Source organism: Plantibacter sp. MDV22-iso1 (assembly GCF_058408345.1).
The window spans coordinates 2,136,544-2,191,407 of sequence record NZ_JBZVDY010000001.1; the positions used below are offsets into that span (position 1 = coordinate 2,136,544).

58 protein-coding genes (2 of these 58 cut by a window edge) are annotated in these 54,864 nt (G+C 68.7%); 35 read left to right on the forward strand and 23 right to left on the reverse strand.

Annotated elements, in window-relative coordinates; genetic code table 11:
• A protein-coding gene (locus tag AC4PMY_RS10265) for a pyridoxal phosphate-dependent aminotransferase (RefSeq protein ID WP_491622624.1) crosses the window boundary here: on the reverse strand, positions 1-895 show its 5' portion. 395 nt of this gene lie to the left of the window's left edge; the window shows 895 of its 1,290 coding nt (coding positions 1-895); it begins with the start codon at positions 893-895; its stop codon lies off the left edge, out of view.
• 305 nt (positions 896-1,200) lie between these two features.
• On the opposite strand from AC4PMY_RS10265, the gene AC4PMY_RS10270 reads away from it, so the two are divergent.
• The 4 genes from AC4PMY_RS10270 to AC4PMY_RS10285 all read left to right on the forward strand — a co-directional run bounded on the left by AC4PMY_RS10270 (position 1,201) and on the right by AC4PMY_RS10285 (position 6,875).
• Positions 1,201-2,832 (forward strand): ABC transporter substrate-binding protein, encoded by a 1,632-nt coding sequence (locus tag AC4PMY_RS10270; protein WP_491622625.1) that lies wholly within the window; start codon positions 1,201-1,203, stop codon positions 2,830-2,832.
• Positions 2,833-2,956: 124 nt separating this feature from the next.
• A complete protein-coding gene (locus AC4PMY_RS10275) occupies positions 2,957-4,030 on the forward strand; it encodes an ABC transporter permease (protein ID WP_071262062.1) in 1,074 nt (357 codons plus the stop codon).
• 2 nt (positions 4,031-4,032) lie between these two features.
• On the forward strand, positions 4,033-5,157 hold the full coding sequence (locus AC4PMY_RS10280) for an ABC transporter permease (protein ID WP_079003704.1): 1,125 nt from the start codon (positions 4,033-4,035) through the stop codon (positions 5,155-5,157).
• Entirely contained in the window at positions 5,154-6,875 is a 1,722-nt protein-coding gene (locus AC4PMY_RS10285) for a dipeptide ABC transporter ATP-binding protein (RefSeq protein WP_491622626.1), read from the forward strand. The genes AC4PMY_RS10280 and AC4PMY_RS10285 overlap by 4 nt, the downstream gene beginning before the upstream one ends.
• A gap of 77 nt (positions 6,876-6,952) precedes the next feature.
• Here the strand turns inward: AC4PMY_RS10285 and AC4PMY_RS10290 are convergent, their stop codons facing one another.
• Positions 6,953-7,267, reverse strand: coding sequence for a YbjQ family protein (locus AC4PMY_RS10290; RefSeq protein ID WP_064294105.1), 315 nt, complete (start codon positions 7,265-7,267; stop codon positions 6,953-6,955).
• A gap of 162 nt (positions 7,268-7,429) precedes the next feature.
• Between AC4PMY_RS10290 and AC4PMY_RS10295 the strand changes: the two genes are divergently transcribed.
• The 3 genes from AC4PMY_RS10295 to AC4PMY_RS10305 all read left to right on the forward strand — a co-directional run bounded on the left by AC4PMY_RS10295 (position 7,430) and on the right by AC4PMY_RS10305 (position 10,281).
• The gene (locus tag AC4PMY_RS10295; protein WP_491622627.1) at positions 7,430-7,798 is read left to right on the forward strand and encodes a hypothetical protein; all 369 of its coding nucleotides are present in this window, start codon (positions 7,430-7,432) and stop codon (positions 7,796-7,798) included.
• 380 nt (positions 7,799-8,178) lie between these two features.
• Entirely contained in the window at positions 8,179-9,897 is a 1,719-nt protein-coding gene (locus AC4PMY_RS10300) for a bifunctional 3'-5' exonuclease/DNA polymerase (RefSeq protein WP_491622628.1), read from the forward strand.
• A gap of 129 nt (positions 9,898-10,026) precedes the next feature.
• Positions 10,027-10,281, forward strand: a complete 255-nt coding sequence (locus AC4PMY_RS10305) for a hypothetical protein (RefSeq protein WP_079003701.1) — start codon at positions 10,027-10,029, stop codon at positions 10,279-10,281.
• A gap of 80 nt (positions 10,282-10,361) precedes the next feature.
• Here the strand turns inward: AC4PMY_RS10305 and AC4PMY_RS10310 are convergent, their stop codons facing one another.
• Positions 10,362-11,453 (reverse strand): hypothetical protein, encoded by a 1,092-nt coding sequence (locus AC4PMY_RS10310; RefSeq protein ID WP_491622629.1) that lies wholly within the window; start codon positions 11,451-11,453, stop codon positions 10,362-10,364.
• Positions 11,454-11,461: 8 nt separating this feature from the next.
• Entirely contained in the window at positions 11,462-12,769 is a 1,308-nt protein-coding gene (locus tag AC4PMY_RS10315; protein ID WP_491622630.1) for a heparan-alpha-glucosaminide N-acetyltransferase domain-containing protein, read from the reverse strand.
• 204 nt (positions 12,770-12,973) lie between these two features.
• Here AC4PMY_RS10315 and rpsF point away from each other — a divergent pair, with 204 nt between their 5' ends.
• The 7 genes from rpsF to AC4PMY_RS10350 all read left to right on the forward strand — a co-directional run bounded on the left by rpsF (position 12,974) and on the right by AC4PMY_RS10350 (position 17,503).
• Positions 12,974-13,381: a 30S ribosomal protein S6 gene (rpsF, locus tag AC4PMY_RS10320; RefSeq protein ID WP_194718777.1), complete on the forward strand. Its 408-nt coding sequence runs from the start codon at positions 12,974-12,976 to the stop codon at positions 13,379-13,381.
• 5 nt (positions 13,382-13,386) lie between these two features.
• The gene (locus AC4PMY_RS10325; protein ID WP_064295656.1) at positions 13,387-13,908 is read left to right on the forward strand and encodes a single-stranded DNA-binding protein; all 522 of its coding nucleotides are present in this window, start codon (positions 13,387-13,389) and stop codon (positions 13,906-13,908) included.
• Positions 13,909-13,973: 65 nt separating this feature from the next.
• The gene (rpsR, locus tag AC4PMY_RS10330; protein WP_056010351.1) at positions 13,974-14,237 is read left to right on the forward strand and encodes a 30S ribosomal protein S18; all 264 of its coding nucleotides are present in this window, start codon (positions 13,974-13,976) and stop codon (positions 14,235-14,237) included.
• Between the two features lie 12 nt (positions 14,238-14,249).
• The gene (gene rplI / locus AC4PMY_RS10335; RefSeq protein ID WP_056780635.1) at positions 14,250-14,702 is read left to right on the forward strand and encodes a 50S ribosomal protein L9; all 453 of its coding nucleotides are present in this window, start codon (positions 14,250-14,252) and stop codon (positions 14,700-14,702) included.
• A 575-nt stretch (positions 14,703-15,277) separates the two neighbouring features.
• Entirely contained in the window at positions 15,278-16,651 is a 1,374-nt protein-coding gene (gene dnaB, locus AC4PMY_RS10340; protein WP_369808454.1) for a replicative DNA helicase, read from the forward strand.
• A 116-nt stretch (positions 16,652-16,767) separates the two neighbouring features.
• Positions 16,768-16,989, forward strand: a complete 222-nt coding sequence (locus AC4PMY_RS10345; RefSeq protein WP_071262182.1) for a bacteriocin immunity protein — start codon at positions 16,768-16,770, stop codon at positions 16,987-16,989.
• A 4-nt stretch (positions 16,990-16,993) separates the two neighbouring features.
• Complete coding sequence (locus tag AC4PMY_RS10350; protein ID WP_254773631.1) at positions 16,994-17,503, forward strand: RES family NAD+ phosphorylase; 510 nt, start codon at positions 16,994-16,996, stop codon at positions 17,501-17,503.
• Between the two features lie 46 nt (positions 17,504-17,549).
• Here AC4PMY_RS10350 and AC4PMY_RS10355 read toward each other — a convergent pair whose 3' ends face one another.
• The gene (locus AC4PMY_RS10355) at positions 17,550-18,047 is read right to left on the reverse strand and encodes a CGNR zinc finger domain-containing protein (protein WP_071262069.1); all 498 of its coding nucleotides are present in this window, start codon (positions 18,045-18,047) and stop codon (positions 17,550-17,552) included.
• Between the two features lie 85 nt (positions 18,048-18,132).
• Here AC4PMY_RS10355 and AC4PMY_RS10360 point away from each other — a divergent pair, with 85 nt between their 5' ends.
• On the forward strand, positions 18,133-19,011 hold the full coding sequence (locus AC4PMY_RS10360) for an alpha/beta fold hydrolase (RefSeq protein WP_071262070.1): 879 nt from the start codon (positions 18,133-18,135) through the stop codon (positions 19,009-19,011).
• A 273-nt stretch (positions 19,012-19,284) separates the two neighbouring features.
• Here AC4PMY_RS10360 and AC4PMY_RS10365 read toward each other — a convergent pair whose 3' ends face one another.
• The 5 genes from AC4PMY_RS10365 to AC4PMY_RS10385 all read right to left on the reverse strand — a co-directional run bounded on the left by AC4PMY_RS10365 (position 19,285) and on the right by AC4PMY_RS10385 (position 24,344).
• Entirely contained in the window at positions 19,285-19,818 is a 534-nt protein-coding gene (locus tag AC4PMY_RS10365; protein ID WP_139205475.1) for a hypothetical protein, read from the reverse strand.
• Between the two features lie 2 nt (positions 19,819-19,820).
• On the reverse strand, positions 19,821-20,786 hold the full coding sequence (locus AC4PMY_RS10370; protein ID WP_139205476.1) for a hypothetical protein: 966 nt from the start codon (positions 20,784-20,786) through the stop codon (positions 19,821-19,823).
• Between the two features lie 103 nt (positions 20,787-20,889).
• The gene (locus AC4PMY_RS10375; protein WP_139205477.1) at positions 20,890-21,975 is read right to left on the reverse strand and encodes a variant leucine-rich repeat-containing protein; all 1,086 of its coding nucleotides are present in this window, start codon (positions 21,973-21,975) and stop codon (positions 20,890-20,892) included.
• A gap of 188 nt (positions 21,976-22,163) precedes the next feature.
• The gene (locus AC4PMY_RS10380; protein WP_071262074.1) at positions 22,164-23,033 is read right to left on the reverse strand and encodes a hypothetical protein; all 870 of its coding nucleotides are present in this window, start codon (positions 23,031-23,033) and stop codon (positions 22,164-22,166) included.
• A gap of 93 nt (positions 23,034-23,126) precedes the next feature.
• On the reverse strand, positions 23,127-24,344 hold the full coding sequence (locus tag AC4PMY_RS10385; RefSeq protein ID WP_071262075.1) for a Fic family protein: 1,218 nt from the start codon (positions 24,342-24,344) through the stop codon (positions 23,127-23,129).
• Between the two features lie 234 nt (positions 24,345-24,578).
• Here AC4PMY_RS10385 and AC4PMY_RS10390 point away from each other — a divergent pair, with 234 nt between their 5' ends.
• The 7 genes from AC4PMY_RS10390 (at position 24,579) to AC4PMY_RS10420 (ending at position 32,405) form a co-directional block, all read left to right on the forward strand.
• On the forward strand, positions 24,579-25,754 hold the full coding sequence (locus AC4PMY_RS10390) for an ROK family transcriptional regulator (RefSeq protein WP_071262186.1): 1,176 nt from the start codon (positions 24,579-24,581) through the stop codon (positions 25,752-25,754).
• Positions 25,755-25,839: 85 nt separating this feature from the next.
• Entirely contained in the window at positions 25,840-27,165 is a 1,326-nt protein-coding gene (locus AC4PMY_RS10395) for an ABC transporter substrate-binding protein (protein WP_071262076.1), read from the forward strand.
• 131 nt (positions 27,166-27,296) lie between these two features.
• Positions 27,297-28,181, forward strand: a complete 885-nt coding sequence (locus AC4PMY_RS10400; RefSeq protein ID WP_491622631.1) for a carbohydrate ABC transporter permease — start codon at positions 27,297-27,299, stop codon at positions 28,179-28,181.
• Between the two features lie 3 nt (positions 28,182-28,184).
• Positions 28,185-29,090, forward strand: coding sequence for a carbohydrate ABC transporter permease (locus AC4PMY_RS10405; protein WP_083397409.1), 906 nt, complete (start codon positions 28,185-28,187; stop codon positions 29,088-29,090).
• Complete coding sequence (locus AC4PMY_RS10410) at positions 29,087-30,346, forward strand: 6-phospho-beta-glucosidase (protein ID WP_071262078.1); 1,260 nt, start codon at positions 29,087-29,089, stop codon at positions 30,344-30,346. Before AC4PMY_RS10405 ends, AC4PMY_RS10410 begins: the two co-directional genes overlap by 4 nt.
• On the forward strand, positions 30,334-31,347 hold the full coding sequence (locus AC4PMY_RS10415) for an N-acetylglucosamine kinase (RefSeq protein ID WP_071262079.1): 1,014 nt from the start codon (positions 30,334-30,336) through the stop codon (positions 31,345-31,347). The genes AC4PMY_RS10410 and AC4PMY_RS10415 overlap by 13 nt, the downstream gene beginning before the upstream one ends.
• Positions 31,344-32,405, forward strand: coding sequence for an SIS domain-containing protein (locus tag AC4PMY_RS10420; protein ID WP_083397410.1), 1,062 nt, complete (start codon positions 31,344-31,346; stop codon positions 32,403-32,405). Before AC4PMY_RS10415 ends, AC4PMY_RS10420 begins: the two co-directional genes overlap by 4 nt.
• A gap of 12 nt (positions 32,406-32,417) precedes the next feature.
• On the opposite strand, the gene AC4PMY_RS10425 is transcribed toward AC4PMY_RS10420, so the two are convergent.
• Positions 32,418-32,840: a winged helix-turn-helix transcriptional regulator gene (locus AC4PMY_RS10425; protein WP_491622632.1), complete on the reverse strand. Its 423-nt coding sequence runs from the start codon at positions 32,838-32,840 to the stop codon at positions 32,418-32,420.
• Between the two features lie 110 nt (positions 32,841-32,950).
• On the opposite strand from AC4PMY_RS10425, the gene AC4PMY_RS10430 reads away from it, so the two are divergent.
• Both AC4PMY_RS10430 and AC4PMY_RS10435 read left to right on the forward strand, forming a co-directional pair.
• Complete coding sequence (locus AC4PMY_RS10430) at positions 32,951-33,826, forward strand: oxidoreductase (RefSeq protein WP_491622633.1); 876 nt, start codon at positions 32,951-32,953, stop codon at positions 33,824-33,826.
• 90 nt (positions 33,827-33,916) lie between these two features.
• On the forward strand, positions 33,917-34,552 hold the full coding sequence (locus AC4PMY_RS10435) for a LysE family translocator (RefSeq protein WP_491622634.1): 636 nt from the start codon (positions 33,917-33,919) through the stop codon (positions 34,550-34,552).
• A 58-nt stretch (positions 34,553-34,610) separates the two neighbouring features.
• Here AC4PMY_RS10435 and AC4PMY_RS10440 read toward each other — a convergent pair whose 3' ends face one another.
• The 5 genes from AC4PMY_RS10440 to AC4PMY_RS10460 form a co-directional block, all read right to left on the reverse strand.
• Positions 34,611-37,442, reverse strand: coding sequence for an FAD-binding and (Fe-S)-binding domain-containing protein (locus tag AC4PMY_RS10440; protein ID WP_491622635.1), 2,832 nt, complete (start codon positions 37,440-37,442; stop codon positions 34,611-34,613).
• A 118-nt stretch (positions 37,443-37,560) separates the two neighbouring features.
• Entirely contained in the window at positions 37,561-38,346 is a 786-nt protein-coding gene (gene nagB, locus AC4PMY_RS10445) for a glucosamine-6-phosphate deaminase (RefSeq protein ID WP_491622636.1), read from the reverse strand.
• 19 nt (positions 38,347-38,365) lie between these two features.
• Entirely contained in the window at positions 38,366-39,262 is an 897-nt protein-coding gene (gene murQ, locus AC4PMY_RS10450) for an N-acetylmuramic acid 6-phosphate etherase (protein WP_491622637.1), read from the reverse strand.
• Between the two features lie 87 nt (positions 39,263-39,349).
• Positions 39,350-40,513: an anhydro-N-acetylmuramic acid kinase gene (locus AC4PMY_RS10455; protein ID WP_491622638.1), complete on the reverse strand. Its 1,164-nt coding sequence runs from the start codon at positions 40,511-40,513 to the stop codon at positions 39,350-39,352.
• A complete protein-coding gene (locus tag AC4PMY_RS10460) occupies positions 40,510-41,832 on the reverse strand; it encodes an MFS transporter (protein WP_064295641.1) in 1,323 nt (440 codons plus the stop codon). Before AC4PMY_RS10460 ends, AC4PMY_RS10455 begins: the two co-directional genes overlap by 4 nt.
• Before the next feature lie 202 nt (positions 41,833-42,034).
• Here AC4PMY_RS10460 and AC4PMY_RS10465 point away from each other — a divergent pair, with 202 nt between their 5' ends.
• Complete coding sequence (locus tag AC4PMY_RS10465; RefSeq protein ID WP_192003926.1) at positions 42,035-42,925, forward strand: MurR/RpiR family transcriptional regulator; 891 nt, start codon at positions 42,035-42,037, stop codon at positions 42,923-42,925.
• Between the two features lie 69 nt (positions 42,926-42,994).
• On the opposite strand, the gene AC4PMY_RS10470 is transcribed toward AC4PMY_RS10465, so the two are convergent.
• Positions 42,995-43,600, reverse strand: a complete 606-nt coding sequence (locus AC4PMY_RS10470) for a TetR/AcrR family transcriptional regulator (RefSeq protein ID WP_491622639.1) — start codon at positions 43,598-43,600, stop codon at positions 42,995-42,997.
• A gap of 128 nt (positions 43,601-43,728) precedes the next feature.
• Here AC4PMY_RS10470 and AC4PMY_RS10475 point away from each other — a divergent pair, with 128 nt between their 5' ends.
• Both AC4PMY_RS10475 and AC4PMY_RS10480 read left to right on the forward strand, forming a co-directional pair.
• The gene (locus AC4PMY_RS10475) at positions 43,729-44,385 is read left to right on the forward strand and encodes a hypothetical protein (RefSeq protein ID WP_491622640.1); all 657 of its coding nucleotides are present in this window, start codon (positions 43,729-43,731) and stop codon (positions 44,383-44,385) included.
• A 44-nt stretch (positions 44,386-44,429) separates the two neighbouring features.
• Positions 44,430-45,056 (forward strand): hypothetical protein, encoded by a 627-nt coding sequence (locus AC4PMY_RS10480; RefSeq protein WP_491622641.1) that lies wholly within the window; start codon positions 44,430-44,432, stop codon positions 45,054-45,056.
• Between the two features lie 30 nt (positions 45,057-45,086).
• Here the strand turns inward: AC4PMY_RS10480 and AC4PMY_RS10485 are convergent, their stop codons facing one another.
• On the reverse strand, positions 45,087-45,878 hold the full coding sequence (locus AC4PMY_RS10485) for an SDR family NAD(P)-dependent oxidoreductase (protein WP_491622642.1): 792 nt from the start codon (positions 45,876-45,878) through the stop codon (positions 45,087-45,089).
• A 96-nt stretch (positions 45,879-45,974) separates the two neighbouring features.
• Here AC4PMY_RS10485 and AC4PMY_RS10490 point away from each other — a divergent pair, with 96 nt between their 5' ends.
• Both AC4PMY_RS10490 and AC4PMY_RS10495 read left to right on the forward strand, forming a co-directional pair.
• A complete protein-coding gene (locus AC4PMY_RS10490) occupies positions 45,975-46,463 on the forward strand; it encodes a MarR family winged helix-turn-helix transcriptional regulator (protein WP_491622643.1) in 489 nt (162 codons plus the stop codon).
• A 53-nt stretch (positions 46,464-46,516) separates the two neighbouring features.
• Positions 46,517-46,921, forward strand: a complete 405-nt coding sequence (locus AC4PMY_RS10495) for a VOC family protein (RefSeq protein WP_491622644.1) — start codon at positions 46,517-46,519, stop codon at positions 46,919-46,921.
• Here AC4PMY_RS10495 and AC4PMY_RS10500 read toward each other — a convergent pair.
• The 4 genes from AC4PMY_RS10500 to AC4PMY_RS10515 form a co-directional block, all read right to left on the reverse strand.
• Entirely contained in the window at positions 46,876-47,385 is a 510-nt protein-coding gene (locus AC4PMY_RS10500; protein WP_491622645.1) for a hypothetical protein, read from the reverse strand. The two genes, AC4PMY_RS10495 and AC4PMY_RS10500, sit on opposite strands and share 46 nt — an antisense overlap.
• Before the next feature lie 143 nt (positions 47,386-47,528).
• Positions 47,529-48,002, reverse strand: coding sequence for a GNAT family N-acetyltransferase (locus AC4PMY_RS10505; RefSeq protein WP_491622646.1), 474 nt, complete (start codon positions 48,000-48,002; stop codon positions 47,529-47,531).
• Between the two features lie 74 nt (positions 48,003-48,076).
• Complete coding sequence (locus AC4PMY_RS10510; RefSeq protein ID WP_491622647.1) at positions 48,077-48,610, reverse strand: phosphotransferase; 534 nt, start codon at positions 48,608-48,610, stop codon at positions 48,077-48,079.
• 297 nt (positions 48,611-48,907) lie between these two features.
• Entirely contained in the window at positions 48,908-49,543 is a 636-nt protein-coding gene (locus tag AC4PMY_RS10515; protein ID WP_491622648.1) for a phosphatase PAP2 family protein, read from the reverse strand.
• 229 nt (positions 49,544-49,772) lie between these two features.
• Here AC4PMY_RS10515 and AC4PMY_RS10520 point away from each other — a divergent pair, with 229 nt between their 5' ends.
• The 6 genes from AC4PMY_RS10520 to AC4PMY_RS10545 all read left to right on the forward strand — a co-directional run bounded on the left by AC4PMY_RS10520 (position 49,773) and on the right by AC4PMY_RS10545 (position 53,834).
• A complete protein-coding gene (locus AC4PMY_RS10520; RefSeq protein WP_491622649.1) occupies positions 49,773-50,801 on the forward strand; it encodes a hypothetical protein in 1,029 nt (342 codons plus the stop codon).
• Positions 50,798-51,169, forward strand: coding sequence for a GntR family transcriptional regulator (locus AC4PMY_RS10525; protein ID WP_491622650.1), 372 nt, complete (start codon positions 50,798-50,800; stop codon positions 51,167-51,169). Before AC4PMY_RS10520 ends, AC4PMY_RS10525 begins: the two co-directional genes overlap by 4 nt.
• Before the next feature lie 72 nt (positions 51,170-51,241).
• Positions 51,242-51,625 carry a cupin domain-containing protein gene (locus tag AC4PMY_RS10530; protein ID WP_064295627.1) on the forward strand — a complete coding sequence of 128 codons (384 nt, stop codon included), beginning with the start codon at positions 51,242-51,244 and terminating at the stop codon, positions 51,623-51,625.
• A gap of 41 nt (positions 51,626-51,666) precedes the next feature.
• Positions 51,667-52,242, forward strand: a complete 576-nt coding sequence (locus tag AC4PMY_RS10535; RefSeq protein ID WP_491622651.1) for an NUDIX domain-containing protein — start codon at positions 51,667-51,669, stop codon at positions 52,240-52,242.
• Between the two features lie 79 nt (positions 52,243-52,321).
• Positions 52,322-52,780, forward strand: coding sequence for a hypothetical protein (locus AC4PMY_RS10540; protein ID WP_071262108.1), 459 nt, complete (start codon positions 52,322-52,324; stop codon positions 52,778-52,780).
• Between the two features lie 127 nt (positions 52,781-52,907).
• Positions 52,908-53,834, forward strand: coding sequence for an arginase family protein (locus tag AC4PMY_RS10545; protein ID WP_491622652.1), 927 nt, complete (start codon positions 52,908-52,910; stop codon positions 53,832-53,834).
• A 131-nt stretch (positions 53,835-53,965) separates the two neighbouring features.
• Here the strand turns inward: AC4PMY_RS10545 and AC4PMY_RS10550 are convergent, their stop codons facing one another.
• Positions 53,966-54,864, reverse strand: partial view of an aldo/keto reductase gene (locus AC4PMY_RS10550; protein WP_071262109.1) — the 3' portion only. 82 nt of this gene lie beyond the right edge of the window; the window shows 899 of its 981 coding nt (coding positions 83-981); the start codon falls outside the window, past its right edge; the stop codon is at positions 53,966-53,968.

Genomic DNA, 54,864 nt, shown 5'->3' on the forward strand with positions numbered 1-54,864 from the left:
AGGTCATCGCGAGCGTCTGCTCGACCGACGCGATGACGTCCTCCGGGGCGACCACGACGCCGATCCGGAAGCCGCTCATGGACTCGGTCTTCGACGGGCCGAGCAGGGTGATGGTGCGGTCGGCCATGCCGGGCTCGGAGCGGAGGTGCGGGAACGGGGTGTCCGTGTAGAGCAGGCGACTGTACAGCTCGTCGACCAGGACGCGGAAGCCGCCGGCGACGGCGAGCTCGGCGACGCGGGAGATCATCTCCGCGGGGTAGACGGCGCCGGTCGGGTTGTTCGGGTGCGAGAACATGAGCAGCTTCGGTTGCTCGGGCAGGAACCGTTCGACCACGTCGAGGTCGAGGCCGGGGTGCTCGCCGTCGAGGATGAGCGGGATGCGCTCGACCCGTGCTCCGAGGAACGCGAGGATCCGCTCGCAGAACAGGTAGTCCGGGTCGGCGAGGAGGACGAGGTCGCCCTCGTCGACGATCGAGGACAGCGTCGTGAACAGGGCGCCCTGCGTCCCGGGGGTCAGGGCGAGGTTGCCGGGACCCACCGGGCTGCCGAGGAAGCCGCTGATCGCCGAGGCGAGGTCGGAAAGCACACCGGGGTCGCCTCGGTACGGGGTGTACGCCCATTCGCCGTTGGCGACGGCCTCGCGGATGGCCTGGTCGGCCCAGGCCGGTGGCGGGAAGCGGACGGTGTCGAAGTGCGTCGTGTCGAGGAGCCCGTGACCGCCGCCGTCGAGTCTGAGCGACAGGTCCGCTGCACGGACGGAGAGCCCGGGAGCCGCCTCCCGATAGGTGAGGTGCGTCCGCGCCACGCGAGCGCTCTGCGCCGGGCGCAACTCGGGAGCGGCGGGCGTGTCGCCGCCCAGCTGGGCGGTGGTGGCCGCAGGCGGGTGCACAGACATACGAGCTCCTCAGAGTCTTGAGGTCCGCCTCATCCGGACCTGTCATCTGTAGACTGTATACTATCGACAACCGGTGATCCATGATCGGTGCGAGACGGCGAGTTCCACGGACTTCGGGCCAAACGCGCGGTCCTTGCGCGTCAGCTGCCGCATGCGCACGTTTCGTGCTCGTAACGAATCAGCACCGGAAGCCTTCTGGGTTTGAGGGATTTGTTCGGAGCGTGCTGTAATCCTCTACAAGCACGTGCGAAGAACCTGCACACAGCCGTGCCGTCTCTCACACACAGAAAACGAGGTCGACATCAATGTCATCCCCACGTAGCGGATTCCGGAAGAGCGCCGTCGCGCTCGCGGGTCTCTCCATCACCGCCCTCGCCCTCGCCGGCTGCGCCGCCGGCGGCGGCAGCGGCTCCAGCAGCGGTGCCAGCGGCACGATCGTCATCGGTACGACCGACAAGGTCACGACGCTCGACCCGGCCGGATCGTACGACAACGGCTCCTTCGCCGTCATGAACCAGGTCTTCCCGTTCCTCCTGAACACGCCGTACAACAGCCCGGACGTCGAGCCCGACATCGCCGAGTCGGCCGAGTTCACCTCGCCGACCGAGTACACGGTGAAGCTCAAGAAGGGCCTCAAGTGGGCCAACGGCAACGACCTCACCTCGTCCGACGTGAAGTTCAGCTTCGACCGTCAGCTCGCCATCGCCGACGACAACGGCCCGTCGTCGCTCCTCGGCAACCTCGAGAAGACCGATGCGCCCGACGACCTCACCGTCGTCTTCACGCTGAAGACCGAGAACGACCAGACCTTCCCGCAGGTGCTCTCGAGCCCCGTCGGCCCGATCGTCGACGAGGACGTCTTCTCCGCCACCGAGGTCACGCCCGACAACGACATCGTCAAGGACAAGGCGTTCGCCGGTCAGTACACGATTGACAGCTACAAGTTCAACGAGCTCATCTCGTACAAGAAGTACGCCGACTATCAGGGCCTCCTCGGCGAGGCGAAGAACGACACCGTCAACGTGAAGTACTACACCGACGAGTCCAACCTGAAGCTCGACGTCAAGCAGGGCAACATCGACGTCGCATCGCGCAGCCTCTCCGCGACCGACATCGAGGACCTGAAGAAGGACAAGAACGTCAAGGTCGTCGACGGCCCCGGTGGCGAGATCCGCTACTTCGTCTTCAACTTCGACACGATGCCCTACGGTGCGACCACCGCTGACGCCGACCCGGCGAAGGCGCTCGCCGTCCGCCAGGCCGCTGCCGACCTCATCGACCGCGCTGCGATCGCCAAGGACGTCTACAAGGACACTTACACGCCGCTCTACTCCTACGTGCCCGCCGGCCTGACCGGTGCCACCGAGTCCCTCAAGGGCCTCTACGGCGACGGCGACGGCGGCCCCGACGCTGCGAAGGCCAAGGAGACGCTCGAGGCAGCCGGTGTGACCGTTCCGGTCGCGCTCAACCTCCAGTACAACGGTGACCACTACGGTTCCGGCTCCGGCGACGAGTACGCGCTCATCAAGGACCAGCTCGAGGCCGACGGCCTGTTCACCGTCAACCTGCAGCAGACCGAGTGGGTCCAGTACGCCAAGGACCGCACGACGGACGTCTACCCGGCCTACCAGCTGGGTTGGTTCCCGGACTACTCCGACGCCGACAACTACCTGTCGCCGTTCTTCGCCACGGACAACTTCCTCGCGAACCACTACGACAACCCGGCTGTCAACGACCTGATCAACGAGCAGCGCTCGACGACGGACGCCGACGCACGGACGAAGCTCATCGAGCAGATCCAGGACACGGAGGCGGCCGACCTGTCGACCATCCCGCTGCTCCAGGGCGCTCAGGTGGCCGTCGTCGGCAAGGACGTCGAGGGAACCGTCCTCGACGCGTCGTTCAAGTTCCGCTACGCGCCCATCACCAAGGGCTGACTAGCCTGACCAACTGATATCCGACTATGGTGAGTCGGACGTCGCGATCGGGGTGGCTCCACAGAGCCGCCCCGATCGTCTGTCCGGGCTCTACCGAGTCGGTGATCGAGGAGGATCCACTGCAATGACGGCAGCTGTCGCAACCCCACCCCCCAAGGCGGCCAGACGTTCCGGAGGTGGCGGACTCTGGCGGTACCTCGTCATCCGCTTCCTGCTGATCATCCCGACGGTGTTCATCCTCGTCACCATGGTCTTCTTCCTGATGCGCCTGACCGGTGATCCGATCACCGCGGCGCTCGGAGGCAGACTCCCGGCCGATCAGCTCGCGGAACGCATCAGCGCCGCCGGCTACGACCGGCCCATCTTCATCCAGTACGTCGAGTTCCTCGGACAGATCGCGGTCGGCAACTTCGGCACGACGATCTCCGACAACCGGCCGGTCATCGAGGTCCTCCTCACGTACGGCTCCGCGACCCTCGAACTCGCGATCTACGCGCTCATCGTCGCCTTCATCGTCGGCATCCCGCTCGGCATGCTCGCCGCCGCCCGCCGTGACCGCTGGCAGGACGCGGGCCTCCGCGTCTTCGCGATCCTCAGCTACGCCACCCCGGTGTTCTTCGCCGGCCTGCTGCTCAAGCTCATCTTCTCCGTCTGGCTCGGGATCCTCCCGGTCGCCGGTCGGGCGAGCACCGGCACCGAGCTGACGCTCCAGACCATCTCGAACCCGTCCGGCATCTACCTGATCGACGCGATCCGCCTCGGCGATCCGACGGCGATCAGCGACGTCCTCGCCCACGCGGTGCTCCCGGCGATCGCCCTCGGCCTGCTCACGGCAGGCGTGTTCCTCCGGCTGGTCCGCACCAACGTCATCGGCACGCTCGGTTCCGGCTACGTCGATGCGGCCCGGTCGCGCGGCGTCAGTGAGTTCCGGCTCGTGACGAAGCACGCCTACCGTCCGGCGCTCATCCCGATCATCACGGTCATCGGCCTCCAGATCGCGCTCCTCCTCGCGGGCGCGGTCCTCACCGAGACGACGTTCGAATGGAAGGGCCTCGGCTTCATGCTGAGCGAGTACCTCAAGGCGCGTGACTTCGTCGCCGTCCAGGGGATCGTCGCGCTGCTGGCCGTCATCGTCGCCCTGACCAACTTCATCGTCGACATCATCGCGGCGATCATCGACCCGAGGGTGAGGTACTGAGCATGAGTGCTCCGACAGCCACCACCGCCGTTCAGACCGCGCCGGCGAAGCGACCGTTGCGGGAACGTCTCCCCGTCGTCAAGCAGTTCCGGCAGTCGGTCGGGCTGCAGCGGGCGATGCTCGTCATCGGTCTCGTCGTCACGGGCGTGTTCGTGCTCATCGCGATCCTCGCGCCGCTCGTCGCGCCCTACCGGTTCAACCAGCTGCGCGGCGACGACGGTTCGTTCGGCACGCAGCAGGCGCCGAACGCGACGAACCTCCTCGGCACGACCGTCGGCGGGTACGACGTCCTGTCCCGGGTGCTCTGGGGAGCCCAGACCGCGCTCTTCGTCATCGTGGCCGCGATCATCCTGTCGATCTTCATCGGCGTCCTGCTCGGGCTCGTCGCCGGGTACTTCGGCGGCTGGCTCGACCGCGTGCTCGTGGTCGTCTGCGACGCGGTGTACGCCTTCCCGTCGCTGCTGCTCGCGATCGTGATGTCGATCGTCATCAGCCGCGGCCAGTCGAGCCTCTGGGGCGGCATCCTCGCCGCCGCGATCTCGATCACCGTGGTCTTCATCCCGCAGTATTTCCGGGTCATCCGCTCCGAGGTCGTGCGCATCAAGAGCGAGGCGTTCGTCGAGTCGGCGAAGGTCATCGGTGCGTCGAGCTCCCGCATCATGTTCCGCCACGTGCTGCGGAACGCGACCCGGACGCTGCCGCTCATCATCACCCTCAACGCCTCCGAGGCCATCCTCACGCTCGCTGGGCTCGGCTTCCTCGGGTTCGGCATCGAGCCGACCGCGGCCGCCGAGTGGGGTTACGACCTCAACCGGTCCGTCTCCGACGTCACGAGCGGGATCTGGTGGACCGCGCTGTTCCCCGGTCTCGCGATCGTGCTCGTCGTGCTCGGCATCACCCTAGTCGGTGAGAGCCTCAACGACCTGTCCGACCCGCGTCTGCGCAGCCGTCGTCGGGTCGGTGCGTCGAGTGGATCGGTCGCTGCGACGTCGAGCATCACGACCACCGGTGGCACGCCCGACAGCCCCGGTGGCGCCGGGATGATGGACGCCGAGTCGCTGGGAGCCGTGAGCGACGCCGCGGCGGACAGCGATCTGGAGAACCGACGAGAGGACGAGCGCTCATGAGCCAGTCGACGCCGACCACCGGTCCACGCGACCTCGGCACCAAGGACATCGTCAGCATCCGCGACCTCGGGGTCTCGTTCTCGACCGATGCCGGCGCGGTGAAGGCGATCAACGACATCTCGCTGTCGGTCGCACCACGCGAGATCGTCGCGATCGTCGGCGAGTCCGGTTCGGGCAAGACGGTCACGGCCAAGACCATCCTCGGTCTGCTCCCGGAGACGGCGACGGCCTCCGGCGCGGTCGTCCTGCGCTCCCGCGACGGTTCGACCGAGCAGGACGTCGTCACGGCGTCGGCGGAGCAGCTGCGGTCCATCCGCGGCAGCGACGCGGCGATGGTGTTCCAGGAGCCGTCGACGGCCCTCAACCCCGTCTACAAGGTGGGCTGGCAGATCGCCGAAGGTCTCCGCGCGCACGGGTCGTACACGAAGGCCGAGGCACGGGCCAAGGCCATCGACATCCTGCGTCGCGTCGGCATCCCGGAGCCGGAGGAGCGGGTCGACTACTTCCCGCATCAGTTCTCCGGCGGCCAGAAGCAGCGCATCGTCATCGCGATGGCACTCGTGCTCGACCCCGGACTGATCGTGGCCGACGAGCCGACGACCGCGCTCGACGTCACGGTGCAGGCGGAGATCCTCGACCTCCTGCGTCGGTGCCGCGACGAGTTCGGCACGGCCATCGTCCTCATCACGCACAACATGGGCGTCGTCGCCGACCTGGCCGACCGCGTCGTGGTCATGTACCAGGGCGACATCGTCGAGGAGGCTCCCGTCCAGGCGCTGTTCTCCTCACCGAAGGCCGAGTACACCAAGAAGCTCCTGTCGTCGGTGCCGCACGTCGGCCGTGGCAAGAGCTCCGCGCCGGCCGAGGTCGAGCGCGGCAAGCAGCTGCAGCTCGGTGAGCCGGTGGTGGTCGCGAAGGAGCTCGAGATCGAGTACCCGGGTCGTTTCGGGCGTGCCGGGTTCCGGGCGGTCAAGGGCGTCGACTTCACGATCCACGCGGGCGAGGTCCTCGGCTTGGTGGGGGAGTCGGGGTCGGGCAAGACCACGATCGGCCGCGCGATCGCCGGGCTCACCAAGGTGACCGGCGGGTCGCTGTCGGTGCTCGGCGTGGAGATGAACCGGGTGAAGGAGCGCGAGTTCGCTCCGAAGCGTCGTGAGATCGGGTTCGTGTTCCAGGACCCGGCGACGAGCTTCAACCCGCTGCTCACGATCGCGGAGTGCGTGGCGGAGCCGCTCATCGTGCATGGCCGCTTCGGCGACGCACGTGCGGCTCGGCGTCGGGTGGACGAGCTCCTCGAGGCGGTCCAGCTGCCGAAGGCGTTCGGCGACCGGTTCCCGCACGAGCTCTCCGGTGGGCAACGGCAGCGCGCTTCGCTCGCGCGGGCGTTGGCGCTCGAACCGGCGCTGCTGGTCGCCGACGAACCGACCTCGGCACTCGACGTGTCGGTGCAGGCTCGCGTGCTGGAGCTCTTCGCCGAGCTGCAGCGTGAGTTCGGGTTCGCGTCGCTGTTCATCAGCCACGACCTCGCGGTGGTCGACATCCTCGCCGACCGCATCCTCGTGCTGTATCGCGGCGACATCGTCGAGGAGGGGCCGGGCTCCACCGTGCTCGGTGCGCCGAGCGACGTCTACACGCGTCGTCTCCTCGCGTCGCTCCCGGTGCCGGACCCGGCCGAGCAGGCCGTCCGCCGCGAGGAGCTCAAGCGCCTCCGCGCCTGACCCTCACCCCCGGTCACTGAGCCTGTCGAAGTGCGCCCTTCGACAGCTCAGGGACCGCGTCGGTTCAGGCCCCGTGCTCAGCCGAGCTTGACGGCGGTGCCGTAGGCGACGACCTCCTGGTAGTTCTGGCCGACCTCGGCCGCGTCGAACCGCATCGCGAGCACCGCGTCGGCACCGAGCGCGGTGGCCGCCTCGATGAGTCGCTGCTTCGCCTCCTCGCGGCTCTCAGCGAGCTGCTTGGTGAGCCCGGAGAGCTCACCGCCCAGCAGCGCCTTGAAGTTGGCGCCGAGTTGCACGCCCGCGTTGCGTGCCCGGACCGTGAGGCCGGTCACCTCGCCCAGCACCTCGGTGACCTGGCGGCCGGGGACATCGTTCATCGTCGAGATCAGCATGTTCGCAGTCTGGCACCGCAGCGCCCACCCCCATAGGGGGGATGTCCCGGTAGCGACTGCGGTCGACGCTGAAAGCGCAGTGATCGACGAGCCACGCAACGCAATCGCGGTCAGCTTCTCCAAACTTCTGCGCTCTCGTTTTTTGACCAGGAAGCTTCTTGCATGAAGAGTTTCAGGTGCATATATTTCACCGAGAGGGAGTCCTCTTGTATCGAAATGGAGCAAAGAATGAAATCAAAGTGGATGATTCGTGCTGTCCTTGTACTCGTCGTATCGACGGCCGTCGTCGCCGGCGGCGGCATGTATGTCCTCTTCAACGCGCTCGACCAGAACCTCATCATCGGCGGAAGCGGCTTCGCGATCGGAGCCGCAATTTGCGCGATACCTGGAGTCGGACAAGCAGCATGTCTGGTTGTCGGCGGACTCATCACGATCGCTTTCGCTGTCCTGTCCAACTGGGGCGTCTGCCAGAACGGGAAGGAGATGAAGATCTACTTGAACGGTGTGACGGCAGGGTGTGTACGTGTCTGACCCTCGTAACCTGCATCCACCCTTGCGCAGGCGACGCGCCCTCATCGCCGGCGGTTTCGCCGGCGGCGTTCCGCTGCTGTTAGGTGCGATCGCCCGTGGCGCCCGGCCGTTGGACTACCTAGCGAGCGCGATCTTCCTTGTGGGGCTGCTCGCTACCGCCTGGTGGCTCATCGGCTGGATCAACAAACGGCGACGCGCCAGTTGAATCACGCTGGCGCAGCGGTTTCTCTAGCCAGGTAGTTTGGCCCGACGGGAGCGGTGCGCTGTAGCTGCGTTGACGAGTACGAGACCCGGATGGAACGAGTGATTCCGTCCGGGTCTCGTGTCTCAAGCGAGTGCGCGCGTCGGGCGAGGTCGGCGGGTGACGGCAGACTGGGGTGGTGCACATCGTCCTCCAGCAGCTCGACGGCGCCCGCGTGCGCGTCGTGCACCTCGAGGACCGCCCCATTCCGTCCGGCGAACCACCTCCGGTCTCCGAGACCACCATCCCGCGCGCCGACCTCGCGGCCTTCGTCCGGCGTCTCGAAGCCGAGCCGAATCCGCCGCGCTGGGTCTGGGACGACACCACGCTCTGGTACCCGGCGCTCCTCGCCGCGGGTGTCCGGGTCGCCCGCTGCGTCGACCTCCGGCTCTCACACAACCTCCTCCGCAATGCCGCCTTCACCGCCGACTCCGCCCTCGCGACGGCTCCGGCGGGCCCGTGGGACGAGGTCCTCGACCCGCGCGTCGCCCAGCGTGCGGAGGCGGTCGGGACCCTCTTCGACCTCGACCTCCCGGGCGGCGAACGCGATCCCGTCGCCGAGTTCACGCTCCAGCGTGACGCCGTCGACGGTGCGACACCGCAGGGACGCTCGCAGCTCGGACTCCTCCTCGCCGCCGAGTCCGCCGGTGCCCTCATCGCCACGGAGATGACCTTCGCCGGTCTCCCGTGGGACGCCGAGGCCCACGACCGCATCCTCGCCGACGCCCTCGGCCCCAAGGTGCCGCCCGGTGTCCGTCCGGCGAAGCTGGCCGCGGTCCTCGAGGAGGTCAAGGCCGCCCTCGGGGTGCAGGAGCTCAGCCCCGAGTCACCGGGCGAGCTCCTCAAGGCCCTGCAGCGTGCCGGCATCAACGCGACGTCCACTCGCCAGTGGGAGCTGCAGGAGATCGAGCACCCCGTCATCGAGCCGCTGCTCCGGTACAAGAAGCTGTCCCGTCTCCTCACCGCGAACGGTTGGACGTGGGTCGAGACCTGGGTGAAGGACGGGCGCTTCCGTCCCACGTACGTGCCCGGCGGGGTCGTCACCGGCCGCTGGGCGTCCGACGGTGGCGGTGCCCTCCAGCTGCCGCACCAGGTCCGCGGTGCCGTCCTCGCGGACGAGGGGTGGCGTTTCGTCGTCGCCGACGCCGCGCAGCTCGAGCCACGCATCCTCACGGCGATGTCCGGCGACCGCGCGATGGCCGATGCCGGACGCGGGGTCGACCTCTACCAGGGCATGGTCGACGTCGGCGCGGTCGACACCCGACCACATGCGAAGATCGCGATGCTCGGTGCCATGTACGGCGCGACGACGGGGGAGAGCGGGCGCCTCTTGCCCCGGCTCACGAGGGCGTTCCCGCAGGCGATCGAGTTCGTCGAGGCCGCCGCCCGTGCCGGGGAGCGCGGGGAACGGGTCAGCACCCGGCTCGGCCGCACCTCACCGCTACCCGGCGAGACCTGGCGCGAGATCCAGTCCGCCGCGTCGATGGAGGGTGCGACGGCGGCGGCCACGCAGCGCGCCCGCATGGAGGCACGGAGCTGGGGTCGCTTCACCCGCAACTTCGTGGTGCAGGGCACCGCCGCCGAATGGGCGCTGTGCTGGATGGCCGGCCTCCGGACGCGGCTGCAGGCGCTCGCCGCAGAGTCGGTCGGTCCGGCGGCCGCGCTCACCGAGTCGGCCCACCTCGTCTTCTTCCTCCACGATGAGATCGTCGTCCACTGCCCCGAGCACCAGACCGAGCGGGTCGTCGCCCTCGTGCGCGAGGCGGCGGCCGAGGCCGGTCGCCTGATCTTCGGCACCGCGCCGGTCGAGTTCCCGGTCACCACCGCCGTCGTCACCTCCTACGCCGACGCCAAGTAGCCCGCGAACTGTCACGTGACGCGGGTGCGCGCGGCCCGCACTGTTCCGAAGTGACAGTTCGCGAGCTTGACGCTGGCGAAACAGGTCGGGCGGTGGGATGGAGTGCATCAGCCCTCGAAAGGATGCGCCATGACCGTCGAACACGTCCAGACCCGCCCGACCCGACCCGCCTGGGCGGCTGGAGCCCGCCCGACCGACGGTGACGCGGTGGCCCCGGACGACCAGCGACCGCTCGCGAGCCTGCTCGAGTCCGGCGGCGCGGTGATCGGCTGTCTCACCGGTTGGGTCGTCGTCGTCGGCATCTTCATGGGGGCCGTCGCGATCGGCACGATCTGCATCGGCGGGACGGCGGCGATGCTCGCCGCGGCCTTCCTCGCCCCCTAGCCCGCGAACTGTCACTTGATGCGGGTGCGCGCGGCCCGCACTGTTCCGAAGTGACAGTTCGCGGGCTGGGATGGGTGGGCTCAGCCGCCGGTGATCGCCCGGACGGCGTCGGTGATGATGAGGTACCAGCCGTAGACGGCGAGGGCCAGACCGATGAGCCACCACCATCCTGTCCGACGGGACAGGCGTCTTCCCTGCCGTGCCACTCCTCGTGGCGGACGGATCAGTGGGAACGAAGCCGCCATCGTCGCCGCGTCGACCGGTTCCAGTCGACGATCCCGCCAGCGCTCCCATTGCGCGATGCGTTCCGTCAGGATGTCGACGACCGACAGCAGCCACGTCCACACCTCGGGGTCGAGGGTCGAAAGGTCCTTGGGTGAGTACAGGAAGAGGTGGTCGTCGACGATCTCGACATCGAGTTCGGCGACGGTGTCGATGAACCGCGCCATGATGTCGGGTGTGAAGAGGTAGAGTGCGTCGGTCTCGTACCCACGCGGGCAGTACAGCTCGAAGTGGCGGTCGAAGTCGCCTTCGAGTGAGAGCCGCTGGTCCTTAGCGTAGGTGACGGGCAGGCGGGGGTGCAGGAGCGAGTTGTTACCGACGGCGTCCAGGACGATGTGGGGGAGCGCCACCGGCAGCCGGAGCGCCACGTAGCCCCACCGATGCTCCTTGCGGTTCCGTCCCGAACCGATGGTCGTGCGCAGGTTCCCGACGGACAGCGGCGACCTGCCGTCCCGCCACAGCAGGTCCCTCACCACGCTCGTCCCGCCCATCGTGAAGATCAGGCCGGGCAACGCCACCGGTATGGCGAACGGTCGGTAGCCCAGGCCGTTCGCCCGAGCGAATCGGTCCAGCCGGTACTGACGCACGCCGCTGCGTCGTCGGACCGTGCGCACCAGCAGGACGAGCATGCCGACGGGCAGCGCGAGGTAGGGCAGGAGGATCAGGGCCGACCAGTCCCATGGCTCATCCGGCATCGAGCCGTCTTCGAGTACGAACCACCAGGCGGAGAGGAAGAAGATCGGCAGCACCGCCAGCACGACGGCGGGCCAGATCGCCGCCAGGAGTGGTGGACGGACCTCGCCCGGGAGGCCCGTGCGGTACTCGCGGAGTGCGCGTCGGTCGATCCGTTCCGTGAGTGGTCGCGTGTCCAGCGTCGAGGTTCGTGTCATCGGACCGGTCATCGTACGTGCGGTGTTCCGTGCGGTTCGGGCACAGGCGTCATCGTCGTGGGCGTCCAACCAGGGCGGTTCGCGGCGACGGTGAGCGCCCGGCCGGCCGCGTGGACCAGGGCCTCGAGCGGACCACGACGCTTCGTGAGGGCGATGATCCAGCCGAGGAGGAGCGCGCCGGCGACGTGGATGAGCCAGAGCTGCGGGCTCGAGATCAACCACGCCGTGTCCGCATACGTCCCGGCGATCGCGGCGATCAAGGCACCCACCGACGCCATGAACACGTGCGCCGAGTAGACGGTGAGCGGAGCGGCCCCGGCGCCGGTCGCCGGCAGGAGCGCGAGCGACCAGCCGCGGTTCAGGACGGTGCCGAGCGCCAGGCATAGACCGATGACGAGCGCCGCGATCCCGATCGTGAAGACGAGGTCGAGCGTGGTGCCCGAGTGCGGGGCGCGGGCGACGAGCCACCAGAAGGACTCCGTGGGGCTCGTGCCGTACATCCCCTCGGCGAGGGCGTCCTCGACGGCGGTGATCGTCGTCGGATCGGGCTCGAGCCCGCCGGTCCAGGCGCGCGCGATGCCCTGGACGCCGCCGACCGGACCGAGCAGGAGGGCGGCGAGGCGATCCGAGGCGATGGCGACGACGAGTCCGATCGCCGCGAGCTGCAGTGCGAACCGTCGCAGGGTCCCGTCCGCCCGCGCATCCATGAGCAGCCGGCCGACCGCCATCCCGACGAGGACGTAGACGATCCAGGTGAGCGCCGGGTACACCCCGGTGAGCAGCAGCCCTCGGGCGAACCCGCCGTCCGAGACGTCGAGCCAGGACGCACTGCCGATCTCGGGGGAGTCGACGCCGCTGAGCGGCACCCGGAGCGCCTGCGAGCAGATCGGCCAGACCACCGCCCAGACGGCCGCGACGATCAACAGCGTACGCGGACGCCACGTGACGGCCGGGATCGCGAGCCAGAAGGTCACGCCGTAATACGCGATGATCACGTAGATGCCGCCGGGCAGCACGCCGAGGGTGAGGCCGAGGACGAGCAGGGCGAAGCCGCGTCCGAAGAGGTTGAGTCGCGCCGCGGCGGGGGAGCCGGCGGCGAGGTCACGGCGGATCGTGAGGACGATCCCGATGCCGGCCAGCACGGCGAACAGTGCAGCGGCTTTGCCGGACAACACCTCCGTGATCGGCGTGTGTCCACCGGTCGCGATGTCGAACGCCCAGACGTGCGTGGCCATCATGCCGATGAGCGCGAGGAACCGCGCGAGGTCGAGACCGATCAGTCGGTCGGCGCGCTGTCGGCTGGCTGGGCTGCTCATCGCGTCCAGCATCCCACGCGTGGCGGCTCCGCGACAGGCCCGCGGTGGCGGTACGGGCTCCCGTCCGGTACGCTGTGAAGGTTGCCCGGGTGCGTCCGCTCTGTTCTCACCCGATCGCAACGATGCTTACACCCTCCTGCCACAGAAAGTCTGTGGCCGTTCGAGTCCGAAGGAGGTGGGTTAGTGACGCATCAGTACGAACTCATGGTCATCCTCGACCCCGAGATTGACGAGCGCACGGTTGCACCGAGCCTCGACAAGTTCCTCAACGTCATCCGCAACGATGGTGGAACCATCGACAAGGTCGACATCTGGGGCCGTCGTCGTCTCGCTTACGAGATCAACAAGAAGACCGAAGGCATCTACGCCGTCGTGGACTTCACTGCATCGAGCGCTGCCACGCAGGAGCTCGACCGCCAGCTGAAGCTCTCCGAGGCCGTCATGCGCACCAAGGTGCTGCGTGCCGAAGAGGCCATCGCTCAGGTCGCCACCGAGACGAAGCGCAGCGAAGAGAAGGCCGCCCGCAAGGCTGCCGCCAAGCCTGCTGCTGCTGTCGCCGCGGCTCCCAAGGCAGACGCGGCTCCGGCTGCGGCTGAGACCAAGGAAGCCTAGGGCTCATGGCCGGCGAGACCGTCATCACCGTGGTGGGCAACCTGACCAGCGATCCGGAACTGCGTTTCACGCAGAACGGCCTGGCTGTCGCCAACTTCACCATCGCTTCCACGCCGCGCAACTTCGATCGCGCGACGAACGAATGGAAGGACGGCGAAGCGCTGTTCCTGCGCGCGAGCGTCTGGCGTGAATTCGCCGAGCACGTGGCCGGATCGCTCACCAAGGGAAGCCGCGTCATCGCGACCGGGCGTCTCAAGCAGCGTTCCTACGAGACGAAGGAAGGCGAGAAGCGGACTTCGATGGAACTCGAAGTCGACGAGATCGGCCCTTCGCTCCGGTACGCGACCGCGACCATCAGCCGTGCACCCTCGGGTGGCGGCGGCGGTGGTCAGCAGCGCGGCGGCGGAGCTCCGCAGGTGCAGCAGAACGAGCCCTGGGCTCAGAGCGCACCCGCAGCTTCCGGCGGCAACGGCGGTGCAGATGCCTGGAACACTCCGGGTAGCTACAGCGACGAGACCCCCTTCTAAACAGATTCGATCGGTCCGGTTCTGCCGGTTAGCCGATCACTCCATTCACACGCAAAGGAACAACCATGGCTGGAAAGTCGAGCGGCGACCGCCGCAAGCCTGCCCGCGGTGCTAAGGGCGGCAAGAACGTCGCTCCCGCGAAGGCGATCCGCGTTGGTGTCATCGATTACAAGGATGTCGCCACGCTTCGCAAGTTCATCTCCGAGCGGGGAAAGATCCGTGCTCGTCGTATCACCGGTGTCAACGTCCAGGAGCAGCGACTCATCGCACGTGCGGTCAAGAACGCACGCGAGATGGCGCTCCTGCCCTACGCCGGCTCTGGCCGCTAGGAGGCGCCGCACATGTCGAAAGTTATTCTGACGCACGAGGTCTCCGGCCTCGGCTCCGCTGGTGACGTCATCGACGTCAAGAACGGCTACGCCCGCAACTTCCTCGTGCCCCAGGGTTTCGCGACCCCGTGGACCCGCGGTGGCGAGAAGCAGGTCGAGCAGATCAAGTCGGCCCGCGCTGCGCGCGAGCACGCCACGATCGAAGAGGCCCAGGACCTGAAGGCTCGCCTCCAGGCCACCAAGGTCAAGCTCACGGTCAAGACGGGTGGCGAAGGCCGTCTGTTCGGTTCCGTGAAGCCTGCCGACATCGCGAAGGCCGTGGCGGAAGCCGGGCTGGGCGAGGTCGACAAGCGCAAGATCGAGATCCACACCCCGATCAAGTACGTCGGCGAGCACGAGGCCACCATCAGCCTCCGCGACGAGATCGTCGCCACGATCACCCTTCAGGTGGTCGCGGCCAAGTAGTACCCGCCGTGCGGTGTCGGGCCCTCGGGTCCGGCGCCTCATGCACGTCGTGATGAGCGCGATGGCGGTGGACCGAGAGGTCTGCCGCCATCGCGTTTTTCTGTGCCCAGAACGGGGGCGACGCGTCGCCGCGACACCTGTGCGCTACACCCGTTTCGCCCTCGGAGTCAAGCAAGTTGTACACAGGTGACCCCCGTTCTCCTCAACGTTCGACACAGGATCGAAAGAACTTTCCACACATAGCCTGTGGAATCAGAATCTCCTGGTCAGGACGGTATTGACTGGCGGAAAAACTTCTCTCTCCACAGGGTTTCCCACAGCTTGTGCACACGACACGCGGCGTTTCCCCCGATCTCTCCACAGAGTTATCCACAGGCAGAGTTGGTTGTGGAGACGAGTGGCCCTATCGTGAGTCATCGGCGTCTCGGAACAGCCGGGCGAGCAGGCTGAGCAGCCCTCGTCCGTAGCCCGTGGGCGCCCCGCAGGGCCCGTGCGTGTCGCACGTTCCTGCTACACCTGAGTCGTCATCACCCGCACCACCCGAGTCAACATCGAGAAGGGATGTCCACTTGTCGATCGCTCACCTCAACCGCTCCGAAGGTGGCGGTTCGTACGACGAGCCGCGCGGCAACGAGCGGGTCCCTCCGCACGACCTCCTCGCCGAGCAGAGTGCACTCGGCGGCATGCTGCTGTCGAAGGACGCGGTCGCCGATGTGGTCGAGACGCTCCGTGGTGTGGACTTCTACATCCCCAAGCATGAGGTCATCTACGACGCCCTGCTGACGCTGTACTCGCACGGTGAGCCCACCGACGTCATCACGGTCACCGACGAGCTCGTCAAGACGGGCGAGCTGTCCCGCGCCGGCGGTGCCGATTACCTCCACACGCTCACGAGTCTCGTGCCGACCGCGGCGAACGCCGGCTACTACGCCCGCATCGTCGCGGAGCGCGCGCTGCTGCGTCGGCTCGTCGAGGCGGGCACCCGCATCGTGCAGATGGGGTACGCCGCCGAGGGTGAGGCCGTCGAGCTCGTCAACTCCGCTCAGGCCGAGATCTACGCCGTCTCGGGCAACCAGGAGGTCGAGGACTACGTCCCGCTGACCGACGCGGTGAGTGCGGCGATCGACGAGATCGAGGCCGCCAAGCACACCGACGGTTCCATGACCGGCGTGCCGACGGGCTTCCGCGAGCTCGACGAACTGACGAACGGTCTGCACCCGGGTCAGCTCATCATCGTCGCCGCCCGACCTGCTATCGGTAAGTCGACGCTCGCGCTCGACTTCGCCCGCGCTGCGTCCGTGCACTACAATCAGCCGTCGATCTTCTTCTCGCTCGAGATGGGTCGTAGCGAGATCGCGATGCGTCTCATGAGTGCTGAGGCGTCCGTGCCGCTGCAGCTCATGCGTAAGGGCACCGTCGACTCGCAGGACTGGACGAAGATCGCGCAGGTGCGTGGGCGCATCAACGACGCTCCGCTCTACATCGACGACAGCCCGAACATGACGCTCGTGGAGATCCGGGCGAAGTGCCGTCGACTGAAGCAGCGTGTGGGCCTGAAGATGGTCGTCATCGACTACCTGCAGCTGCTCACGTCCGGTAAGCGTGTCGAGAGCCGTCAGCAGGAGGTCTCGGAGTTCTCCCGTGCGCTGAAGCTCATGGCGAAGGAGCTCCAGGTCCCCGTCATCGCGCTGTCACAGCTGAACCGTGGTGCTGAGCAGCGGGCCGACAAGATGCCGGCACTGTCCGACCTCCGTGAGTCGGGCTCGATCGAGCAGGACGCCGACATGGTGGTGCTCCTGCACCGCGAGTCCGCCTACGAGAAGGACAGCCCGCGAGCCGGCGAGGCCGACCTGATCATCGCCAAGCACCGTAACGGCCCGACGCGCACGATCACCGTCGGCTTCCACGGGCACTTCAGCCGCTTCGCCGACATGGCGCCGGGGATGTAGTTCGCGGTCCGCGCCCAGAGTGCGCATTGTGCTTGCTCATCGTCCTGCGAGGAGCAGACTGCGCACTCTCGATGCATGCCCCTGTTGCGCGCAGCAGCCGATCTACCATGGTGGTCATGGCCGATCTCACCGGACTCAGTCGCGCGGAGCTCGTCGACCTCGTCCGCCGACTCCAGGCCGCGACGGGCACCGAGGGTGAGCAGGACCAGCTCCTCGGGGTCCTTCGCGCGAACGTGCCTGATCCGCGCGTGTCCGACCTGATCTACTGGCCGCCGTCCGTGCTCTCGCCCGACGAGATCATTGATCGCGCGCTCGCCTACCGGCCGTTTGCGCTCTGACATCGTGACCGGCATCGACCTGACCTTCGCCCCACCACTGAGGGGCACGTTCTACCGCGCGATCGACCCGAGCTTCCGCGAGTTCGCGATCGCCGGATCACGCACCGCTGGGCGCTACTCGCGGGCGAACGAGCCGACGCTGTACCTGAGCTCGTCCGTCGACGGTGTCGAGGCCGCGATGATCGCCCACCAGGATGCTCGGGCGGGGGCGCGCGAGATCGTTGAGATCGACGTCGAGGCGTCCGGCATCGTCGACCTGCGCGACGCGCGGGCTCTGGAGTCGGCAGGCATCGACCTCGCTGACGCGACAGCCCCCTGGCAGGACATCGTCGCCGGCGGGGGCACGCCGACGTCGTGGAGCGTCCGCGACCGCCTCCTTGCCGGCGGCGCGTACGGATTGATCGATCCCTCGCGCAAGCGGCCGGGGCTCTGGCATCTGGTGCTCTTCCGCTGGAACGAGCCTGATGCGCCGAGCGTCAGCTTGAGAGGGACTCATGTCGCCGCCGCGAATTGACGCCGCGATACGACGTTCGTCCTGATCCGAGCGTGTACCGGGCCGCTCAGCTCTGAGCGCGGCGCGCATGCGTGCGCGCCTTCATCCGGTTGCCGCAGACCGCCATCGAGCACCACTTCGCGGTGCCAGGTCGGCTGTGGTCGACGAGGAACTGCGTGCATTCGTGGTTCGCGCAGGCACGGAGGCGCCCGGGGAACTCCGTGATCACGCTCGACCACGCCAGCACGACCGCCGCCACGAGGCGATCGTCCTCAGGGACCTGAAGCTCCCAGACCACGCCGCCCGGGGTGATGCGCGGCGTGCGCACGGCATCGTCGAGGATGCCCGCGAGGTCTCTGATCGCTCCGCCGTCATCTCCACGGACGACGGTCTGGAGCGCCTGCCTCGCATGTCGAAGGCGCGCCACCTCGTCCGCGGATCCGGTGCCGCCCCAGCTGCGCGCCAGGTCTTGTCCGGTCGGCCCCTCGAGACGGTCGGTCGGGGTGCCCTCGACGACCGGCGCACTGTTCAACAGGCCCAGCAGCAGCTCCTCGTCGCGAAGCATCGTTCTCCGTTCTCGTGCGCCGACCGGCGCCCTCGATCCATGCTACCGTCTGGCTAACCAGTAAAACGATCTAAAGGGGTTAGCCATGGTCACCGTCCACCACCGCACCGTCTCGATCGACGGGCTCGACGTCTTCTACCGCGAGGCTGGCCCTGCCGACGCTCCCGTGCTCCTACTCCTCCACGGGTACCCGAGCAGCTCCCACATGTTCCGGCACCTCATCCCGGCCCTTGCCGGCCAGTACCGCGTCATCGCTCCGGACCACATCGGCTTCGGTCGCTCCTCCGCCCCCTCGGTCGACGAGTTCGAGTACACCTTCGCGGCCCTCGCAGGGGTGACCGGCCGGTTCCTCTCGACCATCGGCGTGACGCAGTACACGATCTACGTCCAGGACTACGGCGCCCCGGTCGGCTGGCGCCTGGCCCTCAACGACCCCACCGCCGTCGTCGGGGTCATCTCCCAGAACGGCAACGCCTACGAAGAGGGGTTCGTTCCGAGCTTCTGGGACCCGATCTGGGCCGACGCCGCCGAACGGACCGCCGAGACGCGCGACGCGCTCCGTCCAGCCCTCGGGCGGGAAGCCGTCGAATGGCAGTACACCCACGGTGTGCCGGACGCGACGACCGTCGACCCCGACGCCTGGGAGCACGACCTCGCGCTCCTCGCCCGACCGGGTCAGGACGACGTGCAGCTGGCGCTCTTCCGCGACTACGCCACCAACCGGGACCTCTACCCCGCGGTGCACGAATGGCTCCGCACCTCACAGGTGCCGGTGCTCGCGATCTGGGGTCGTAACGACGAGATCTTCGCCGCCGCCGCCGCCGGCGCCACGGCGTTCACCCGCGACGCCCCCGATGCTCGCGTCGAACTCGTCGACGGCGGACACTTCCTCCTCGAATCCGACCTCGACCACGTCGCTGACACCATCACGGACTGGCTCCGGACGACTGACCGAAGCGCATAGCCCGGCGGCTGACGCCGAGACCGTCACCCGTCTGCGTCGACGACTCCGTCTCGCCAGGATCAGGCGCTGGCCTCGTGTGTGCTGCCGCGCTGGTGAACGTCGCCGGCACGGTCCTCAGCTACTGGTCGCTACCAGTCCTGGCCCGAGTCATTCTCGCCAGCCGTCCACGTCGCGGTCACCGACCTCGCACGCGTCCTGTCCCCGGTGTCGGTCGACACTGCATGGATGGTGCTCGTCGGCGATCTGACCGACTTCGATCCCGCAACGCTCGTGCTACAGGTTGACCGCCAGCAGGGTCACGAGTGTGATGAGGATCACGACGAGGACGCCGCCGCCGCAACCGATGGCGAGAAGGGGCCCGTAGCCGAGGCGGGACGTGCGCGCGCCGGCGTGCTGAGCCGCCGCGATGAACCCCGGTCCGCCGCCGAGGTGGAACGAGTACGCCGCTCCGGCCACATTGACCGTGCGGGCGAGGTCGACGCCCATTTCGAAGCGTGGCTTGTCGAGAATGCCGGCGACGCCGCCGGCGATGCCGTGATAGAGCGCCCGGTCCACGGATCGGGGATCCGCGAGCATCGGATAGCTCTGATCTCGCACGACAAGCGTGATCCGCTGAGCCGCCGACTTCACGACGACCTCCTGTGCGGGGACCCGGAAGTACTCCATCCACCCGGCAGGCGTTGCGACCCAGAGCGCAACGAAGCCGTCGCGGACCTCGGCACATGCCGGGAGGTACTGTCCGGTCGCGTGGTCGCCGAATGCTCCTGAGAACACCGTGTGGGGAAGGTGGTGGTCTGGTGCTGTCATGGCTACCCCTGGTCGGCGCAGTAAGCCGACAGACGCTCTTCGCCGGCGGTGAGTGCGTCGTCCCATGCTGCGAAGGCGGTATCACCCTCCGAGACGTATGCATCGACCTCGTCTGCGGAGAGTTGGAGCACCTGCTCCTCCGTGAGTAGACCGGAGATCACGTCCTCGTAGTACGTTTCGTACGCGTCGTACATGCCCGCCATCTCCGTGTGGACCTCGGAGACGGTGACCTGCGCCAGCGCTGCTTTGAGCTGCGCGAGCCCGTCAGTCGCCTGGCGCTGAGCGGCGGGCACGTCCCCGATGGCCGCGGCACCGGATGCACCGCTGTAGACGAGGCCCGCGTCGACCCATTCACCGTCGGCGATCTCACACGCTTGTGTCGCGGTCTGACCGCTCTGCATCACTCCGCACAGGTCGTAGCGCTGCACGTTCGCATCGGACATCTGCCGCTCGAATTCGGTTTCCTGCTGTCCGAGGACGACGAGGAGGTTCGTCGGATCGTTGAGATCGACGGCGTATCCCGCCGGCACAGCGGCGAGGCCCGGCCAGATGGTGTCGGCATACTGCTGATGCGCACTGATCGACGCGTCGAGGACCTGTCGCAATTCGGGGGCGGCGACACGATCGGCGATGTCCTGCAAGTTGGAGATCACCGACTGGTGCTCGGTCTGCTTCTGAGCGAAATCCTTCCGCTGGGAGTCGGCTTCGAGCGCCTCCCACGGATCGAGAGCGAATCCCCATTCCGCGTTCACCGTCTCGCACGCGACATCGAGGCCGTGTTGCGCCGGCGGCATCGACGCCGGGGCGGGGCCTCTGTTGGGTGGGAAGAGCGAGGTGCAACCCGCCGCGCTCACCGCCACGGCGATGGCCGCCGCGATCATCGGCACATTCCTACTGGCAATTCGCATGCTGTCCCCCCGGTGATCACCGACATCGCCGTTGTCCACCTTAGGGTCATGCTTCGTCACGGCGGAAGCTCTGGAGCCCACGGGGTGTTCGGGCGCGAAGGAGCCGCCACGCGACTCTGGCCTGGTGATCGGGGATGTTCGAACACCTGATTGCGAGAGACGCCTACGGCATGGGCGCGTGTACTTCCGCGGCCCACGACCGCATGAGCTCTCGTTCCTCCGCGGTGCAGACGTACCCGTAACCGTAATTTCGGCCATCGAACGTCAGCGTCCACAGGTTCAGATACGTGAGCGCATAGCAGTCGGCGAAGGCTTCGCTGTTGCCCTGGAAGTGGCCCTGCTCGACGAGCACCGAGGATGCTGACGGGGCCATGCCTTTCGCGTCACTGTCGGCGCGCGTGTAGAGGTGGGAGAGCTCGTGCAGGACGACCTGACGCCGGGCGATGTCACCGCCGATCTGGTCCTCGGGAGCCAGATGCACCGCGAGCGGCTCCTCCGAGACGCAACCTATCGTCGTGTAACCCTCATCCGCCCGCCGGGAGGTCGCGCACGCCGTGCTCGCGTCCCACGCGATGTCGATGAAGCCCTGACCGGCCTCATCGACGATCGCTTCGGTGACGGAGCCGGAGACGTTGGTGAGCCGAGTCGCGGCTTCCGCGATTCGCTGCTCCAGTTGCTCACGGACGCCAGCTGCGTCGGCCGCGTATTTCGCGACCGAACCGTCGGTGAGCGAGGGGTCCGCGATGTTCGCCTCCGCCCGCCGGAACGCCAACAGGTCGGCGACCAGGGGAGCGACGGGGTTGCTCTCGATCTGTGTATAGAGCTCGTTGTATGCGGTTCGTTCCGACTCGAACGCCGCCAGGGAGTCTTCGCGAGCGGTCGTGCCCTCGGCCGCAGGTCCATTCGGCGTCGACGGTGCCGCGAGCAGTCCGCCGACGAACGCGATCACGATGACGAACACGCCCAGCAGTGCGAGGCCGCCACATCCGAGGATCGCGCACAGTCCGCCGCGCCCACGCCGAGGGTCCTGAGTCAGCGGAGGGAGAGCGACAGGAGCAGCGCCCGTCATGGCTCGTTGCGCAGGGCTGGCGTGGAAGATCCACTCGCGCAGCTGCGGGTAGCACGCCGGGTGACGGAGGATGAGGGGATGCAGATCGTGCCTGCGGGCCGCTATCGCCGCCAGCTGGGACGGCGGCATCGCGGGATTCCGCATGCTCGCGAGATCGACGTCGTACCCCCGGTCCATCATGCGTACATGGTAGAGCCATCGCGCTGACGGGGCACGGCACCGTCGCCGACCTCAATGCCATCAGCGAGATGAGCGCGGACGTGCCGAGGTGCCATCCGATCCCACGTGATCGACGCGCGCCGTTCACCGCCGAGCGGTGCGTCGCCCTCGGATCACGCTGTCGATGCCGGAGACGTGGCTCAGCCCGGTCAGCCTGCGTCTCCGCGCCAGACCGCAGCGGGATTCTTGCGCCGAAGACGCCGTGTGTCGCGAGCGCGGAGGACCCGTGCCCGTTCCAAGAGGTCGATCGTCGCACCGTAGGAGCGATCCGCTGCACGCCGCTCAGTCGGCGTGAGCGTGCGGGGGAGCGCAGCCCACCACTGCCGAAGTGGATCGACGTCTCCCGGGCTCCTGCCCCACTCGTCCTTCGCCGCCGTGATCGGATCAGCGAGCGCGACGCGATCCCGGCGGCGAGCGACCACCGCCAGCGCAGCGATCCCGGCCACAGCTGTGCCGAGGAGCACGAGGCCCGTCATCGCCCGGGCGGGCTCGTACCGATCGACCTCATCCCAGTTGCCCACCACGTAGGCGAAGACCACCGTCCACACGACGCCGACCACCACGTACAGCCGCGCCGCGCCGCGCGTGTGCGCTCCGAGCAGGAACGACGTGAGTCTTCCCCGTTCGAGGAGGCCGAAGATCACCGCTGAGACGATCGCGCACAGCCCCACCCACATCGCCGCTTCGTCGACACCGAGAGCCGGCCGGCCGTTCCGAGGAGACGGCAGGACAAGGCCCGCCGCGAGCAGCCCGAGCAGGAGCGCGACCACCGTCGCCGCGTCGCGAGCGCCCCACCGGGTGCGGGACGCTCTTCGTCCGTCGCCACCGCTGTCCCGAGCAAGACGCGCCTGTGCGCTACGCAGCCTCGGCACTGCCGCCAGTACCGCCGCGCGGGAGGCCTCGACCACGGCATCGAGGCGCGGCTGACCTCGCATCTCGGAGAGACGGGGCATCAGCTCGGCACGCACGTCGGCGTCAAGATCACCCGGGTCACTGTTCCGCAGGACACGATCGGTCATCTCGCCAGCGTAATCGTCGCGGTCCGGGGTGCTGGGCGTGGGCAGTACGTCCGGACTTCACCCCGCGCTATGGCACATACAGGGCCGATCGGCTCACCGGCCTCCCCGCCGACGACGGGCCCGTGCGCCGAACTCGTCCAGCGCCCGCAGGACCTCACTGGCCTGCCAGTGGCGGTTCCGTCGGCCCGCGCTGGACTGGGCGAGGATCCCGGCGTCGACGAGCTTCTGCACCGAGGTGTCCGCCGTCGAGAAGTGCAGCCCCAGGGTCGATGCCACCAGCGACGTCGTGATCACCGGCTGCCGCAGGAGCAGTTGCTTCAGACGCTGCACCGATGAGTCGCTGCGCACCTTCACGGTTTCGTCCCATCGCTCTGCGATCGACGTGATGTCGCGCTCTAGGGTTCGGCCGTTGGCGACCGCCGCGTACGCGGCTTCCGTCATCGTCTCGATGATCGGGCGCAGGTCACCCGACCGGTACGCCGTGAGCGCGCGGAAGTAGTGGTCCGTGTCGCCGAGCAGGCCGGCGGACACGGGTACAGTCACGTTCCTCGTCACGTCAGCTGCCCGCAGCATGCCCTGCACGAGCGCGCGGCCAGTGCGTCCGTTGCCGTCCGGGAAGGGGTGGATCGTCTCGAACTGAGCGTGAGCGATCGCGATCTGCGCCATGACGGGCACATCGAGACGGTTCGCGAACGTCATCACATCCGTCATGAGCTCAGGCACACGATCCTGGTGCGGGGGGACGAAGGCAGCGCCGTGCGGGGAGAAACCGGTTCCGCCGATCCACACCTGGTCGTCGCGCCACCGACCGACGATGTCCGGATCGGACCGCTCCAGCAGTGCGCGGTGCATCGTGAGGATCGCCTCGGGGTCCAGGCGATCCGCCAGCGCCACAGCCGCCTCCATGGCCGCGACGTTCTGCACCACGAGCTTGGCGTTGACCGACGTCGAGTCGCCGATCTCCGCAAGGGCCACCTGCTTCGCGCTCGAGGTGAGATGCTCCATCTCCGAGCTCGATGCGCTTTCGGTCCGCAGCAGGATAGACGAGAACGGTGCCGCGAGCGTGCCGACCTCGGCGTCGAAGCGGGTCAGCTCGCGGCCGGCGTCCTCGCTTGCAGTCACGACGTCCGCGGGTAGCTCGACAGACAGATCCGCGACGAAGGGTGGGACTGCCGCCTGGTATGGGCCCGCGGCCAACCGGCGTCGTCGCTTGGACGCGACCGCGTCGCTGTCGTGCGTCCACGCCCGTGGTTCGTAGCCCGTCGCGGGCCAGGAGGTGTCCGATCCCGTGGAGCCAGTATCCGCGATCATGCTGCCATCTTATTCGGGTTTATACCTCTTGCACCGAATACAGGTCCGGATACATGGCGGACACTGGCAGTGAGACTGATCTGCAGCGACCGCCTGGTCGCGTCGGTCTGCTGGCTGAAGTCCTTCGTCAGATCGCGCCGACCAATCCGCTCTTGACGGGTGGAAAGCGCTGTCGTACGCTCGTCAGCAATCGATAGGTAACTTCCTAGTCGATTGATTGACGAAGGAGTGATCATGGCGGCATCAGGCAGTCCGAGCGTGCTCCGCGTGCTCAATGACCGAGCCGCGCTCGACGTCCTCGTGGGGGAGCGGGAGGTGTCCCGGGCGCAACTCGAGGCGCTCGTCGGCCTCTCCAAGCCGGCCACGTCGCAGCTCCTCACGCGCCTGGAACGCGCTGGCCTCGTCGAGCGTGCAGGGCTCCGTGCGGAGGGCCCCGGGCCGCGGGCGCAGCTCTGGCGCCTCAAAGCGGACGCCGGTCACGCCGCCGGCATCGACGTGAGCCGCAACGGGATCGACGTCGCGATCGCCGCCCTCGACGGTTCGGTGGTCGCAGAGCACTTCCTCGCCACCACGGCTGAGACCTCCGACCCGGGTGCCGCGCTGTTCGAGGCACTGGAGGCCGCCTGCTCGCAGATCGGTGTCGAACCGTCCGCGCTGTCACACATCTCCATCGGGATCCCGGGCGCGGTCGACCAGCTCACCGGCCAGCTGCGCTATGCGTCCGAGGTCCCGCTCTGGAAGGGCGTCGACCTCCTGCACATGCTCGAGGGTCGGCTCGACGTGCCGGTGACCATCGAGAACGACGTGAACCTGGTGGCCCTCAACGAGATGGCCAGGGGAGCCGCGCAAGACACGAAGGACTTCCTCCTGCTCTGGGTCGCCGAGCGCGGGGTCGGCTCCTCGGTCGTCGTCGGGGGCGAACTGATCCGCGGTGCCACCCTCGGTGCCGGCGAGATCGGCTTCACCCTGGTCCCCGACCTGGCGCTCGCCGCCACGACACCGGTCGGCAACCGTTTCGGTGACCTCATGACCGACACCGCGCTCCTCGACCTGGCGCGCGCCCACGGCATCGAAGCGGCCGGAACCGTCGAAGCGCTCGGCCTCGGCCTCGCGGCCGATCCCGACGGCTTTCCCCGTGACGTCGCCCGCCGCCTGTCCGCAGGCCTCGCCGCAGTGGTGAGCCTCCTCGACCCGGAGCTGATCGTGCTCGACGGCGACATCTGCGTTGCGGGCGGCGACGAGCTCTGCAGGCTCGTCAAGGAGGAGCTCCGCGGACTCGTCGAGCCACCCGTCTCGATCGTCCCAGGCCGGGACGACGCCAGCTCCGTCCGCGCCGGCGCCGTCCAGGCCGCGCTCGGCCACGCCCGAGAGCACTTCTTCGCCTCGGGTTCGACGCTCGAACTCTCCTGAGCACCCGGGCGTCCATCGACCGTTCCACCCGCTTCACCCGCACCACTCTCTCTGAACTGCGCCACCTCACCCCCAGGAGCCACCCATGAAAAGAGTCCTGCCCATGATCGCCGTCGTCGCGACGACGATCCTCGCCCTCAGCGCCTGTTCCGGCAGCGCCGGTCCGTCGACATCGGTGTCGCCGGCTCCCGGCGACGACGAGAAGATCACGCTGACCGTCTGGAGCGGCTTCGCCGACGCCGAGCTCGACGTCGTCAACGGCGCACTCGACGGCTTCCACAAACTGCACCCGAACATCACGATCAAGAGTGAGGGCAGCCAGGACGACGACAAGATCTCGCAGTCCATCCGTGGTGGCACCGCACCGGACGTCGCCATCTCGAGCAACGCCAACGCGCTCGGACAGTACTGCCAGTCGGGTGCGTTCCAGGACCTGGCCGGTTACATCAAGCGGGACGACGTCGACCTCGACCAGATCCCGAAGGCGGTGCAGTCGTACACGCAGTACGACGGCGTGCGCTGCGCGATGCCGCTCCTCGCCGACGACTATGGGCTGTACTACAACAAGGAACTCTTCGCGAAGGCGGGGATCACCGAGCCGCCGAAGACCATGAGCGAGCTCCGCGACGTGGCGGAGAAGCTCACCGAGTTCAACCCGGACGGTTCCATCAAGGTCGCCGGGTTCGTACCCACCATCGGGTTCTACAACAACCGCCTGGACGTGTGGGCGCCGCAGTTCGGAGCCGACTGGCAGGACGAGGACGGGAAGTCCAGTCTGTCGAGCAGCCCGGGGTGGAAGGACCTCTTCACCTGGCAGCAGGAGATGACGGACTTCTACGGCCAGGACAAGCTCACCGCGTTCACGGCCGCGGCCGGCCAGAAGTACTCCGCCGACAACGCCTTCCAGACCGGGCAGATCGCCATGATGTTCGACGGCGAGTTCCGCACCGGCTTCGTCGAGACGCAGGCGCCCGGGATCGACTTCGCAACCGCACCGCTGCCGGTCGCCGACGACCTCGCCGACACCTACGGCGGCAGCGACATCGGTGGGAACATCATCGGCATCCCGAAGGGCGCCAAGCACGCGGGAGCCGCGTGGGAGCTCATCAAATACCTCACCACCGAGACCGCTCCGCTGGTCGAACTCGCCAACGGGCTGAAGAACATCCCGACGACGTTCGACGCCCTGCAGTCCCCGGACCTCCAGTTCACGGGAAACCTCGCTCCCTTCCTGGAGATCTTCCAGAATGAACACTCCTCCTCGCTGCCGCCGACGGCCAACGGTGGAGCCTTCCTCAAGACTGCGAGCGACTTCGCGGTGAAGTGGCAGACCGGCGGTGTCTCGGACCTCGACAAGGGCCTCGCCGACGTCGACCAGCAGATCACCAACGCGGACTCGCTGAAGCCGTGACGTCCACCATGCACGACGGGGTGGGGGTGAGGGCAGCCCGACCAGGGCCGTCGTCGCTCCCGCCGCGCCGGCCGGCGCAGCGCCGGAAGGGGGCCGCAGCCCGCCGGAATCGCTGGACGGTCCTCGCCTTCATGTCGCCCTGGATCATCGGGTTCGGCGTCTTCTTCGCGTACCCGCTGCTCGCGACGGTGTTCTACTCGTTCACCAGCTATGACCTGATCAACGAACCGGTCTTCATCGGTGTGCGGAACTACGTCTTCATGTTCACGCAGGACCCGCTCATCTGGGTCTCGATCCGGAACACCGTCTACCTGGTCGTCGCGATCACGGTGGGCAGGGTGGTCTTCGGGCTGCTGACCGCCATGGTCCTCACGAAGATCAAACGCGGAGCCGGGGTGTTCCGCACCCTGTTCTACCTGCCCGCGCTCGCTCCGCCGGTCGCGGCCGCCCTCGCGTTCGTGTTCCTGTTCAACCCCGGGACCGGACCGGTGAACCAGGTCCTCGCCGCCCTCGGTGTCGACGGGCCGCTCTGGTTCAATGACCCCGCTCTGGCGAAGCCGGCGCTGACCGTGCTGGCACTCTGGGCGTCCGGCGAGATCATGGTCATCCTCCTCGCGGCCCTCCTCGACGTGCCGGCCGACTACTACGAGGCCGCCGCCCTGGACGGGGCCGGCGCCTGGACGCGGTTCTGGCACATCACGCTGCCGTCGATCTCGCCGGTCCTGCTGTTCGCCGTCGTCAACTCCATCATCGTCGGCCTGCAGTACTTCACCGAGGCAGTCGTGGCGGGGGCGGTTGCGTCAGGCTCCTCCGACGCGGTCGGCAACACGGCCTCGCTCGGCTATCCAGACAACTCCACGCTGACCTTCCCGATGTGGCTCTACGAGCAGGGGTTCCATTCCTACAACATGGGCTACGCCTCGACCATGGCGATCGTGCTGTTCATCGTCTCCGCCGCTTTCACCATCATCCTCGTCCGGCGCATGCGCGTCTCGGGCGTGGGAGAGGAGGACTGAGTCATGACCGCAGTGCTCGAACGTGCGGACGCGGTGCCGCAGCCGCAGCAGCCGCCGGCACGCCGGAGACGTCCCCCTCGCGTCGTCGCCAGGAGCATCCTCGCCTGGATCGGCCTGCATGCGGTGGCCGTCGCGATCGCGATCGCCTTCATCGCGCCGATCGTGTTCGTCCTCCTCACCGCCTTCATGAGCGACCAGCAGGCGCTCACGAAGGACCTCTGGCCGCGGGACTGGCACTGGGAGAACTTCGCGAACGTCTTCGAGAAGGCGCCGATGCTCGGCTACTTCGGGCAGAGCCTGTTCTACTCGGTCACGGCCACCGTGGCGATGCTGCTCTCGAGCGTGCCGATCGCCTACGGTCTGGCGAAGCTCAAATGGCGTGGGCGGACCTGGGCCTTCTACCTCGTGATCGTCGCGATGATGCTGCCTCCGCAGGTGATCGCCGTCCCGATGTACGTGATGTGGGCGAAGGCCGGTCTCACCGGGACGCTGTGGCCGCTCATCCTGCCGAACCTGTTCGGGGACGCCTTCAGCATCTTTCTGCTCCGCCAGTTCCTCGTCGCCATCCCGCAGTCGTACATCGACTCGGCCCGGCTCGACGGTGCTTCCGAGTTCGGGGTGCTCACTCGCATCGTCATCCCGATGGCACGCCCGGGCATCGCGGCGGCGGCGCTGTTCATGTTCCTCCGCACGTGGAACGACTACTTCGGACCGCTGCTGTACACCGGCGAGAACCGCGAGCACTGGACGCTGTCGCTCGGGCTCGCCGCGTTCCGGAGCACCCATCAGGTGCAGTGGAACCTCACGATGGCCGCGACGGTCCTCGTGATGGTGCCGGTCATCGTGCTGTTCTTCTTCGCCCAGAAATCGTTCATCGAAGGAATCAAATTGTCAGGAGTCAAAGGATGAAGTTGACGGTCGTCGGCGGCGGGTCGACCTACACACCGGAACTGATCGACGGACTGCTCCAGATGTCCGACTCGTTCACCATCGACGAAATCGCCCTCATGGACACGGACGAGGAACGCCTCGAGGTGGTCTCGACGTTCGCGCGACGGATGGTCGCAGCGGCGGGGAGGTCGACGGTCATCACCGCGACCGACGACCTCGCCCGCGCGGTCGACGGAGCGTCCGGCGTGCTGATCCAGCTCCGCGTCGGCGGCCAGTCGACCCGGCTGTCCGACGAGACGTTCCCGCACGCCTGTGGGTGCATCGGGCAGGAGACCACCGGAGCCGGTGGTTTCGCCAAAGCGCTCCGCACGGTGCCCGTCGTCCTCGACATCGCCGACCGCGTCCGGGCGCTCGCCGGAGACCGGACGTGGATCGTCGACTTCACCAACCCGGTGGGGATCGTCACCCGCGGGCTCCTCGAAGCGGGCCACCGGGCCGTCGGCCTCTGCAACGTCGCGATCAACTTCGAGCGGAACTTCGCCGGCATCCTCGACGTCGCTCCGGAGCGCATCCAGCTCCGACATGTCGGCCTGAACCACCTGAGCTGGGAGACGGCGGTGCTCGTCGACGGCGTCGACCAGCTGCCGAGGCTGCTCGACGAGCGGGTCGACGACCTGGCGCGGGTCTTCCGCATCACCCCGGAGCACCTGCGGATCCAGCAGGCCGTCCCCTCCTACTATCTGCACTACTACTACGCCCACGACGAGGTCTTCCGGCAGCAGCAGGTCGAACCCGCACGTGCGGAGGTCGTGATGGGTGTCGAGCGGGAACTGCTCGAGCTCTATCGAGACAACACTGTGACGACGAAGCCGCAGCAGCTGCAGGAGCGCGGTGGGCGCTACTACTCGCTCGCGGCCATCCAGCTGGTCGCTTCGCTGCTGCGTGACTCCGGCGACGTCCAGGTCGTCAACGTCCGCAACAACGGCACCCTGCCGTTCCTCCCGGACGACGCCGTCATCGAGGCCGCGTCCCGCATCGGTGCGGACGGGCCGGCGCCGCTGCCCATCGGGCGAGTAGACCGATCGATGGAGGGCCTCATCGCCCACGTCTCGGCGTACGAGGAGCTCGCCCTCGAAGCGGCACTGCACGGTGGTCGCGACCGCGTCGTGAAGGCGATGCTCGCGCACCCGCTCATCGGGCAGTACGAGCTCGCCGAGGGACTGGCCGATCGGCTGATCGCCGAGAACGCGAGGTTCCTCCCGTGGGCGAAGTAGGCTCCCGGCTCATCGTCGCGGTCGACGGCGGCAACAGTAAGACCGACGTGGTCGTGCTGGCACCGGACGGGACGGTGCTCGCGCGGGGGCGGGGAGGCGGCTACTCCCCGCACGTCCTCGGCACCACGGGCGCGGTGGCCGCGATCGAGGAGCTCATCCATGAAGCTCTCCGCTCGATCGACCGAGACCTCGGGCCGGCCGACATCGAGCATGTGGCGGCCTTCCTCGCGGGCGTGGACCTCGTCCACGAGCGCTCGGACATGGTGGCCGCCATCGTCGCCAGGAACTGGTCACGGACCGTCACCGTGGACAATGACACCTTCGCCCTGCTGCGACTCGCTTCGCTCGCGGGCACCGGCGTCGCCGTCGTCTGCGGGGCCGGGATCAATTGCGTCGCCGTCGACGATGGACGCACCATCCGGTTCCCGTCGCTCGGGCCGATCTCGGGAGACTGGGGCGGCGGACTCCAGCTCGGTGTCTCGGCGATGACCGCCGCGGCCCGGGATGCGGACGGGCGAGGCCCGCGCACCGCGCTCACGCGGGTTGTGCTCGAGCACTTCCACCAACCGGACGTCCTCGCGCTCATCGAGCGGCTGCACTTCGGCGAGATCCCGCGGGAACGCCTCGCCGAGCTCAGCCCGCAGGTGTTCGCGGCCGCCGCGGCGGGCGACCAGGTCGCCGACGAGCTCGTGTCACGCCTGGCCGGGGAGATCGCCTCCTTCGCCATCGCCGCGCTCCGTCGGCTCGGCCTGACGTCCGCGGCTGTGCCGATCGTCCTCGGTGGCAGCATCCTTTCGGCTCGGCTTCCTGCCCTGGAGGACCAGGTCCGGCGACGGATCCTGGCGGTCGCTCCGAACGCCGAGCTGCTGTTTCCGGCCGACCCGCCCATCCTCGGCGCAGCGTTGCTCGCCTTGGACGCCGTCCGCGCGGATTCGGCGGCGACGGACCGGCTCAGATCGGGCTTCGCGGCACCGGTCCTCGCGTCGGGGGCCGTCCGATGAGCGGTACGTCGACCCTCGCACCGGTGCCGGGCGCCGCGATGGAACGGGAGATCCGCGAGCAGCCGGCCGCCTGGCGTCGACTCCTGGAGCAGGCCGGTGTGGTCGACGAGACCGTCGAGCGAATCCGTCGCTTCGATCCCGCGTTCGTCCTGTTCATCGCCCGTGGCACGAGCGACCATGCGGCCCTGTACGGGAAGTACCTCGCCGAGGTCACCTGCGGACTTCCGGCAGGATCCTGGTCGCCGTCGACGACGACCGTCTACGGAGCCGTACCACGGCTGAACCGGTGCCTCGTGATCGCGGTGAGCCAATCGGGCGGGTCACCTGACCTCGTGCAGTCCCTCGAGGCGGCACGGCAGGCGGGAGCCCTCACCCTCGCGATCACGAACGTGTCCGAATCGCCGCTCACGCAGGCCGCCGAGCTGGCGTTCGACCTCTGCGCGGGCGAGGAGTTGGCCGTCGCCGCCACGAAGTCCTACACGGCAGAACTGCTCGCGCTGGCGATGCTGTTCGACGGGCTGTCGGCGAGTACCTCCAGCGGGTTCGCCGAGCTGCCCGAGTACGGCGACGCGCTGCTCGACACGGCGAGCGTGGAGCAGGTGATCGAGCGCGCTGCTGAGCGGTTCACCGGCGACCGGTTCGTGCTCGCCGGCCGCGGCTATTCGTCCGCGACCGCGCTCGAGGGTGCGCTCAAGCTGATGGAGACCTGCTACGTCTCGGCGGCGGGGTTCTCCGGTGCGGACCTCGTGCACGGTCCACTCGCGATGGTCGACGCTTCGGTAGCCTCCATCGTGATCGCCTCCCCTGGACGCGGCGGTGAGGCGATCGAGCCGGTCGTCGAGCGTCTGCGCGCCACCGGTTCGTCGTTGCTCCTGATCGGACCGCGCGCCGCTCGACCGGACGAACTCACCGTTCCTCTCCCGACGGGACTCCCGGAGCAGCTGATGCCGCTCCTCGAGATCCTGCCCCTGCAACGACTCGCGATGACGATCGCGGGCCGCCGCGGCATCGATCCGGATCGGCCCCGCGGGCTGCTGAAGGTCACCCGGACGACGTAGCGGGCGGAGTGCTCATCGGCCGGCGTCGAACCGCGCTTGGTGCGCCGAGACCTCGTCGCGGTGCAGCTCGGACCACACCTTGAGCTGCCGGACGGTCTCATGGAGTGAGAGCCCGAGGTCGGTCAGGTCGTAGGTCACGGTCACGGGAACCGTCGCGGTCGCCGTCCGGCTGATGAGCCCGTCGCGTTCCAACGACTTCAGGGTCTGCGACAGCATCTTCGGGCTCACACCCGCGAGCGTCCGCGCCAGCTCGGAATACCGCATCGGTCGCGGCTCGCCGTCGCAGTCCGGACCGCTCCCGAGCGCCGACAGCACGAGAGCCACCCACTTCCCGGACACCTGCGCGAGGAGCTGCTGGCTCGGACAGTCGGCGAGGAACGCGTTGTACTGCGTCTTCGCCGCGGCCCGCTGATCTGCCGCGGTGATGGTGGCCATGGTCTCGCTTTCGGTATCAACGCACTTTCAGGTAACTCCTTCCGAAAGGGTAGCGCCTCGCCCAGAGTGGCTGACGACACTTCGTCCGACACCTACCGGAAGGCACATCGATGAACCCGACCACCCTGGAACTCCCCGGCGGCACCCGGACCCTGGGTGACCACACGGTCTCCCGCTTCGGCTACGGCGCCATGCAACTCGCCGGCCCATGGGTGGCCGGTCCGCCGAAGGACCCTGACGCGGCTCTCGCCGTCCTCCGCGAAGCGGCCGGCGTCGGCATCACCCACATCGACACCGCTGAGACCTATGGGCCCCGCGTCGTCAACGAACTCATCCGCGAGGCCCTGCACCCGTATCCTGCGGAACTGCTCATCGCGACGAAGGCGGGCGGCCGCCGTGACGCGCAGGGCGGCTGGCCTGCAGCGCGGAAGCCCGACGAGCTCAAGGCGCAGATCGACGACAATCTCGAGACGCTCGGTGTCGACGTCCTCGACCTCGTCCATCTCCGCCTGGGTGATGCGGACGGACCGGTTTCCGAGCCGGTCGCGGAAGCCTTCGAGACCCTGGTCGACCTGCAGCGACAGGGACTGATCCGTCACCTCGGCGTGAGCAACGCCACGGCCGAGCAGGTGAAGGAAGCGCAGGCGATCGCGCCGATCGTGTCGGTGCAGAACATGTACAACCTGGCCAACCGAGGGGACGACGCGCTCATCGACCGACTCGCCGGCGAAGGGATCGCTTACATCCCGTTCTTCCCCCTCGGAGGGTTCAGCCCGCTGCAGTCCGACGCGCTCACCGCGGTCGCAGCTCGACTCAACGCTTCGCCGATGTCCGTCGCGTTGGCGTGGCTGCTGCAGCGCTCACCCAACATCCTGCTGATCCCGGGCACGTCATCCGTGGCCCATCTCCGCGAGAACATCGCGGGCGCCGCGCTCACGCTCGCCGAAGCGGACCTCGCCGAGCTGGACCGGATCGCCGCGCCCTGATCGAGTGGATGAGTGGCGACCGACCGGTGCCGGTTCTCGCCCCCGCTTCGTCAGATCAGGAGGAACGCGTCGATAGAGTGGGAGTCCGTGATGCCTCCCGCGGAAACCCTCTGGTCGTTCGCCCTGGTCGTCGGTCTGTTGACGATCACCCCTGGGCTGGACACGGCCCTCGTCCTGCGCACCGCCGCCTTCACCGGCAAGCGGCGCGCCTGGGGCGTGATCGCCGGTATCCAAGTCGGCACGCTCGTCTGGGGCGCCCTCACCGCGATCGGGGTGACAGCGCTGTTGACCGCGTCCGAGGTCGCGTACGACGCACTTCGCCTCGCGGGTGCCGCCTACCTGGTGTGGATCGGTGGGCGCATGGTGTGGACGGCGCTGCGGAGCAAGCGGTCGATCGCGCCTGACGCTCGGGACACCGAATCGTCGGGCGGCGTGGTGTCGGGCTTCGTCCAGGGGCTGACGACCAATCTGTTGAACCCGAAGATGGGCGCGTTCTACCTCGCCCTGCTGCCCCAGTTCATTCCGTCGCATGCACCGCAACTCGCTTGGGGCATGGCGCTCACCAGCGTCCACGTCATCCTCGGATCGGTGTGGCTCACGACGCTCGTCCTGACCGCCCAGGTATTCCGCCAGTGGCTCGATCGACGAGCGGTCGCCACGACCCTCGACGTCGTCGCCGGCACCGCCATCACCGGGTTCGGCATCCGTCTCGCCGTGGCGCGCTGAGCACGGGCGGTCGAGGGCGTCGACTCGGGATCAGAACGGCAGCGGGGCGCGGTGTCTCCTAAGCCGGGCCGGACGACGCGGCGTCGAGCAGCTCGAGCACGTGGCGGTAGTCCTCGCCCGTCGCACGCGTCATCCCGAGTTCGCAGGTGCGGTTGCACGACGCGTGCGCATCGGCACCGAGGGCGGCGACCTCGGCGGCCTCGGCTTTCGTCGCGGACGCCGTCAGCTCGGGGTGCAGCATGCCGCGGTCGCCGGCGAAGGCGCAGCAGCCCCAGTCGTCCGGGACGTGCACGCGCTCGGCCACGGCTTCGCCGATCCGCACGAGATCCGGGTCGAGGCCCATCTGCCGTGAGGAGCAGGTCGGGTGCAGGACGAGTTGCTCGATCTGCGCTGAGACGTCGACCCGAGGCAGGATCTCCCGGGCGGCGAAGGCCACCGCGTCCTCGACGACCACGCCGCTCTCGCTGAGGAGCTTCGCGAAGCCCTCGGTGCAGCTCGACGCGTCGCTGACGACCACCAGGCCGCTGTCGGCCACGGCCGCTCGAATGCGTTCGACCGTGCGCTGCTCGTTCACCGCAGCGCCGGACGCGAAGCCCTTCGACGACCACGGGGTGCCGCAACAGATCGACTCGACGCCGTCGGGCACGATCATGCTCAGGCCCGCCCGTTCGAGCAGTCGGGTGAAAGCGCCCATGACGCCGTCCCCGCCGTCCGCCGCGCCGAACATGCTGTTCACGCACGCCGGGACGTAGATGCCGACGGTCGGGCCCTCAGCGGCACCCACCGTCCGACCGAGTGCCTTCCGCGAGCGTCCGCCGCCCGGCAGATCTCCTGAGTACTTCGGCACGGTGTCGGTACCGAGCACGGCCCTGGCCACGTCGGTCACCGCACCGACCACCGGAGCCGGCAGGAGCTTCGCGCCGGAGAGTGCGACCGAACCGATCCGCGTGACCGGCCCCCAACCGGTGGCGGCCGCCTTCCAGCCCGCGGCGGCGACCGGAGCCGCCTCCGTGCGCCGGATGCGCTTGACCAGCGCGCCCGTGTTGATCTGGACCGGGCACGCGGTCTGGCACATCCCGTCGACGGCGCAGGTCTGCACGCCGGCGTAGTCGTAGTCGTCCGCGAGCTCCTCGGCGAGGGCGATGTCCCCGCGAGCGCGAGCGGACTCCTCGGCACGGCGGACGACGATGCGCTGCCGCGGCGTCAGCGTCAGGTCGCGACTCGGGCAGACGGGTTCGCAGTACCCGCACTCGACGCAGCGATCGACCTCCTCCTCGACCGTCGGCTGGAGCTTGATCCCCTGGAGGTGCGCTTCGGGATCCTCGTCGATCAGCACGCCGGGGTTCATCACCCCGGCCGGGTCGACCAACCGCTTCAGCTCGAGCATCACCCCGTACAGCTCATCGCCGTACTGCCGGCGGACGTACGGTGCCATGGCGCGACCCGTGCCGTGCTCGGCCTTCAGATTGCCGCCCGCGTCGAGGACGAGGTCGACCATCTGCTCGGTGAAGCCGTTGAACCGGCCGAGCGCGGCGTCGCCCTCGAACCGGTCGGTCAGCATGAAGTGGATGTTGCCGTCCTTCGCGTGGCCGAAGATGACCGAGTCGCGATAGGCGTGCTGCTCGAAGAGCTCCTGCAGGCTCGCGCAGGTGTCTGCGAGAGCCGCGGTCGGGACGACGATGTCCTCGAGGAGGGCCGTGGTGCCGGAGGGGCGCGCTCCCGCGACCGAGGCGTAGAGACCCTTGCGGAGCGCCCAGGCGCGTGACCGCTGGGACGCGTCGCTCGAGAACACCACCGGCGCGTGCACGTCCAGACCGTTCAGGAGCACGCCGCCCGTCGTCGCGCGGTCCCTGAGCTCGACGGCGTCCTCCGAGCGGTACTCGACGAGGAGGGCCGCGTGATCCTGCGGCGTGAACCCCTGGATCTCCGCCGGGCTGCCGGGGAGCCGCTGCCCGACCGTCAGGGACGTGGCGTCCATGAGCTCGAGCGTGGCGGCTCCGGACGCGACCAACTCGGGCAGCGCACGCGTCGCCGCGTCGAGGGAAGGGAACACGGCCAGTGCCGTCGACACCAGCGGGAGGACGGGGACGGTGCGGAAGGTCGCCTCGGCGACGAAGGCCAGCGTGCCCTCCGAGCCGATGATGAGGTGCTGCAGGACGTCCACGGGCGACTCGAAGTCGAGGAACGCGTTGATCCCGTACCCCATGGTGTTCTTCAGGGAGAACTGGCGCTCGATGGACGCGACCGACGCCGGATCCGATCGCACGCGGCGCTGCAGGCGCTCGATGCCCTCGGCGAGCTCCGGTTCCGCTTCGTGGAGCTGCCGGTCGGCCGTCGGATCGGCCGTGTCGATCGTGGTGCCCGACGGGAGGACGAACACCATCGACTCCAGCGTCCGATAGGTGTTCTCGTCGATCCCGCAGGCCATACCGCTGGAGTTGTTCGCGATCACACCGCCGATCGTGCACGCCACCTCGCTCGCCGGGTCCGGGCCGAGCCGGTAGCCGAGTCGGGTGAGTCGCGCGTTGACCTGCGCCACCGTCGCACCCGGCTGCACCCGGACGCGCTTGCCGTCGTCGAGCACCTCGATGATCTTGAACCGCTGCCTGGTGTCGACGATGATGCCGGAACCTGACGCCTGGCCGGACAGGCTGGTGCCACCCGACCGGAACGTGACGGGCGCCGCGGAACGTGTCGCCGCCCGGAGGATCGCTGCGACCTCGGCAGCGCTCTCCGCGATGACGACCGCCTCCGGCGTCAGCAGGTAGTGCGATGCATCCCCGGCGTAGGCTGCCAGGTCGATCGCCCTGGTGCGGATGCGCGTGGGATCGCCCACGGCTCCGCCGATGGCTTCGGTGATGCGGGATGGGGCGGTGGTCGGGTGTGCCACGAGGCTTCCTTCTCGAATGCGGGCGTCAGCGGGGTGCAGGGGAGCGGGGTGCTGGGGTGCGGCTGCGGTGGCCGGACGCCTCAGAGGACGGGGCGTCGTCGGCCATCGCCCGGCCGATTCATTCGAAGCGTTGCCAGTCCGGCCGGTTGTCGTAGGTGTAGCGATAGTAGTCCGACAACCGCAGCCCTGATGCCGCTGCCTCGTCGACGACGACGGTCGCGTGCTCGTGCAGCTGGAGCGCCGACCCGGGGACGAACGCGCTGAGCGGTCCTTCGACGGCGGCCGCGACGGCGTCGGCCTTCCCCTCACCCTGGGCGACCAACACGAGCTCGCGCGCCTCGAGGATGGTCCCGAGTCCCTGCGTCATGCAGTGGGTCGGCACCTGGTCGGGCGAGTCGAAGAAGCGGGCGTTGTCCTGGCGGGTCTTCGGCGCGAGGGTCTTGATGCGCGTGCGTGACGCGAACGACGACGTGGGCTCGTTGAACCCGATGTGCCCGTTCGATCCGATGCCGAGGATCTGCACGTCGATGCCGCCGGCCTCGGCGATGGCCCGGTCGTACTCCTTCGCGGCGGCCGCGAGGTCTGCGGCGCGACCGTCCGGGACACGGACGCGCGAGGGTTCGAAGCCGAGCGGGGCGACGACCTCGCGCGTGATCACGCTGGCGTACGACTCGGGGTGGTCGGCCGGGATGCCCACGTACTCGTCCAGCGCGAAGCCGCGCGCTTCGGTGAACGACAGCGAGCCCGTTTGCACGCGACGGGCCAGCTCCTTGTAGATGCCCTGCGGGCTGGACCCGGTCGCCAGGCCGATGACGGCCTGGGGCCGCCCGGCGACGATCGACGCGATCTTCGCGCCGGCGACGCGACCGACCTCGGCGGCGTCGGGAAGGATGATGATCTCCACGGTGTCCTCTCGTTCCTGCTCAGGCGCTCGCCGCAGCAACGGCCGAGCGGACGTCGCCGTCGTGCGACTCGAGCAGCCGGGCGGCCGTCGCCGCGTCCACGTCGGCGAGGAGCATGACGACGGCGGTCTTGGCGTGTGCGCCGGCCTGCTCCAGGGCGGCGTCGGCGATCGACCGCTCGACACCGGTGGCGTCCGCGACGATCCGCTGCGCGCGGTCGACGAGCTTCTCGTTGGTCGGCTTCACGTCGACCATGAGATTGGAGAAGACCTTGCCCGAGCGCACCATGGACGCGGTGGACAGCATGTTGCAGACGAGCTTCTGCGCGGTGCCGGCCTTCAGCCGGGTCGAACCGGTGAGCGCCTCGGGGCCGGTCATCACCTCGATGGCGATGTCCGCCTCGGCGCTGATCCGGGCGTTCCGGTTGCAGGACACCGCGATCGTCCCCGCGCCCAGATGGCGTGCGTAGCGCAGGCCGCCGATGACGTACGGGGTGCGACCACTGGCCGCGAGACCGACGACGACGTCCGTGGGGCGGAGGTCGGCCGCGATGAGTTCCGAGGCGCCGAGCTCGATGTCGTCCTCGGCGCCCTCGACGGCGACGACGAAGGCGTGCTCGCCCCCGGCGATGAGCCCCAGGACCTCGGAGGGATCGGTGCCGAAGGTCGGCGGGCACTCGACCGCGTCGAGCAGTCCGATCCGGCCGCTCGTCCCCGCACCGAGGTAGACGAGTCGCCCACCCTGCCGGCGAGCCTCCGTGATGCGTTCCACGGCGCGCGCGATGCTCGGCAGTTCCGCTCGGACCGCGTCGGCGACGAGTCGGTCCTCGTCGTTGATCACCTCGAGCAGCCGGAGCGTGTCCAGCGTGTCGAGGTCGACCGTGCGCGGGTTGCGTCCCTCGGTGGAGAGCGCTGCCAAGGTACTCGATGCTTCAGGCACGAACGGCCCTCCGTTCTGGGTCGGACGGGCTGACGCCGTCGTGGTGGTCCGTGGGGCTGTCGTCGGTCATGCTTCGAACCGCAGCGAGCGAGGCGGCCCGTCGAGCGTCCGCGCGGGGAGCGAGCGTCCCGGGACGATCGCACCCAGGACGCTGCCGTGTGAGGCGCCGGTGGCCGAGGGGAGGGATCCGGCCTGGCCGTTCACCGTCAGGAAGCCGAGGACGGCGAAGGCGAGCGCCTCCTTCGCGTCGGAGGGGAGGCCCGCGTCGTCGCTGCTGACGACGTCGGCCTCGGGGAGTGCGGCCCGGATGCGCGCGACGAGCTGAGGATTGCGCACCCCTCCGCCGGCGAGGATGACGCGCTCCACCCCACGGACGGCGTCGGCGACGGTCCGTGCGGTCAGCTCGGTGAGGGTCGCGACGAGGTCCTCGATCGGAAGCGTCGGACGGCCGGCGAGCTGCTCGCGGAGGTAGTCGAGGTGGAACAGTTCCTTGCCCGTCGACTTCGGGGCGGGGCGCTGGTAGTACGGCTCGCGCAGGAGGAGGTCGAGCGTCTCCTCGTCGACGGTGCCACGCGCGGCGAGCTCGCCGTCGGCGTCGAACTGCCGGGCGCCGCCGGTGTGCTCGGCGACGACGGCGTCGATGAGCGCGTTCGCCGGTCCGCTGTCGAAGGCGATCGGGTCGTGGCCCGGCCGCACGATGGTGGCGTTGGCGATGCCGCCGAGGTTGACGGCCGCAGCGGTCTCGCCACCCAGCCAGAGCGCGTCGATCATGCTCACGAGCGGAGCGCCCTGCCCACCGGCCGCGACGTCACGCGAACGCAGGTCGGCGACGACGGTGCAGCCCGTGCGTTCGGCGATCCAGGCCGGCTGGCCGAGCTGGAGCGTGCCCTCGACCCGGCCGCCCTCCACCCAGTGGTACATCGTCTGGCCGTGGGAGACGATCAGGTCGGCCTCCCCGTCGCAGAGTTCCTCGACCGCTCGGACCGCGAGATCGGCGAAGGCCTGCCCGATCCGCGTGTCCAACCGGCAGACGTCGTCGACACTGGTGGTCGCCGGCGGCAGGGCTGCGGTGATAGCGGCTCGCAGTTCCGGGTCGTACCCGGCGGTGATCATCCCGAGCGGGCGGACGACGAGGGTGTCGCCGTCCACGCCGATCTCGGCTGCGGCGGCGTCGATCGCGTCGTGCGAGGTGCCGGACATGAGGCCGATGACGCGCATCGGGCGGCTCACTTGCGCAGCTCCGCCCGGTGGGCGTTCCCGCGGAGCGTGCCGATGGCGATCGCGCTCACCAGGCAGGTCGCCATCACGTAGTAGGCCGGGACGTCGACGTTACCGGTCGAGGCGATCAGCGAGGTGATGATGAGGCCGGCGCTGCCCGAGAAGACGGCGTTCGAGATCGAGTAGGACAGTCCGAGACCGGTGTATCGCACGGAGGTGGGGAACATCTCGGCGAGCATGGCGGGGCCCGGGCCTGCGATCAGGCCGACGACCGCTCCGGCGACGAACACGGCGAGGCCGTGGACACCGACGCCGAGGTCCGGGTTCTGCAGCACGTTGAGCAGGGGCAGCGCCAGGATCACGATGAGACCGGTGCCGGTGAGCATCACCCAACGCCGACCGATCCTGTCGGACAGCCAGCCGGCCGGGAGGATCGTCGCGGCGAAGCCGGCGTTCGCGAGCACCGTGGAGATCAGCGCCTCCTGGAAGGACGCGTTGAGGCTGCTCTGGAGGTAGGAGGGCATGACGACGAGGAAGGTGTACCCGGCGGCGGACCAGCCCATCAGGCGGCCGATCCCCAGGAGGATCGCCTTGGCGGTCTCTGCGGCACCCGCGCGGACGACCGGCTCGGCGACCTTGGTGGTGTCGGCGGTGGCGACCTTCTGGAACTCCGGCGTCTCCTCGAGCTTCAAGCGGAGGAACAGGGCGACCGCGCCGAGGGGGATGGCGAGCAGGAAGGCGATCCGCCAGCCCCACGCCGCCAGATCGGCTTCGGACAGCAGGGATGCCAGCAGCGCGACGGTGCCGGCGCCGCCGAGGAGTCCGAGTGCGACCGTGAACGACTGCCACGATCCGTAGAAGCCACGCTTCCCGGCCGGGGCGAACTCGGTCATGACCGAGACGGCGCCGCCGAACTCACCGCCGGCGGAGAGGCCCTGCAGGATGCGCACGATCGTGAGCAGGATGGGCGCCGCGACGCCGATCGAGGCGTACGTCGGGAGGATGCCGATGAGGGCGGTCGCCCCGGACATCATGACCAGGACGAGGATGAGCGTCGGTTTGCGGCCGATCCGGTCGCCGATGCGGCCGAAGAGCGCAGCCCCGACCGGGCGGAAGAAGAAGGCGATCGCGAAGGACGCGTAGGTCGCGATGAGCGACTCGATACCGGTCTGTTGGCCGTCGCTGAAGAACTGTGCGGCCAGGATCGTGGCGAGGAACCCGTAGATCCCGAACTCGTACCACTCGATGAAGTTGCCGACGCTGCCGGCGACGATGGCCCGGCGTCGGGCGGTGCTGCTGATCACGTCGCTGCGTGGTGTGGAGCTGGTCACGGGACCTCCCTTGGTTCCTGGATCGTGCATGCCGGCAGTACCCGCGGTACTCCGCTATACGTGTCGGCCAGTCCGCACCTGAGGAGGGCACCGGTCGCGAGTCGTTGCAACAAACATACACAGTTTGACGCTGGATGGTAATTTCCATACATCCCGCCGGTGGGTGCCGACGGTACAGTGTTCACGGTCGAGAGGAGCACCGATGGGAGCCGACGTCCACCGGACATCACGAGCGGTGTCCACCGAGGTGCGCGCCCGCCTCGACGAACTCCGCCCCTCCGAGCGGCGGATCGCCGAATCGCTGCTCGCCGACCCGGGCGCCTTCGCGACGCGGTCGGTCGCCGAGATCGCCGAGGAGGCCTCGACATCGACGACGACGGTCGTGCGCTTCACGCGCAAGATCGGCTACGACCGCTTCAAGGACTTCCGCCACGACCTGACCGAGGAGAACCTCCGCGAGCGGCTCGCGCTCGCCGGGACCAATGTGCAGTCGCCCGACATCGTCGCCGGCGACAGCCTCGACGACATCGTCGCGAAAGTCGCCGCGAACGAATCCCTCTCGATCGCCGACACCGCTCAGGCCCTCGACACGGCAGCCCTCACGCGTGCGGTCGCCGCGGTCGCCGGCGCTCGCCGGGTCGACATCTTCGGTGTCGGGGCGAGCTCCATCGTCGCCGTCGACCTGCAGCGGAAACTCTCGCGGATCGGACGGGTGGCGCTCGAATGGCCCGACCCGCATGCCGCCTGGACCGCCGCGGCGATCCTCGACGAGCAGGCGGTCGCCGTCGCGATCTCGCACTCCGGCGCGACCGCGGACACCGTCGACTATCTCCGGCTCGCGGCCCGCTCCGGCGCGACGACCATCGCGATCACGAACCACGCGGAGTCGACCCTGGCGACCAGCGCGGACATCGTCCTCCAGACGTCCGCGCGGGAGACGGCGTTCCGGTCGGGAGCGCTCGGCAGTCGCATCGCGCAGCTGATGGTCGTCGACTGCCTCTTCATCGGTGTCGCCCAGGTCGACTCCGAGTCGTCCATCGGTGCGCTGCAACGGACCTTCGACGCGGTCCGGGAGCGTCGCTCGACCGAGTGACGTCCGCACCGACCCTGGTCGGTGTTCGTGGACCAGCTCGACCGTTGTCGTCGACGAGGCGACCGGCCGCTACGAGGCGTCCGCGCGCAGGACGGCGGTGACCGCGAGGCGGAGGGACGGGCTCTCGAACCCGAGTCGTGCGCGCGCGCCGGGGAAGGCGCGCTCGAGCGACAGGCCGTTCACGACCGAGAGCAGGAAACGCGACTGCTGCTCTCGATCGCCGTTGATGAGGGCGCCCTCCTCGTGGAGTCGGGCGAGCCACCGGTCCACGCGGCTGACGGCGAGCCGCTCCATCGCGAGGAAGGTCTGGGCGGACTCCTCGGGTGTGGGCGATGCGACGTAGGCGTCGTGGAGCGCGGTCCAGTTCTGTCGCGCGACGGCACCCGTGCCGACGGCGGAGAGCAGCAGTTGGAGACATGCCTGCAGGCGTTCGGCCGGCGTTTTCGTCGGGTCGGCCATCGGGTCGTCCGGAATGTCGAGTGTCTGGAGTCCTTCGATCACGGTGTCGAGGAGTTCCTGCTGCGTCGGGAAGAAATGTCTGAGGGACCCAGTACTGACGCCTGCCTTGGCCGCCACGGCACGGACGCTCAGGCGTGCCGTCGGGTCTTCGCCGAGCATCGTGGCAGCAGCGATCAGGATCTTGGATCGCGTATCGGAGCCTGCCGGTTCGGTCATGTGCAGGGCCCCCCTTCTCAGTTCTAGTACAGCGTGCTAGCGTGTCCCTCGATTATCACACTGTACTAGAGATGGCTGTGTCGAGGTGACCCGACGGGCGCCGGTCGGTGTGGAGAGGAGCGTGACGGATGGAACAGAACTGGCGGGAGCGCCGGTGGACGCGCCGAGCGAAGGCCGGTGATGGCAGCAGGTTGAAGCCGTTCCGCTGGTGGCAGATGACCACCCGGTCGGTGATGTCCATCACCCTGGACGAACCCGACGGCCGAGCCGTTGCGCACACGGTCGATGTCCGTCACGGAGGTGATGCGTCGGACGGTGTCGTCAGGGCGAGGCTCTACCGGGATGGTGCCCTCCATCTGGTCTCCCGGGTGCCGGCGCGTTTCGCCGTGCACGGCGGGCACATCGAAGTGCGGGTGAGCGAATCCGGTCTCCGCCGCTGCCACTTCCTCGCCGACGACGGCTCCGAGCAGCAGCTCGCACCGGATCCTCGCTCGGCGGAAGGTCGACGCCTGCAACTCGCTCAGCGACACCCCGCCGCCAGCTCGGTCCTCGGCGCGTTGTCGATCGTCCTCCTGCTCGTCGGCGTCGGCTTGAACGCTCTGCAGATCGCGGAACCGATCTCGCAGATCCCGCCGATCGCCGACACCCTCGGCACCTTCGAGTCCCCGCTGCATCTCGACCCGTGGCTGAACGTCGCCCTCGGGATCGGGGCGGCGCTCGGCGCGATCGAGCGAGCCTCCCGCCTCCGTTACCACTGGCTGCTCGACAGCGGAGCGGGGACTTGATGTCGCCGAGTCCGTCCGGCCGATCGAACCGACCGAGGAGCGGCATGCACGCACCAGTACTCCGACCGTTCCGGGTCATCAGTGAGCACCGGCGTGCCTACCTCGTCCTCAATGCCGTGGCGTACGGGCTGACCGTGGTCGGTTTCCTCATCGGTCTCGCCTTCCCCGACCTCACGCGCGCTCGGGAGTCGGCCATGGACGAGGACGGTACCGCCGCGCTCGTCACGCAGCTCGTGAACACGCCGCCGCTGTTCGCGCTGACGATCCTGGCGGTCAACGTCCTCCGACTGAGTCTGCTCACCATCGTCCTGCCGTCCGTCGTCGTCCCGTTCGCAGGGCTCGTAGCCTTCGGGTTCTGGGCGGTCCAGACCGGGATCACCCTTGTGCCCCTGACGGCGGACGGATGGGTGGCGCTCATTCCGCACGCGCTCACGCTCGTCATCGAGCTCCAGGCGTACATCCTCCTGCTGCTCGGTGTGTACCTGCACGGGGTGCTCTGGGTCCGGCCGGCGCTCGCCGGAGTGGAGCGCCACCGCCAGGGGTACCTGCAGGGGCTGCGGCGGATCGGTGTGTTCGTCCCTCCGGCGTTGGCTCTCCTGGTCATCGGGGCGATCTGGGAGGCCTACTCGTTGCGGTACCTGGTCCACCCGCTCGGCCAGTGGTTGGCGTGACCGTCGCGGCGTGCAGCCCACGCGGCATCGCTAGAGCATCCCGGTCAGCACTCCGCCGTCCGCACGCAGGGCCGCGCCGTTCGTCGCCGACGCCAGTGGGCTCGCGAGGTAGGCCGCCAGCGAGGCGATCTCCTCGGGCTCGATGAAGCGTTCGAGCAGCGTGGTGTGGTTGCGACCGATGATCGAGGCCTTTACGGCGTCGACCGGCGCGGTCTGGGACGCGGCGATGGATTCGACCGTCTCGGCGACGCCGTCAGAGAAGGTCGGGCCGCCGAGGATCGTGTTGACTGTCACGGCGGTGCCGCGGGTCAGCTTCGCGAGTCCGTTGCCGAGGGCGATCATCGCGGCCTTCGTGACGCCGTAGTGGATCATGTCTGCGGGGATGTTCACGCCGGACTCGCTGCTGACGAAGAGGACGCGTCCCCAGCCGCGATCCAACATGCCTGGCAGGGCGTGCCGGGACAGTCGGACGCCGCCCATCAGGTTGACCTCGAGGACGTTGGACCACTCGTCGTCCGAGATGGACTCGAATTCCGCGAGACCGAACTGGCCCACGTTATTCACCAGGATGTCCACGGTGCCGAGGTCACCGAGCAGTCGCTCGACGGAGGCGGGATCGGCGAAGTCCGCGACGATCCCGTCATGGCCGGCATCGGGGTACGCCCGCCGAAGCGTGGCGACCGCATCCTGCACCGCCTGCTCGGAGCGCCCGTTCACGATGACGCGCGCGCCCTCCGCCGCGAGCGTCCGGGCGATGGCTGCGCCAATGCCACCGGTCGATCCGCTGATGAAGGCCGTCTTGCCTCGGAGCTGCAGGTCCATCTCGTCTCCCTCTGTCGGCGATGCGCCGGCTTACTTGCTCAGGAAAGTCACCCTAGAGTGATTCACTTGTCCAGGCAAGTCGCATAGGCTCGTCCCATGACCGACTCCGCCGAACGCCCCGCCCTCACCGGCGACCGTCTCGCGGCCTGGGCGTCCGTCGCCACCCTGCTCGAGCGGCTCCCTTCGGCGCTCGACGCCCAGCTGCAGCGCGACAGCGGGCTGAGCCACTACGAGCACGGGCTGCTCTTCGCGCTCGACACCGCCCCCGACCGCACGCTCCGGATGAGCACACTCGCCGGCTACGCGAGCAGCACGCTCTCCCGGCTCTCCCGCGCGATCACGCGACTCGAGAAGCAGGGGTGGGCGCGGCGCGAGGTCGATCCGATCGACGGTCGGTTCACCCTCGCCGTCCTCACCGACGACGGCCACGACCACGTCGCCCGGTCCACCCCAGCGCACCACGCCCTGGTCGAGGAGCTCGTCTTCGGCTCGCTCACGGAGGCGCAGGTGCGGCAACTGGCCCAGATCAGCGCGAAGATCGCGACGACGATCGATCCGACCGTGCCATGGGCGGCGCGCGAGTGAATCTCGGAAAGACGTCCTTGTGGGCGCTCTCCCGCCGGGCGTAGCTTGACCGCATGAGCCTCTTCATCACCTGTCCTGTCGAGAGCGTCGAACGCGCGACCGCCTTCTACGACGCCCTCGGCTGGACCCGCAACGCCGCGATGTCCTCCGATCAGGTGTCGTGTTTCGAGATCGCGCCCGAGCAGTACGTCATGCTCGGCAGTCGCGAGATGTACGCGAGCGTCGGCGGCACCGAGGAGCTGATCGGCGGACCGGACACGCCCTCGAAGGTCACCGTTTCGTTCGACCTCGGGAGCCGCGAGGCGGTCGACGAGCTCGTCGAGCGCGCCGGTGCCGCGGGTGGCCGGATCGGCGACACCGACGACTACCCGTTCATGTACCAGCGCCAGTTCGACGACCCCGACGGGTACCACTACTCGCCGTTCTGGATGAAGCCCGACGCCGATCCGACCGACTGAGCGACCTCGCCGCGACACGGCACGGCGAGCAGGTCGCCGGGCGCGAGGTCGCGGGGGAGCAGCACGCGCTGCTCGATTCCGGCCTCGCTGCCGATGCGGAACGGCACCGTGTGCGTCGTCGACGCTCGCCCGATGAGCCGGAGTTCCGACCAGCACGGTTCGACGTCTGAGAGGCAGGCGTCGAGGGTGAGGTGATGGCCGTCCTCGCCGGACGTCGCAGCGACGACGGCCATGACGACCACGGAGGTGAGTGCGGCGGGGGACGGGCACCCGCCCGTGCCGGGGATCACCGCTGCCGCCGAATGGACGCACGGGGTTCCGCACTGTTCGGCCAGGCGCAGCATCGGAACGTCGTCGACGATCACGTCCGTGGTGCTGAGGTGGGTGTGTGCCGACCAGCGGTCGGGGGCGAACGGGTCCGGGATGCTGCGGCGGAGCGAGGGCAGGATCGTCGTGAGGGTCATGCCCTCCGGTCTACGCCTCGCCACCCGCGCGAGCCCCGGTCCTCACGGGATCCATACGTCGATCCCCGGAACCCCGACGGTCTCCTCACGTTCCGCTCGGGCGAGCGGAGCCATCAGGCCTCGAACATGGTCTGTATCTCCTGTCAGAGCTCGCGCGCGAACGACACCGTCGTGGTCGTGCGTCCGGTCTCTGCGAGCCCCGCCTTCAGGAGGACCCGCTGGGATGCGACGTTCGTGACGTCGGTCTCAGCGGCCGCCCGTCCTGCGCCGTGCGCTGCGGCGAACGACAGCGCGCCGACGACCGCTTCCGTCGCGAGTCCGACCCCGCGAGCGGCAGGAACGAGACCGTAGCCGAACTCGACGCGACCGTCGCTGTCGGGTGGCCCGAAGAAACCGAGTCCACCGACGGCCGAACCGTCGGCATCACGGATGAGGTACATCGTGAAGATCGGGTCGCTGTCGGTCGATTCCGCGAGACCGCGGAGCGGGCCGAGCTCATCGGCGAAGGGGTACTCCGGGTGCCAGGCGTCACCGTCACGCTCGTCGCGTTCGACGATGCGTCGCGCGAGCGCCGGTGAGATCGGTTCGAGGGTGGTTCGTTCGGTGCGGATGATCATCGACGCCAGTCTGGCAGGGTGCGACATGCCTGAAGCCGCCGCCCAGAGTGCCCGTTCTGCTCCTGCCCGAAGCGTCAGGGGACGGATTGCGCACTCTCGGCGGCCTGCTCGAGGACCTGGAGTTCGTGACGCACGTGGTCGAGCGCATCCCCGGGGCGGCGATGCTGCAGATCGTGCAGCATGAACCGGCAGGCCCAGATGCGCGCAGCCGTCGACGCCTCGTCGAGGCTCGCACCGTCGGCCCAGCCCGCGAGGAACGCGCGCCACACCGGCTGGTCGAGCAGCGGTACCGCATGCGGGTCGAGGCGGAAGATGGCGGAGGTCCTGGCCCGGTCGTAGTCCGGCGACCCTGCTGCGGCGTTGGTCCAGTCGATGACCGCGGTCACGCGGTCGTCCGGCCCCAGCAGGATGTTCAACGGGTGGAGATCGAGATGCAGGAGCGAGCGCTCGCCGTCGATGGAGGCGAACGCCGGAGGGGCGGTGACCGTCCACAGCGCCGCCTGCGCACGACCGCAGGCGAGACCCTCGTGAAGGCCCGATCGGCCGTCAGGCCGCTGAGATCGGCGGCGACGGTGCCGTCGACCCGCTCGATGAGCGCGGCTGCCCATGTCACGCCGTCGGTTGGGACGAAGGTGCCGACGGTCGCTGGAACCGGCACCGCCACGGAGGCTGCGTTCGCAGCGGCGAGTTCGTGCTCGATCGTCTCCGGGGAGCCGAGGCGCAGCACGGCGTCGTCGATCCCGAACACCCGCCCGGTCATCCCGCCGAGCGGCTCGAGGCGTTCATGATCGAGCCCGAAGTGGTCGCTCGCTTCGATGAGGGCACGACGGAATCCGAGCTCGTTGTCGTCGACCATCACGTCATCGTAGGTGAGGCGCGCCATCGGGTCACGGGTGTCGTCACCGTCACCCCAGCGAGGAGCGGGTCGCGGCCGAGCGGTGCTGCCATGCCACTGTCGCAATGATGAGGACGGTCGTGATCGCCAGGCCCAGGATCGCTCCCATCGCGACATCGTGGATGTAGTGCACGCCTTGCGCGACCCGGCCGGTGGCGACAAGCGCCGCCAGTGCGAGCGCCGAGCACGTGACCCACCATCGGCCGACGGCGATCGCGATGACGACGGTCGCTCCGAACGCAAGCGTCGCATGGTTCGACGGCAGTGACCAGTCACCGGCCGGTGGGCATTCAGTCGCGATCGACCACCGCGTACAGGGACGAGGCTGCGCGAAGAGGAGTTTCAGCCCCTCGCTCACGGCATAGGCGGCCCCGACCCCGGCGGCGCCGGCAAGCAGCAGCGCCCGCCGTTCCGGGTGGCGGACCCAGGCGAATGCAGCCGTTGAGATCGTCGTCGCCGCCAGGAGGGCGAGGCCGACCTCCGAGGCGAGTTCGACGTTCGGGATGGCCGAGCCGAGGGTGGCAAGCCACCGCGTGCCGATGACAGTCGCGCTGCCAGGCGCGGGTACGACGAGCAGGATGAGAGCGATGAGTGTCGCAGTGGCGAATGGCAGGACGGCGCGGCGATGTGGGACGGAGAGCGGCATTCCTCGACCGTATTGACTCGCCACCGGCATCACATCGGACTTCAGTTGGCCCTGATGTCGGCACCGAGTCGGATGCGGAGAGCGCTGAGAGCGTGCAATCAGGGCCTCCGGCGCGGTAAGCGTGAGCTCGGACGAAACTCCTCGTTTGAGCTGCGTTCGCAGTACAAGTTTGTGCTACCTTGTCAGCACAAGGCGCGCTACGCCCCGTCCGACGCTCTGAGAGGTACCGATGCTCACGACACTCCTCACGCTGCTGTTCGAGGTCAAGCAGATCCTGCCCCTCGAGAACGCACTGACCTTCGGGCTGGCGATCTTCGCGCTGTCCTGGGTGCGCCCGCGTCGCATCGTCTCGTTGCCCGAGCGAGGCTTCCGTCACACCGTGCTCCGCTGGGCAGGGACTGCGGGCGCCGTCGCGATCGTGGTCACCGCGACCCTCGCGAGCGCTCTGAACGTCGGCGCGTACGACGCGTCCGGATACGACGGTTGGTGGCGGCGACCGGCACCGCTCGTCATCGCGACCCTCGTGATCGTGATCGCTGCGCTCGCTCTGCGTCGTGGGCCCGTGCCCGCGCCGGGTGAGCGAGCGATCACGCCGCTGCGGGCGTGGAACACCTTCGCACCGCGCGTGTCACTGTGGATCGCGGGCATCGCGGCGTCGCTGGCCCTCCTGACCGCCACCTGGCAGATCGCCAGTGCGACGACGGCGCCCGAGAACGGCCAGTTCTTCGGACATGTCCCCGACTATTCGCCCCTGCCGATCTACACGAATTTCAACAACGGGTTCGGTTACGTGTCCGGGTCGGGGTGGCCGAACCACCTCGCCACGGTCATCGTCATCCTGCTGGCTGCACTGACGCTCGTCCTCGTGCTCCGCACCGACGCCAACCGGCCGATCCTCGCCCGGTCCACCGTGCCGAGTGTCCGACCGGACCGCGAGTCGACCGCCCGGGTGTTCACGCTCCTCACGCTCGCCGGCCTCACCGCCACACTCGGAGCTGTCTGGATGCACGTGGGGTCGGCGGGGACGTCGCTCGTCGGAATCGACGAGTACTGGGTGTCGGAGAACGTCTCGAACACGCGCCTGTTCATCGACGGCGGATACAGCGCGATCGCTCGACCGATGAACCTCGCCGGCTACGCCCTCCAAGGAGCCGGTGTCGCTCTGGCGCTCCGAATCGCGGTCGACACCGTACGCGCGGCGCTCGCCACACGAACGCGCTCCGACGTGGACGTCGAGTTTGCCGGGTCGGCTCGATGAACCACCTGTCGGCCGACGAGATCACCGAACTCTTCCGCGGCGCTATCCGGTCGGGGCTGCTGGGAGACGGCGAACGCCTCCCGACCGTACGGCAGACCGCTCGGGACTTCGCGGTCGCCCAAGCCACGGCAGCGAAGGCCTATCGGGCGCTCGAACAGGAGGGTCTCGTCGTGACCCGGACCGCGGCCGGCACCCGCGTGGCCCCCGGAGCCTCGCGGGCGCCGCAAGCGGTCATCGAACGGGCTCGTGCGCTCGTCGAGGCGAGCGATGAGGCCGGGGTGGCCGTCGAGGACGTCCTGGCGATCGTCCGTGCGATCGCGAACCGCAGCGCGGAGGAGCCGTCGAAGGCGGACCGGCTGGACGGCTGAGCGAGCGGCGCGTACCGAGACCGAGGGGCTATACCGCGCCACGACGCACGACAGCCGGGAGAGGATGGACACATGAACGCTCTCCACGGAATCGACATCGCCGCCGAACTCCGACAGGTCGAGGCCCATTGGACGCCTCGAGTGGTCGGGCGGGTCAACGATCAATACGTGAAGGTCGCGAAGCTCCTCGGCCAGTTGGTCTGGCACGACCACGCGAACGAGGACGAGATGTTCCTCGTCGTCTCGGGCACGCTCCGTATCCAGCTCCCCGACGATGAGGAGGTCGTGCTCACGCCGGGCCAGTTCTTCGTCGTGCCGCGGGGCGTGCAGCACAATCCCATCGCCGACGAGGAGGTCGAGATCGTCTTGATCGAGACCGTCACGACTGCACACACCGGCGACGTGATCGTCGAGGGCACGGTGCCCGTCGAGCGCCAGCTGGGCGACTTCCGCTGACGACCTGACCGCCGGCCGCCGCTCGACCGTAGGGTGGGCGGATGCCTGTCTCGGATGAACCGCATTGGACCACCCTCCGGAGGACGACGGCCCACCGAGGCCGGGTCACCTTGGTCGATCACGAGGTCCGATTGCCGGACGGGTCGCGGTCGGAGTACCTCGTCGACGAGAGCGTTCCCTTCTCCGTCGCCTCGCTGATCATCGACGGCGACGACGTGCTCCTCGCCCGGCAGTACCGATACCCGCTCGACCGCTGGATCCACGACCTGCCGGGTGGTGCCGGTCGAACGGACGAAGCCCCGCTCGAGGCCGCCCGACGCGAGCTCGAAGAGGAGCTCGGCATCGTTCCGGACGACCTCCGACCGCTGCACACCTTCTTCATGAACCCGGGGCGGGCGTCCTGGCCGACACACCTGTTCATCTCGACTCGAGGCATCCGTTCCGGCCTGGTGGACCTGTCGGATCCCGCGGAGCAGGTGCGGCTCGTGCGCATCCCGCTGTCCGAGCTCGACGCGCTGATCGCCACCGGAGCGATCGTCGACCCGCCGCTCATCGTCGCCCGAGCCGTGGCGGCGGCCCGGGGCATCCTCCCACCGCTCGGAGCGGCCAGCGAGTGACGATCTGCTGAGCGCCTCTGACCCGGAGCTCGAGCAGGCGGCACCGGTCACGCTCCCTCGGTTCAGGTACGCTCGCGGCGTGAACGAAGACGAGACGCTCGTCCACGTGACGCATGACGCGCCGTGGCTGCCTCCTGGAGGCCGGGCCGAGGTCGTCCGCCGGACGACGCCACCCCGGCCCATGTCGGTCGTACGTTTGCTCCTCCGCGACTCCTCCCGGGTGTTCTGCGTGCCGCGGCAGGGCACAGGGCGGCTCGATCTGCCGATGCTCGAGGCTGCATCCGATGATGTCGACGGCAGAGCGGCCGTTCGTGAACTGTCGCAACGCGTCACTGGTGAGCACACGAGCATGCAGTTCATCGGCGCCGTGCGCAACGTGGTTGAGGCACCGGCCGACGGATACGACTGGCCGGCGCCAGTCGCCCACTTCGGCGTGTGGGCTTCGGACGCGACTCCGATGATTGACGGCACGTGGGTGCGGCTCGACGATGACGAGCATCAGCTGCGCGACCGACACTGGTACCCATTGGTGGGCTGATGCGCACGACGCAACTGCCGCAGCGTTCTGCTCCGCCGGGGTCACCCTGGCGGAACAGCTCGTCGGCGGATGATCAGGCCGGGATCCTGCACCGCCGACTGTCGGTGCGCTCTGTCAGGCTGACGGGATGATCGCTCTCATCTCCGCTCCGACGAACCTCGGGCTCCGCCCACCGGAGCGGGGGAGCGTGCCCGGCGCGGACAAAGCTCCGTCGGCTCTGCGGGAGGCCGGACTGTTCCGTCGGCTCGAAGCGGCCGGAGCCCGTGATGCGGGCGTTGTCCTGGCCGGGCGGTACCTCGACGACGACGACACCCGCCCGAGCGGCCACGTCCGCAACGAAGCGGGGATGGTCGATCATGCGCGACGCCTCGCCACGCGGCTGACGGAGGTCCTCGACGCCGGCGATGCACCGCTCGTCATCGGAGGCGACTGCAGTGTCCTGATCGGGATCGGTCTGGCGTTGTCGCGTCGAGGGCGGACGGGGCTGGTGCACGTCGACGGCCACACGGACTTCAGACATCCCGGCAACAGCGACGCGTGTGCGAGCGTCGCAGGGGAGGACCTGGCCGCCGCCGTCGGCCTGCACTGGCCGGCGATCGCGGACATCGACGGTCTCGGCCCGTACTTCGAACCGCGACGCGTCGTGCACATCGGGCATCGCGATGACGACGCGGAAGCAGCAGAGGCGCGCGAGACGCTCGGACTCGTCATCCCGGCGCGGCAGCTCATCGAACAGCCGCCCGGCGACGTGCGTGCCAGGGTGCACGAGGTGGTGGGCCGCGGGTACTGGCTGCAGCTCGACGTCGACATCCTCGACGCGAGCATCATGCCCGCGGTGGACAGCCCCGATCCCGGAGGCTTGGACGCGCCGCAGTTGCGTGCGCTGTTGGCCAAACTCGCTCCTGGCACGGTCGGAGCATCAGTGACCGTCTTCGATCCAGACCTCGACCCCGACGGTCGCTACGCCCGGCTGCTGGCCGAGGTCCTCGCCGACGGGTTCAGCGAGCTCGGTTCGGCGATCGAGCACGTCCGACCGCTCAGCGCGGCGACCTGACCGGAACGAGGCAGTCGACCTCGCCCTCGCGCCGATAGTGCTCGATGTGGGGACGGCTCTCGTCGTGATCGGCGAGGTCGACCGAAGACGGCACAGCACGGCCCGACCCGGACTCGGCCGCACCGGTGTGCTCAGCGGTCGATCGAGGCCATGTTGGCGTCATCGTGGCGAGCACCGGCCGCAGGGCTGAGCGTGCTCAACCGCTCGACCTGCTCGGGGCTGAGCTGCACGGCATCGGCGGCCGTGTTCTCCTCGACCCGTGAGACCCGTCGTGTTCCGGGGATGGGCGCGATGTCGTCGCCGCGGGTCAGGATCCAGGCCAGCGCGGTCTGTGCCGGCGTGGCACCGATCTCAGCGCCGATGGCCCGGACCTCATCCACGATCGCCAGGTTGCGACCGAAGTTCTCGGGGGTGAACCGCGGGTTCGTCTTGCGCCAGTCGCCCTCGGGGATGTCGTCGGACGAACGCAGCTGCCCGGTGAGGAGGCCGTGGCCGAGCGGGGAGTACGGCACGAACCCGATCCCGAGCTCGCGGAGGAGAGGCAGGATGTCGGTCTCGACCTCTCGAGTCCACAGGGAGTACTCGGTCTGCAGCGCCGACACCGGCTGAACGGCGTGCGCACGGCGGATCGTTTCAGCAGAAGCCTCGCTGAGCCCGAAGTGCAGCACCTTGCCTTCGGCGATCAGCTCGGCGACGGCGCCCGCCGTCTCCTCGATGGGCGTGTGCTGGTCGACGCGGTGCTGGTAGTAGAGGTCGATGTGGTCGGTGCCGAGTCTTTGAAGCGACCCTTCGACGGCCGCTCGCACGTTCGCTGCCGAGCTGTCGGCGACACGACCCTGCTTGCCGGAATGGGACACGAGCCCGAACTTCGTGGCGAGCTGGACCTGATCGCGACGCCCCGCGATGGCTCGTCCGACGACCTCCTCGCTGTGGAACGGCCCGTAGACCTCAGCGGTGTCGATGTGCGTCACGCCGAGTTCGAGGGCGCGGTGGATGGTGCGGACGGATTCGTCGTCGTCGAGCCCGCCGC

Excerpts from the sequence above, each read along its gene's own strand:
- AC4PMY_RS10270 (WP_491622625.1), top strand. The coding sequence starts at position 1,201 with ATGTCATCCCCACGTAGCGGATTCCGGAAGAGCGCCGTCGCGCTCGCG.
- AC4PMY_RS10275 (WP_071262062.1), top strand. The coding sequence starts at position 2,957 with ATGACGGCAGCTGTCGCAACCCCACCCCCCAAGGCGGCCAGACGTTCC.
- AC4PMY_RS10280 (WP_079003704.1), top strand. The coding sequence starts at position 4,033 with ATGAGTGCTCCGACAGCCACCACCGCCGTTCAGACCGCGCCGGCGAAG.
- AC4PMY_RS10285 (WP_491622626.1), top strand. The coding sequence starts at position 5,154 with ATGAGCCAGTCGACGCCGACCACCGGTCCACGCGACCTCGGCACCAAG.
- AC4PMY_RS10290 (WP_064294105.1), bottom strand. The coding sequence starts at position 7,267 with ATGCTGATCTCGACGATGAACGATGTCCCCGGCCGCCAGGTCACCGAG.
- AC4PMY_RS10295 (WP_491622627.1), top strand. The coding sequence starts at position 7,430 with ATGAAGAGTTTCAGGTGCATATATTTCACCGAGAGGGAGTCCTCTTGT.
- AC4PMY_RS10305 (WP_079003701.1), top strand. The coding sequence starts at position 10,027 with ATGACCGTCGAACACGTCCAGACCCGCCCGACCCGACCCGCCTGGGCG.
- AC4PMY_RS10310 (WP_491622629.1), bottom strand. The coding sequence starts at position 11,453 with ATGACACGAACCTCGACGCTGGACACGCGACCACTCACGGAACGGATC.
- AC4PMY_RS10315 (WP_491622630.1), bottom strand. The coding sequence starts at position 12,769 with ATGAGCAGCCCAGCCAGCCGACAGCGCGCCGACCGACTGATCGGTCTC.
- rpsF (WP_194718777.1), top strand. The coding sequence starts at position 12,974 with ATGGTCATCCTCGACCCCGAGATTGACGAGCGCACGGTTGCACCGAGC.
- AC4PMY_RS10325 (WP_064295656.1), top strand. The coding sequence starts at position 13,387 with ATGGCCGGCGAGACCGTCATCACCGTGGTGGGCAACCTGACCAGCGAT.
- rpsR (WP_056010351.1), top strand. The coding sequence starts at position 13,974 with ATGGCTGGAAAGTCGAGCGGCGACCGCCGCAAGCCTGCCCGCGGTGCT.
- rplI (WP_056780635.1), top strand. The coding sequence starts at position 14,250 with ATGTCGAAAGTTATTCTGACGCACGAGGTCTCCGGCCTCGGCTCCGCT.
- AC4PMY_RS10345 (WP_071262182.1), top strand. The coding sequence starts at position 16,768 with ATGGCCGATCTCACCGGACTCAGTCGCGCGGAGCTCGTCGACCTCGTC.
- AC4PMY_RS10355 (WP_071262069.1), bottom strand. The coding sequence starts at position 18,047 with ATGCTTCGCGACGAGGAGCTGCTGCTGGGCCTGTTGAACAGTGCGCCG.
- AC4PMY_RS10360 (WP_071262070.1), top strand. The coding sequence starts at position 18,133 with ATGGTCACCGTCCACCACCGCACCGTCTCGATCGACGGGCTCGACGTC.
- AC4PMY_RS10365 (WP_139205475.1), bottom strand. The coding sequence starts at position 19,818 with ATGACAGCACCAGACCACCACCTTCCCCACACGGTGTTCTCAGGAGCA.
- AC4PMY_RS10375 (WP_139205477.1), bottom strand. The coding sequence starts at position 21,975 with ATGATGGACCGGGGGTACGACGTCGATCTCGCGAGCATGCGGAATCCC.
- AC4PMY_RS10380 (WP_071262074.1), bottom strand. The coding sequence starts at position 23,033 with ATGACCGATCGTGTCCTGCGGAACAGTGACCCGGGTGATCTTGACGCC.
- AC4PMY_RS10385 (WP_071262075.1), bottom strand. The coding sequence starts at position 24,344 with ATGATCGCGGATACTGGCTCCACGGGATCGGACACCTCCTGGCCCGCG.
- AC4PMY_RS10390 (WP_071262186.1), top strand. The coding sequence starts at position 24,579 with ATGGCGGCATCAGGCAGTCCGAGCGTGCTCCGCGTGCTCAATGACCGA.
- AC4PMY_RS10395 (WP_071262076.1), top strand. The coding sequence starts at position 25,840 with ATGAAAAGAGTCCTGCCCATGATCGCCGTCGTCGCGACGACGATCCTC.
- AC4PMY_RS10400 (WP_491622631.1), top strand. The coding sequence starts at position 27,297 with ATGTCGCCCTGGATCATCGGGTTCGGCGTCTTCTTCGCGTACCCGCTG.
- AC4PMY_RS10405 (WP_083397409.1), top strand. The coding sequence starts at position 28,185 with ATGACCGCAGTGCTCGAACGTGCGGACGCGGTGCCGCAGCCGCAGCAG.
- AC4PMY_RS10410 (WP_071262078.1), top strand. The coding sequence starts at position 29,087 with ATGAAGTTGACGGTCGTCGGCGGCGGGTCGACCTACACACCGGAACTG.
- AC4PMY_RS10420 (WP_083397410.1), top strand. The coding sequence starts at position 31,344 with ATGAGCGGTACGTCGACCCTCGCACCGGTGCCGGGCGCCGCGATGGAA.
- AC4PMY_RS10425 (WP_491622632.1), bottom strand. The coding sequence starts at position 32,840 with ATGGCCACCATCACCGCGGCAGATCAGCGGGCCGCGGCGAAGACGCAG.
- AC4PMY_RS10430 (WP_491622633.1), top strand. The coding sequence starts at position 32,951 with ATGAACCCGACCACCCTGGAACTCCCCGGCGGCACCCGGACCCTGGGT.
- AC4PMY_RS10435 (WP_491622634.1), top strand. The coding sequence starts at position 33,917 with ATGCCTCCCGCGGAAACCCTCTGGTCGTTCGCCCTGGTCGTCGGTCTG.
- AC4PMY_RS10465 (WP_192003926.1), top strand. The coding sequence starts at position 42,035 with ATGGGAGCCGACGTCCACCGGACATCACGAGCGGTGTCCACCGAGGTG.
- AC4PMY_RS10470 (WP_491622639.1), bottom strand. The coding sequence starts at position 43,600 with ATGACCGAACCGGCAGGCTCCGATACGCGATCCAAGATCCTGATCGCT.
- AC4PMY_RS10475 (WP_491622640.1), top strand. The coding sequence starts at position 43,729 with ATGGAACAGAACTGGCGGGAGCGCCGGTGGACGCGCCGAGCGAAGGCC.
- AC4PMY_RS10480 (WP_491622641.1), top strand. The coding sequence starts at position 44,430 with ATGCACGCACCAGTACTCCGACCGTTCCGGGTCATCAGTGAGCACCGG.
- AC4PMY_RS10485 (WP_491622642.1), bottom strand. The coding sequence starts at position 45,878 with ATGGACCTGCAGCTCCGAGGCAAGACGGCCTTCATCAGCGGATCGACC.
- AC4PMY_RS10490 (WP_491622643.1), top strand. The coding sequence starts at position 45,975 with ATGACCGACTCCGCCGAACGCCCCGCCCTCACCGGCGACCGTCTCGCG.
- AC4PMY_RS10495 (WP_491622644.1), top strand. The coding sequence starts at position 46,517 with ATGAGCCTCTTCATCACCTGTCCTGTCGAGAGCGTCGAACGCGCGACC.
- AC4PMY_RS10500 (WP_491622645.1), bottom strand. The coding sequence starts at position 47,385 with ATGACCCTCACGACGATCCTGCCCTCGCTCCGCCGCAGCATCCCGGAC.
- AC4PMY_RS10505 (WP_491622646.1), bottom strand. The coding sequence starts at position 48,002 with ATGATCATCCGCACCGAACGAACCACCCTCGAACCGATCTCACCGGCG.
- AC4PMY_RS10510 (WP_491622647.1), bottom strand. The coding sequence starts at position 48,610 with ATGGGCAGCCGCGCTCATCGAGCGGGTCGACGGCACCGTCGCCGCCGA.
- AC4PMY_RS10515 (WP_491622648.1), bottom strand. The coding sequence starts at position 49,543 with ATGCCGCTCTCCGTCCCACATCGCCGCGCCGTCCTGCCATTCGCCACT.
- AC4PMY_RS10520 (WP_491622649.1), top strand. The coding sequence starts at position 49,773 with ATGCTCACGACACTCCTCACGCTGCTGTTCGAGGTCAAGCAGATCCTG.
- AC4PMY_RS10525 (WP_491622650.1), top strand. The coding sequence starts at position 50,798 with ATGAACCACCTGTCGGCCGACGAGATCACCGAACTCTTCCGCGGCGCT.
- AC4PMY_RS10530 (WP_064295627.1), top strand. The coding sequence starts at position 51,242 with ATGAACGCTCTCCACGGAATCGACATCGCCGCCGAACTCCGACAGGTC.
- AC4PMY_RS10535 (WP_491622651.1), top strand. The coding sequence starts at position 51,667 with ATGCCTGTCTCGGATGAACCGCATTGGACCACCCTCCGGAGGACGACG.
- AC4PMY_RS10545 (WP_491622652.1), top strand. The coding sequence starts at position 52,908 with ATGATCGCTCTCATCTCCGCTCCGACGAACCTCGGGCTCCGCCCACCG.